Source organism: Thioclava electrotropha, from assembly GCF_002085925.2.
Lineage (GTDB): Bacteria > Pseudomonadota > Alphaproteobacteria > Rhodobacterales > Rhodobacteraceae > Thioclava > Thioclava electrotropha.
In genome coordinates this window covers 2266360-2323294 of sequence record NZ_CP053562.1, presented here as the reverse complement: position 1 = coordinate 2323294, position 56935 = coordinate 2266360, and the positions used below count along the sequence as shown (strand labels likewise).

At 64.5% G+C, this 56935-nt stretch carries 52 protein-coding genes and 2 pseudogenes (1 of these 54 cut by a window edge); 32 read left to right on the top strand and 22 right to left on the bottom strand.

Features of this window, described 5'->3' with window-relative positions:
* Positions 1-308, bottom strand: partial view of a hypoxanthine phosphoribosyltransferase gene (hpt, locus tag AKL02_RS11010; RefSeq protein WP_078520791.1) — the 5' portion only. 241 nt of this gene lie to the left of the window's left edge; the window shows 308 of its 549 coding nt (coding positions 1-308); the start codon lies at positions 306-308; the stop codon falls past the left edge of the window.
* Positions 309-392: 84 nt separating this feature from the next.
* On the opposite strand from hpt, the gene AKL02_RS11005 reads away from it, so the two are divergent.
* A complete protein-coding gene (locus AKL02_RS11005) occupies positions 393-851 on the top strand; it encodes a type II toxin-antitoxin system RatA family toxin (RefSeq protein WP_078520790.1) in 459 nt (152 codons plus the stop codon).
* A 77-nt stretch (positions 852-928) separates the two neighbouring features.
* Here the strand turns inward: AKL02_RS11005 and AKL02_RS11000 are convergent, their stop codons facing one another.
* The 4 genes from AKL02_RS11000 to AKL02_RS10985 all read right to left on the bottom strand — a co-directional run bounded on the left by AKL02_RS11000 (position 929) and on the right by AKL02_RS10985 (position 4398).
* Complete coding sequence (locus tag AKL02_RS11000; protein ID WP_083077551.1) at positions 929-2107, bottom strand: ammonium transporter; 1179 nt, start codon at positions 2105-2107, stop codon at positions 929-931.
* 179 nt (positions 2108-2286) lie between these two features.
* On the bottom strand, positions 2287-2760 hold the full coding sequence (locus AKL02_RS10995) for a CinA family protein (protein ID WP_083077065.1): 474 nt from the start codon (positions 2758-2760) through the stop codon (positions 2287-2289).
* Positions 2757-3266 (bottom strand): phosphatidylglycerophosphatase A family protein, encoded by a 510-nt coding sequence (locus AKL02_RS10990; RefSeq protein WP_083077062.1) that lies wholly within the window; start codon positions 3264-3266, stop codon positions 2757-2759. Before AKL02_RS10990 ends, AKL02_RS10995 begins: the two co-directional genes overlap by 4 nt.
* Before the next feature lie 4 nt (positions 3267-3270).
* The gene (locus AKL02_RS10985) at positions 3271-4398 is read right to left on the bottom strand and encodes a bifunctional 2-C-methyl-D-erythritol 4-phosphate cytidylyltransferase/2-C-methyl-D-erythritol 2,4-cyclodiphosphate synthase (RefSeq protein WP_083077058.1); all 1128 of its coding nucleotides are present in this window, start codon (positions 4396-4398) and stop codon (positions 3271-3273) included.
* Between the two features lie 276 nt (positions 4399-4674).
* On the opposite strand from AKL02_RS10985, the gene dusB reads away from it, so the two are divergent.
* The 5 genes from dusB to ntrX all read left to right on the top strand — a co-directional run bounded on the left by dusB (position 4675) and on the right by ntrX (position 11786).
* Entirely contained in the window at positions 4675-5595 is a 921-nt protein-coding gene (gene dusB / locus AKL02_RS10980) for a tRNA dihydrouridine synthase DusB (protein WP_198453300.1), read from the top strand.
* Positions 5592-6659 carry a two-component system sensor histidine kinase NtrB gene (locus AKL02_RS10975; RefSeq protein ID WP_078540791.1) on the top strand — a complete coding sequence of 356 codons (1068 nt, stop codon included), beginning with the start codon at positions 5592-5594 and terminating at the stop codon, positions 6657-6659. Before dusB ends, AKL02_RS10975 begins: the two co-directional genes overlap by 4 nt.
* Before the next feature lie 3 nt (positions 6660-6662).
* Positions 6663-8033, top strand: a complete 1371-nt coding sequence (locus AKL02_RS10970) for a response regulator (protein ID WP_078520785.1) — start codon at positions 6663-6665, stop codon at positions 8031-8033.
* Between the two features lie 112 nt (positions 8034-8145).
* Positions 8146-10389 (top strand): sensor histidine kinase NtrY-like, encoded by a 2244-nt coding sequence (locus AKL02_RS10965; protein ID WP_078521037.1) that lies wholly within the window; start codon positions 8146-8148, stop codon positions 10387-10389.
* Complete coding sequence (gene ntrX / locus AKL02_RS10960; RefSeq protein WP_078520784.1) at positions 10386-11786, top strand: nitrogen assimilation response regulator NtrX; 1401 nt, start codon at positions 10386-10388, stop codon at positions 11784-11786. The genes AKL02_RS10965 and ntrX overlap by 4 nt, the downstream gene beginning before the upstream one ends.
* 102 nt (positions 11787-11888) lie before the next feature.
* On the opposite strand, the gene AKL02_RS10955 is transcribed toward ntrX, so the two are convergent.
* From AKL02_RS10955 to AKL02_RS10930, 6 genes are all read right to left on the bottom strand, one after another.
* A complete protein-coding gene (locus AKL02_RS10955) occupies positions 11889-13217 on the bottom strand; it encodes a branched-chain amino acid ABC transporter permease (protein WP_083077051.1) in 1329 nt (442 codons plus the stop codon).
* The gene (locus AKL02_RS10950) at positions 13214-14221 is read right to left on the bottom strand and encodes a branched-chain amino acid ABC transporter permease (protein WP_083077048.1); all 1008 of its coding nucleotides are present in this window, start codon (positions 14219-14221) and stop codon (positions 13214-13216) included. Before AKL02_RS10950 ends, AKL02_RS10955 begins: the two co-directional genes overlap by 4 nt.
* A gap of 3 nt (positions 14222-14224) precedes the next feature.
* Positions 14225-14929 carry an ABC transporter ATP-binding protein gene (locus AKL02_RS10945; protein WP_078540796.1) on the bottom strand — a complete coding sequence of 235 codons (705 nt, stop codon included), beginning with the start codon at positions 14927-14929 and terminating at the stop codon, positions 14225-14227.
* The gene (locus tag AKL02_RS10940) at positions 14926-15786 is read right to left on the bottom strand and encodes an ABC transporter ATP-binding protein (protein WP_083077030.1); all 861 of its coding nucleotides are present in this window, start codon (positions 15784-15786) and stop codon (positions 14926-14928) included. The genes AKL02_RS10945 and AKL02_RS10940 overlap by 4 nt, the downstream gene beginning before the upstream one ends.
* Positions 15787-15890: 104 nt before the next feature.
* Entirely contained in the window at positions 15891-17075 is a 1185-nt protein-coding gene (locus tag AKL02_RS10935; RefSeq protein WP_083077028.1) for an ABC transporter substrate-binding protein, read from the bottom strand.
* A gap of 191 nt (positions 17076-17266) precedes the next feature.
* Positions 17267-18295: a GlxA family transcriptional regulator gene (locus tag AKL02_RS10930; RefSeq protein WP_108722344.1), complete on the bottom strand. Its 1029-nt coding sequence runs from the start codon at positions 18293-18295 to the stop codon at positions 17267-17269.
* Positions 18296-18517: 222 nt separating this feature from the next.
* Between AKL02_RS10930 and AKL02_RS10925 the strand changes: the two are divergent.
* Positions 18518-19887: pseudogene (locus AKL02_RS10925) on the top strand (class II 3-deoxy-7-phosphoheptulonate synthase).
* 98 nt (positions 19888-19985) lie between these two features.
* On the opposite strand, the gene AKL02_RS10920 reads toward AKL02_RS10925, so the two are convergent.
* A complete protein-coding gene (locus tag AKL02_RS10920) occupies positions 19986-20756 on the bottom strand; it encodes a PAS domain-containing protein (RefSeq protein ID WP_083077026.1) in 771 nt (256 codons plus the stop codon).
* Between the two features lie 174 nt (positions 20757-20930).
* Between AKL02_RS10920 and AKL02_RS10915 the strand changes: the two genes are divergently transcribed.
* Genes AKL02_RS10915 through AKL02_RS10905 form a run of 3 tightly spaced genes read left to right on the top strand, consistent with a single transcriptional unit; the run spans position 20931 to position 23034 of the window.
* Positions 20931-21866: a YicC/YloC family endoribonuclease gene (locus tag AKL02_RS10915; RefSeq protein ID WP_232621599.1), complete on the top strand. Its 936-nt coding sequence runs from the start codon at positions 20931-20933 to the stop codon at positions 21864-21866.
* A 5-nt stretch (positions 21867-21871) separates the two neighbouring features.
* Positions 21872-22516 (top strand): guanylate kinase, encoded by a 645-nt coding sequence (gene gmk, locus AKL02_RS10910; RefSeq protein WP_083077022.1) that lies wholly within the window; start codon positions 21872-21874, stop codon positions 22514-22516.
* On the top strand, positions 22513-23034 hold the full coding sequence (locus AKL02_RS10905; protein WP_083077020.1) for a gamma carbonic anhydrase family protein: 522 nt from the start codon (positions 22513-22515) through the stop codon (positions 23032-23034). Before gmk ends, AKL02_RS10905 begins: the two co-directional genes overlap by 4 nt.
* Here AKL02_RS10905 and AKL02_RS10900 read toward each other — a convergent pair.
* On the bottom strand, positions 23031-23291 hold the full coding sequence (locus tag AKL02_RS10900; protein WP_133051937.1) for a hypothetical protein: 261 nt from the start codon (positions 23289-23291) through the stop codon (positions 23031-23033). The genes AKL02_RS10905 and AKL02_RS10900 overlap by 4 nt on opposite strands.
* 390 nt (positions 23292-23681) lie before the next feature.
* Here AKL02_RS10900 and AKL02_RS10895 point away from each other — a divergent pair, with 390 nt between their 5' ends.
* The 4 genes from AKL02_RS10895 (at position 23682) to AKL02_RS10880 (ending at position 27848) form a co-directional block, all read left to right on the top strand.
* A complete protein-coding gene (locus AKL02_RS10895; RefSeq protein ID WP_083077015.1) occupies positions 23682-24740 on the top strand; it encodes a sensor histidine kinase in 1059 nt (352 codons plus the stop codon).
* A 131-nt stretch (positions 24741-24871) separates the two neighbouring features.
* Positions 24872-26017 (top strand): Ppx/GppA phosphatase family protein, encoded by a 1146-nt coding sequence (locus tag AKL02_RS10890; RefSeq protein WP_078520771.1) that lies wholly within the window; start codon positions 24872-24874, stop codon positions 26015-26017.
* On the top strand, positions 26017-26751 hold the full coding sequence (locus AKL02_RS10885; protein WP_083077547.1) for an RlmE family RNA methyltransferase: 735 nt from the start codon (positions 26017-26019) through the stop codon (positions 26749-26751). Before AKL02_RS10890 ends, AKL02_RS10885 begins: the two co-directional genes overlap by 1 nt.
* Before the next feature lie 125 nt (positions 26752-26876).
* On the top strand, positions 26877-27848 hold the full coding sequence (locus tag AKL02_RS10880) for a GAF domain-containing protein (RefSeq protein WP_078520769.1): 972 nt from the start codon (positions 26877-26879) through the stop codon (positions 27846-27848).
* Positions 27849-27897: 49 nt separating this feature from the next.
* On the opposite strand, the gene AKL02_RS10875 is transcribed toward AKL02_RS10880, so the two are convergent.
* The 5 genes from AKL02_RS10875 to AKL02_RS10855 all read right to left on the bottom strand — a co-directional run bounded on the left by AKL02_RS10875 (position 27898) and on the right by AKL02_RS10855 (position 32596).
* Entirely contained in the window at positions 27898-28548 is a 651-nt protein-coding gene (locus tag AKL02_RS10875; RefSeq protein ID WP_083077013.1) for an aspartate/glutamate racemase family protein, read from the bottom strand.
* 6 nt (positions 28549-28554) lie between these two features.
* Positions 28555-29391 carry an ABC transporter permease gene (locus tag AKL02_RS10870; protein WP_083077011.1) on the bottom strand — a complete coding sequence of 279 codons (837 nt, stop codon included), beginning with the start codon at positions 29389-29391 and terminating at the stop codon, positions 28555-28557.
* A gap of 3 nt (positions 29392-29394) precedes the next feature.
* Positions 29395-30252: an ABC transporter permease gene (locus AKL02_RS10865; protein ID WP_078601352.1), complete on the bottom strand. Its 858-nt coding sequence runs from the start codon at positions 30250-30252 to the stop codon at positions 29395-29397.
* 72 nt (positions 30253-30324) lie between these two features.
* Positions 30325-31590 carry an ABC transporter substrate-binding protein gene (locus AKL02_RS10860; protein ID WP_078520765.1) on the bottom strand — a complete coding sequence of 422 codons (1266 nt, stop codon included), beginning with the start codon at positions 31588-31590 and terminating at the stop codon, positions 30325-30327.
* Between the two features lie 31 nt (positions 31591-31621).
* Positions 31622-32596 (bottom strand): ABC transporter ATP-binding protein, encoded by a 975-nt coding sequence (locus tag AKL02_RS10855; RefSeq protein ID WP_083077009.1) that lies wholly within the window; start codon positions 32594-32596, stop codon positions 31622-31624.
* Between the two features lie 228 nt (positions 32597-32824).
* Here AKL02_RS10855 and AKL02_RS10850 point away from each other — a divergent pair, with 228 nt between their 5' ends.
* The 4 genes and pseudogenes from AKL02_RS10850 (at position 32825) to adh (ending at position 38975) form a co-directional block, all read left to right on the top strand.
* A complete protein-coding gene (locus tag AKL02_RS10850) occupies positions 32825-33511 on the top strand; it encodes a GntR family transcriptional regulator (RefSeq protein ID WP_078550232.1) in 687 nt (228 codons plus the stop codon).
* Positions 33508-34326 carry a GNAT family N-acetyltransferase gene (locus AKL02_RS10845; RefSeq protein ID WP_083077007.1) on the top strand — a complete coding sequence of 273 codons (819 nt, stop codon included), beginning with the start codon at positions 33508-33510 and terminating at the stop codon, positions 34324-34326. Before AKL02_RS10850 ends, AKL02_RS10845 begins: the two co-directional genes overlap by 4 nt.
* A 476-nt stretch (positions 34327-34802) precedes the next feature.
* Positions 34803-37183, top strand: a pseudogene (locus AKL02_RS10835) (S8 family peptidase).
* 265 nt (positions 37184-37448) lie between these two features.
* The gene (gene adh, locus AKL02_RS10830) at positions 37449-38975 is read left to right on the top strand and encodes an aldehyde dehydrogenase (protein ID WP_078540815.1); all 1527 of its coding nucleotides are present in this window, start codon (positions 37449-37451) and stop codon (positions 38973-38975) included.
* Between the two features lie 104 nt (positions 38976-39079).
* Here adh and AKL02_RS10825 read toward each other — a convergent pair whose 3' ends face one another.
* The gene (locus tag AKL02_RS10825; protein WP_083077003.1) at positions 39080-39973 is read right to left on the bottom strand and encodes an AraC family transcriptional regulator; all 894 of its coding nucleotides are present in this window, start codon (positions 39971-39973) and stop codon (positions 39080-39082) included.
* A 108-nt stretch (positions 39974-40081) separates the two neighbouring features.
* Positions 40082-40966 (bottom strand): tRNA (adenosine(37)-N6)-dimethylallyltransferase MiaA, encoded by an 885-nt coding sequence (gene miaA / locus AKL02_RS10820; protein ID WP_083077001.1) that lies wholly within the window; start codon positions 40964-40966, stop codon positions 40082-40084.
* A gap of 118 nt (positions 40967-41084) precedes the next feature.
* Between miaA and pyrH the strand changes: the two genes are divergently transcribed.
* From pyrH to AKL02_RS10750, 14 genes are all read left to right on the top strand, one after another.
* Complete coding sequence (gene pyrH / locus AKL02_RS10815) at positions 41085-41816, top strand: UMP kinase (protein WP_078550242.1); 732 nt, start codon at positions 41085-41087, stop codon at positions 41814-41816.
* Between the two features lie 89 nt (positions 41817-41905).
* Positions 41906-42469: a ribosome recycling factor gene (gene frr / locus AKL02_RS10810; RefSeq protein WP_078550245.1), complete on the top strand. Its 564-nt coding sequence runs from the start codon at positions 41906-41908 to the stop codon at positions 42467-42469.
* 51 nt (positions 42470-42520) lie between these two features.
* Entirely contained in the window at positions 42521-43279 is a 759-nt protein-coding gene (uppS, locus tag AKL02_RS10805) for a polyprenyl diphosphate synthase (RefSeq protein ID WP_093477136.1), read from the top strand.
* Positions 43276-44073, top strand: coding sequence for a phosphatidate cytidylyltransferase (locus AKL02_RS10800; RefSeq protein WP_281480950.1), 798 nt, complete (start codon positions 43276-43278; stop codon positions 44071-44073). The genes uppS and AKL02_RS10800 overlap by 4 nt, the downstream gene beginning before the upstream one ends.
* A 3-nt stretch (positions 44074-44076) precedes the next feature.
* Complete coding sequence (dxr, locus tag AKL02_RS10795; protein WP_232621598.1) at positions 44077-45255, top strand: 1-deoxy-D-xylulose-5-phosphate reductoisomerase; 1179 nt, start codon at positions 44077-44079, stop codon at positions 45253-45255.
* A gap of 3 nt (positions 45256-45258) precedes the next feature.
* Positions 45259-46599, top strand: a complete 1341-nt coding sequence (rseP, locus tag AKL02_RS10790) for an RIP metalloprotease RseP (protein ID WP_232621597.1) — start codon at positions 45259-45261, stop codon at positions 46597-46599.
* A gap of 111 nt (positions 46600-46710) precedes the next feature.
* The gene (locus AKL02_RS10785; RefSeq protein WP_165756949.1) at positions 46711-46884 is read left to right on the top strand and encodes a hypothetical protein; all 174 of its coding nucleotides are present in this window, start codon (positions 46711-46713) and stop codon (positions 46882-46884) included.
* A gap of 289 nt (positions 46885-47173) precedes the next feature.
* Entirely contained in the window at positions 47174-49426 is a 2253-nt protein-coding gene (gene bamA / locus AKL02_RS10780; RefSeq protein ID WP_108722342.1) for an outer membrane protein assembly factor BamA, read from the top strand.
* Between the two features lie 9 nt (positions 49427-49435).
* Complete coding sequence (locus tag AKL02_RS10775; RefSeq protein WP_083076997.1) at positions 49436-50323, top strand: OmpH/Skp family outer membrane protein; 888 nt, start codon at positions 49436-49438, stop codon at positions 50321-50323.
* A 122-nt stretch (positions 50324-50445) separates the two neighbouring features.
* Positions 50446-50907, top strand: coding sequence for a 3-hydroxyacyl-ACP dehydratase FabZ (gene fabZ / locus AKL02_RS10770; protein ID WP_078520753.1), 462 nt, complete (start codon positions 50446-50448; stop codon positions 50905-50907).
* A 4-nt stretch (positions 50908-50911) separates the two neighbouring features.
* Positions 50912-51709 carry an acyl-ACP--UDP-N-acetylglucosamine O-acyltransferase gene (lpxA, locus tag AKL02_RS10765; RefSeq protein WP_083076995.1) on the top strand — a complete coding sequence of 266 codons (798 nt, stop codon included), beginning with the start codon at positions 50912-50914 and terminating at the stop codon, positions 51707-51709.
* The gene (locus AKL02_RS10760; RefSeq protein WP_083076992.1) at positions 51706-52521 is read left to right on the top strand and encodes an LpxI family protein; all 816 of its coding nucleotides are present in this window, start codon (positions 51706-51708) and stop codon (positions 52519-52521) included. The genes lpxA and AKL02_RS10760 overlap by 4 nt, the downstream gene beginning before the upstream one ends.
* Entirely contained in the window at positions 52518-53669 is a 1152-nt protein-coding gene (gene lpxB / locus AKL02_RS10755) for a lipid-A-disaccharide synthase (protein WP_083076989.1), read from the top strand. Before AKL02_RS10760 ends, lpxB begins: the two co-directional genes overlap by 4 nt.
* Positions 53669-53932, top strand: coding sequence for a hypothetical protein (locus AKL02_RS10750; protein ID WP_083076985.1), 264 nt, complete (start codon positions 53669-53671; stop codon positions 53930-53932). The genes lpxB and AKL02_RS10750 overlap by 1 nt, the downstream gene beginning before the upstream one ends.
* 21 nt (positions 53933-53953) lie before the next feature.
* Here AKL02_RS10750 and AKL02_RS10745 read toward each other — a convergent pair whose 3' ends face one another.
* Positions 53954-55324, bottom strand: a complete 1371-nt coding sequence (locus tag AKL02_RS10745) for an aspartate aminotransferase family protein (RefSeq protein ID WP_083076982.1) — start codon at positions 55322-55324, stop codon at positions 53954-53956.
* Positions 55325-55368: 44 nt separating this feature from the next.
* Positions 55369-56844 (bottom strand): NAD-dependent succinate-semialdehyde dehydrogenase, encoded by a 1476-nt coding sequence (locus tag AKL02_RS10740; protein WP_083076979.1) that lies wholly within the window; start codon positions 56842-56844, stop codon positions 55369-55371.
* Positions 56845-56935: the final 91 nt, after the last annotated feature.

Here is a 56935-nt window from a genome sequence, read left to right as displayed (position 1 = left end):
ATATCCTCGACCACCAGTACGTCGCGGCCCTCGATGCCTGCGCGCAGGTCCTTGAGGATGCGCACCTCGCGCGAGCTGGTCATCGCGTCGCCGTAGCTGGAGGCTTCGAGAAAATCGACCTCAACCGGCAGGTCGATCTCGCGCACCAGATCGGCGATGAACACGAAGGAGCCGCGCAAGAGGCCCACGACCACCAGCTTGTCGGTGCCCTTGAATGTCCGGGTGATCTCGGCGGCCAATTCCTCGACCCGGGCCGCGATCTGCTTGGCCGAAATCATCTGGTCGATCACATAGGGGCGCTGCGTCATGATGTCGGGCCTCGAAACGGGTTGTAGGGCTTGAACTCGGGCTTAGCTTTAGCGCATCAAGAGGCGCAAGAAAACGGGAGAGACATGCCTAAGCATCACGAGAACCGGGTCATGCCCTATAGCGCGCAACAGATTTACGATCTGGTGGCCGATGTGGGGAGCTATCCGAAATTCCTGCCGTGGAATTCGGCAGCCCGCGTGCGCTCGCGCGAGGAGCGCCCGGACGGCTCGATCCTGATGCTGGCCGATCTGGTGATCTCGTTCAAAGTGTTCCGCGAAAAGTTCGGCTCACGCGTGGTGCTGCATCCCGACGAACATCACATCGAGACCGAATATCTCGACGGGCCGTTCAAATACATGCACAGCCACTGGCGGATGAGCGATCGCGATGACGGCTCCTGCGAGGTCGATTTCCATGTCGATTTCGAGTTCAAGAACGCGATCCTGCAGGGCGTGATCGGCGTCGTCTTCAACGAGGCGATGCAGCGGATCGTGCGGGCCTTCGAGAAACGCGCCGAGGAATTGTATGGGCCGAAGGGCTGAGGGAAACTCGCCTCAGGTGCCACGAAAAAGGCCGCCCGTTGGGGCGGCCTTTTCCATTCCGGGTCAAACCCTTGTGATCAGGAGTTCATGTCATAGGCGCGCTCGCCATGGGTGGACAGATCCAGCCCGTTGGTCTCGTGCTCGTCGCTCACCCGCAGCGGGAAGACCAGCCGCACCAGCATCGCCAGAACCCAGCTGCCCGCGACGGTGAACACACCGACGACGGCCAGCGCGCCGAGTTGGGCGACAAAGCTGCCATGGCCGAAGACCGCGATCATGATCGTGCCGAAGATGCCGCCCACGCCATGGACCGCGAAGACGTCGAGGCTGTCGTCGACATGCAGCCTTTCGCGGATCAGTACGACGAATTCCTGACAGATGATCCCGGCGGCGAAGCCGATTACCAGCGCTTCGATCGGACCGACGAAACCCGAGGCCGGGGTGATCGAGGCGAGGCCTGCGATCGTGCCGGTCACGAGGCCCACCATCGAGGCGCGGCCGAACTTGATACGCTCCCACAGCGCCCAGCTGAGCGAGGCGGCGGCGGCGGAGATATGGGTGACGGTGATCGCCATGCCGGCCACGCCATCGGCTGCCAGCTCCGATCCGCCGTTGAAGCCGAACCAGCCGACCCACAGCAAGCCTGCGCCCATCGCGACCATGCCGGGGTTATGCGGCGGCGTGGTGCGCTTCACCCGCGGGCCGATCATCAGCGCCAGCACGAGGGCCGCAAGACCTGCGGTTTCGTGCACCACGATGCCGCCCGCGAAATCCTTGGTGCCGACCGCACCCCAGATACCGCCATCGGACATGATGCCACCGCCCCAGATCCAATGCGCGACGGGGGCGTAGATCAGCAGCATCCAGAGACCGGTAAAGACCATCACGAAGCCGTAGTTGATGCGCTCCACGAAGGCGCCGACGATCAGCGCGGGCGTGATGATCGCGAAGGTCATCTGGAAGGAGAAGAAGACGATCTCGGGGATCGAGCCCGACAGCGTGTCCGGCGTGATGCCCAGCAGCGCGAATTTACCCAAGCCGCCCCAATAGCCATTGGCGTCCCCGAAGGCGATCGAATAGCCGAATAGCAGCCACAGCACGCTCATCAGCGCCGCGATCGAGAAACATTGCATGAAAATCGACAGCACGTTGCGCGCCCGCACGAGCCCGCCGTAAAACAGCGCCAGCCCCGGCAGCGTCATCAGCAAAACCAGCGCCGTCGCCACCATGATCCACGCGGTATCGGCCGCGTTCATCCCCGCTTCCATCTCGACAAATCCTCCTCGAAATTCCCTCTGGAGGGCAGGGGCCATAAGCGCCGCGCGCAATAAAGAGACATTTTGCGCAAAACCCGCCTATTCGCGCGTCACTTTTGTAACTGCGCTAAAAATGGGCGGTACGGGGTACATATGCTTATGACGTGGGCGGTTTGGAGTCAGGCTTGCGCCGCCGAAAGCAGCAGGGCGAGCGCGTGATCGCGGGCCGCTTCGCGCACCTTGTCGCGGCCGAGTGCGCCGAATTCGACCGTCTCGACTTGGGTTTCGGCGCCCTCGCGCGCGAGGCCGAAACAGACGCGGCCCTCGGGTTTGAATTCCGAGCCGCCCGGTCCTGCGATGCCGGTGATCGCGACCGCGATCTGAGCGTGGGAGTGGCTCAGCGCGCCCTCGGCCATCTCACGCGCGACCTCCTCGGAGACCGCGCCATGGGCGTCGAGGCTTTCCGCGCTGACGCCCAGCATCTCGCGTTTGGCGTCATTGGTGTAGGTGACGAAACCGCGCTCCACGACCGCCGACGAGCCCGGAATATCGGTGAGGGCTGCGGCGACCATGCCGCCGGTGCAGCTCTCGGCGGTCGCGACCATCAGGCCGCGCGCCTTGCAGGCGTCGAGAACGTCCGACGCGGGGCTCATCCCATCATGCCCAGAAAGACGATGTGGTAGAGGCCTGCGAGGATTATCGACACGATCCCGGCGAAGACCCCGGCCCAGATATCGTCGAGCATCACGCCCGTCGCATCATGGCGGCGATCGGCGCGGCCCACGAGCCACGGCTTCCAGATGTCGAACAGCCTAAACAGCAGGAACGCCGCGACCGGGCCGGGCCAGACCATGTGCAGATCGACGCCCGTGGAGAGGCCGCGCTGCCAGAAGCCGAAGGCGGGGAACAGGAGCGCGACCCATTGGCCCGCCACCTCGTCGATGACGATCTCGGAAGGGTCGTCTTCGCTGTCGCCCAGCTGCGCGCGCACCGACCAGAAGCCGAGCGCGGTGACCGCGATGGTGGCGATCACCAGCGGGAAGAAGCCCAGCCAATGCTCGATCGCCCAGCCGACCAGTACCGCGACCAGCGAGCCCCAGGTGCCCGGCGCGGGTTTCAGCAAGCCGACAAATCCGACCGTGTTGAGGACGCGCAGCATGGGGTTACTCCTTGATCAATGTAGCGGTGGCGATGGCGGCGATGCCTTCCTCGCGCCCGGTGAAGCCCAGACGTTCCGAGGTGGTGGCCTTGACCGAGATCCGGCCCGGCTCGATCCCGATGATGCGCGCCAGAGCCTGCGCCATTTCAATGGCATGCGGACCAATTTTGGGTTGCTCGCAGATCAGCGTGACATCGGCATTGCCCAGACGAAAGCCCCGCGCTTCGGCCAGTTTCACGGCGTGGTCGAGGAAAATCTCCGACGCGGCGCCTTTCCATTGCGGGTCCGACGGCGGGAAATGCCGCCCGATATCGCCCTCGGCCAGCGCGCCATAGATCGCATCGGTCAGCGCATGCATGCCCACATCGGCATCGGAATGACCCTTGAGCTTCTTGTCATGCGCCACCGTGACCCCGCAGAGCGTCACATGATCGCCCGGCTCGAAAGCGTGCACGTCGTAGCCATGGCCCAAACGGATATCCATCTTGTCTCCCAACAGTCTCTCGGCCCGGGCGAAATCCTCCGGGTAGGTGATCTTCAGATTGTCTTCCGAGCCGCGCGTGATCGCAACCGAAAGACCGGCCGCGCGGGCCACTTCCACGTCATCGGCAGACCCGCCCGGATGGGCGCGGTGGGCGTTGAGGATCGCGTTGAAATCGAAGCCCTGCGGGGTCTGCGCGCGGTAGAGCCCGTTGCGATCCTGTGTGCCTGTGACCTGACCGTTCTCGCCGGTCCAGAGCGCGTCCGACACGGGCAGGGCGGGCGCTGCCGTCTGCGCGCTGTCGAGCGCGTCGAGCACGCCGTCGATCACCGCGCGGCTGACCAGCGGGCGCGCGCCGTCATGGATCAGCACCTTCTCGACGCCCGAGCCCTCGAGCATCTCCAGCGCATTGCGCACCGAGGCATCGCGGCTCGCACCGCCCGCACAAAGCGCGACCTCGCCCTGAAACTGCGCGATGCCGCGCGTCATGTCCTCGGGATGCAGAACGACCACGATCCGCCCGATGCCTTTGAAAGCGGCAACGGTATGGGCCAGCACCGGCTGCCCCGCGAGGCTCTGCCATTGCTTCGGGGTTTCTCCGCCGGCGCGGGTGCCACGCCCGGCGGCGACGATGATGATGGCGTTGCTCATGGCGGCTCCCTGATCGCCCAAGGGCTTAGGCGAAGACGCGGCTTTGCGCAATCGGTGCCGCTGGACGCGATACGTCGCGCGATGTGACAACTGGCCACAGTTAGGTGATTAAAAAATAGGCGGATGCTGATTTTCCCACCTAAAAAGGGGTGGACGCAATTGTGATTCTTTGGTCAAACGCCTAATTCGAAGGAAGACGAGTGACAGGACACCTCCGTGCCGCAGATTTTAGTTCTCGACGACATCACACTGACCCCACCGGTCTTTCTCGCGCCCATGGCCGGGATCACCGACCTTCCGTTCCGGCGGATGGTGGCGCGTTTCGGCGCGGGTCTTGTCGTGTCCGAGATGGTGGCCTCGGGAGAGATGCTGACCGCGAAACCCTCGGTGCGCGCGAAAGCACGGGTCGAGATGGGGCTGGAGCTGCCGACCTCGGTGCAGCTTGCCGGGCGCGAGCCCGAACCGATGGCTGAGGCCGCGAAGATGGTCGCCGACATGGGCGCGCGGATCATCGACATCAATATGGGCTGCCCGGCCAAGAAGGTGACGGGCGGGGCGTCGGGTTCGGCGCTGATGCGCGATCCCGATCATGCACTGCGGCTGATCGAGGCGACGGTGGGCGCGGTCGACCTGCCGGTGACGCTGAAGATGCGGCTGGGTTGGTGTGACGATACGCATAACGCGGCCGAGATCGCGCGCCGGGCCGAGGCTGCGGGCGTGAAGATGATCGTCGTGCATGGGCGCACGCGGATGCAGTTCTACAAGGGCAACGCCGATTGGGCCGCGATTGCCGAGACCGTCGACGCGGTCTCGATCCCGGTGATCGCCAATGGCGACGTGGTCGATGCGAGCTCCGCGCGCGCAGCGCTTGCGCAATCGGGCGCGGCGGGTGTGATGGTCGGTCGCGGGGCGCAGGGCGCGCCGTGGCGGCTGGCTGAAATCGGGCACGAAATCTTCGGATCGCCGAAGCCGCAGGTTCCCTATGGGAATGCGCTTTGCGATTATATTTCAGAGCATTACGAGGCGATCTTGAGTTTCTACGGACGTGATCTCGGGCTGCGTCTCGCGCGCAAGCATCTGGGCTGGTATTGCGAGGCGGCGAATGCGCCGCTGCGCGCCGAGATGATGGTCAGCCAGACGCCGGAGGCGACCTTGTCGCTGATCGAGCGTGCTTTCGGGGAAAGGTGCGCCGCATGAACCTTCCGGCCCCCGGCATTATCTGGACCTCGCTGCCGACCCCGGCTTTGCTGATCGACGGCGATGATCTCGTCGACGAGGTGAACCCGGCCGCCGAGCTGTTTCTTAACCTCTCCGCCAAGGCGCTGAGAGGTAAGGCGATCGGCGAAAGGCTCGCGATTTCCGCGCCTTTGGAAGAAATCTTCTATCGGGTTCGGAAGAACCGTGCCTCGCTCTTCGTTAACGATGTCGAGTTGACGACGGGCGAGAAAGCCCCGGTGCAATGCAATCTGCAAGCCGCGCCTGTGGGCGAAGACCCCGACAGGGTGCTGCTGCTGATCGAGCCGCGCGAGCTGGCTGACCGGTTGGGCCGCGCGAGCCTCGTGAAATCGGCGGCGCGCTCGGCCATCGGCATGGCGGAGATGCTGGCCCATGAGATCAAGAACCCGCTCGCCGGGATCGCCGGGGCGGCCCAGCTTCTAAGCATGAACTTGTCCGGCGAAGACCTTGAATTGACGGACCTAATCGTCGACGAGACGCGCCGGATCGTGAAGCTGCTCGAACAGGTCGAACAGTTCGGAAACGTCCGCGCACCGGAGAAGAAGCCGGTCAATATCCATGACGTGCTCGACCGCGCGCGCAAATCCGCAGGCGTCGGCTTCGGCGCACATATGACGATCAAGGAGGATTACGATCCCTCGCTACCGCCGACGCTGGGCGATGCGGATCAGTTGACTCAAGTCTTCCTGAACCTGTTGAAGAACGCCGCAGAAGCTTCGGAAGGGAATGGAGAAATCAAGATCCGTACCTTCTACGAACACAGCCTGCGTCTGCGTCGCGCCGATGGATCGGGGCAGCCGCTGCCGCTGCAGATCGAAATCATCGACGACGGCCCCGGCATCCCGCCGGAAATCTCCAACGAGATCTTCGAGCCCTTCGTTTCGGGGCGTGAGAACGGCACGGGGCTTGGTCTCGCGCTTGTCTCGAAGATCATCAACGATCACGACGGCTGGGTCACGCTCGACTCGGTCCCGGGCAAGACCCGGTTTCGCATTTCACTTCCCGTTGCGCCAAAGGAGGCCTGATCCATGGACGGCACCGTACTTGTCGCGGATGACGATCGCACAATCCGCACCGTTCTGACCCAGGCCCTGACCCGGGCGGGCTGTAAGGTTCATGCCACTGCTTCGCTGGTAACGCTGATGCGTTGGGTCGAAGAGGGCAAAGGCGACTTGGTGATCTCGGACGTGATCATGCCTGACGGTAACGGGCTGGAGGCGCTGCCGAAAATCTCCGAGGAGCGCCCGGGTCTGCCGGTCATCGTGATCTCTGCGCAGAACACGATCATGACCGCGATCCAGGCAGCCGAGGCCGAGGCTTACGACTATCTGCCCAAACCGTTCGATCTGCCGGACCTGATGAAGCGCGCGCAAAAGGCGCTGGAGCAGAAGCGCCGTAGCCCGATCGCCCCGCGCGAGATCGAAGGCGGCGGCGATGCGGGCGATTTGCCTCTGGTCGGGCGGACGCCGGCGATGCAGGAGCTTTATCGGCTTGTCGCACGGGTGATGAATGCCGATCTCGCGGTGCTGATCGCGGGTGAAAGCGGCACCGGCAAGTCCTTGATCGCGAAGGCTATTCACGACTTTTCGGATCGCCGTACGCTGCCCTTCGTGGTGGCGCAGGCGGGCGATCTGCAGGGCGCGGACGGCCCGGCGGCGCTGGTGGCGAAGGCCAAGGGCGGATCGCTCGTCTTCGACGAGGTTGGCGATTACGACGACGACACGCAGGCGCGTATCGTGCGGATGCTCGACGCGCTGCCCGATCCCGCGCCGCGGATCATGGCGACGACACAGATCGACCTCGCGGGGCTGATGGAGGCCGGCAAGTTCCGTCAGGACCTGTTCTACCGGCTGGGCGGCGTGACGCTGAACGTGCCGAGCCTGCGCGAGCGGGTCGAGGATATCCCGCTTCTGGCCGAGCATTTCCTTGCCCGCGCCGAGCGCGACGGGCTGGGCCTGCGCCGCTTCACGCCCGAGGCTCTGCAACTCGTGCGCGCCTATTCCTGGCCCGGCAACGTGCGCCAGCTGGAGAACACGATCCGCCGTCTTGCGGTGACCTCGCCCGAGGAAGAAATCACCCGCGCGGAGGCGGAATTCGTGCTGGGCAACCAGCCTGCGATCGAGCCGCTGCGCCAAGGCGGCGAGGGCGAGAAGCTCTCCGCCTCCATCGCGCGCCACCTGCGGCGCTATTTCGACCTTCACGGCGGCACGCTGCCGCCTCCGGGCCTTTACGACCGGATTTTGAAGGAAATGGAGGCGCCGCTGATCGAAATCGCGCTCGATGCGACCGGTGGCAACCAGGCCAGATGTGCCGATCTGCTTGGCATCAACCGCAATACGTTGCGTAAAAAGATCACCGATCTGGATATTCAGGTGACACGCCGCCGCAAACTGATGTAAACCCGCAACAGGGGCCTGTGGCTTTTCCGTTCACACGGATTCGCGAGCCACGGTCTGGAATGAGGGGGCATTAGTGCAGGGCAGCACGGCATATCGCTCAGGCTGGGACCGTTTGGCGCGCTTTCGCCGCCAGAAGCGGGTGCGCAACCTGTTTACCTTCGGTCTGGTCGTTCTGGGCCCGGCGCTCGCGATTGCGACCTTTATAGTCCTCGGGCCCTTGGGACAGGGGGCGGACAGCACCGCGCTGCGCCTGATCCTGCTCGCCGATTTCGTCTATTTCCTGCTACTCGCCGGTCTGATCCTGATGCGGCTGGTGCAGATCATTGCGGCACGGCGCGCGCATTCCGCCGGATCGCGGCTGACCCTGCGCCTGACGGGCGTTTTCGCGGGCATCGCGCTGGTGCCGACGATCCTCGTCGCGGTCTTCGCGTTCCTCACGGTGAATATCGGTCTCGAGGGCTGGTTCTCGGATCGCGTGCGCTCGGTCGTGGGCACGTCGCTTCAGGCCGCCGAGGCGTATCAGTCCGAGCATAAGCGCGATCTTGTGCAGGATAGCCGGGCGCTCGCGAATTTCCTCAATCTGCGGCGGCAGGCCTCGACCTTCATGTCGGATGGCGAACTGCGCGAATTGCTGATCACCGGGCAGGCGGGCATCCAGCGCGGCGTGAAAGAGGCCTATGTGATCGACGGCACGGGCCGGATCGTAGCCCGCGGCGATCGCTCCTATCTCTTTGATTACGAAGAACCTTCCCCGCGCGACATCGTCGAGGCGCAGAAGGGTGAGACGGTGCTGATCGAGGATTGGCCGAACTCGGAACTGCGCGCGCTGATCCGGCTCGATGCATTTGTAGACCGCTATCTCTATATCTCGCGCAAGGTGGACGGGCAGATCCTCGCGCTGCTCGATAAAACGCGCGAGACGGTGACGCTCTATCAGCAATTGGAAAGCGCGCGCGGCCGGGTGATTTTCGAATTCGGGCTGCTTTACTTCGGCTTCGCGCTGATCCTGATCCTCGCCGCGCTCTGGATGGGCCTGTGGTTCGCAGAGCGCCTGTCGCGCCCCATCGGACGGCTTGCCGCCGCGGCAGAGCGCGTCGGGTCGGGCGATCTGGATGCGCGGGTCATCGAGGCCGAGGGCGACGACGAGATCGCGACCCTCGGCGAGGCGTTCAACCGGATGACCGGGCAGTTGAAGGGCCAGCGCATGGCCCTGATCGAGAACCACCGCGAGACCGAGGAACGTCGGCGGATGTTCGATTCCGTGCTGTCTTCGGTGACTTCGGGGGTGATCGGGCTGGACGCCGATGGGCGGATAGACTTCGTGAACCGGGCGGCGATGACCTTGCTGGCGCTCGATAGTGCGCGTGACAATGCCCGCGAGCTCTCGACCGCCGTTCCGGAATTCGTCGGGCTTTACAATCGCTTGCAGGACGGACTTAACGAGGTCGCGCAAGAGGAAATCCGGGTCTCGCGCGGTGGGCGGCTGGAAAGCCTGCTGGTGCGCATGGCGGTGCGGCGCAACGATCTGGGCACGCCCGAGGGCTATGTGGTGGCCTTCGAGGATGTGACCGATCTGGTCTCGGCCCAGCGGATGGCGGCATGGGGCGACGTTGCGCGGCGCATCGCTCATGAGATCAAGAACCCGCTGACGCCGATCCAGCTCTCGGCCGAGCGGATCAAGCGCAAATTCGGCAAGATGACCGAGGGTGAAGATCTCGAAACGCTCAATCAGCTCACCGGCGTGATTGTGCGGCAAACCAATGACTTGCGGCGCATTGTTGATGAATTCTCGCGCTTCGCGCGGATGCCGGAACCCGACCGCGCCGATCACGATCTGGCGCAGCTCGTGCGCGACGCCGCGACCTTGCAGCAAGACAGCCTGCATGGCGCGAAGCTGGTGACGGATGTCCCGACAGAGCCGGTGATTGTCGAACTGGACGCGACGATGATTTCGCAAGCGGTGACGAACCTTGTGAAGAATGCTGGCGAAGCGATTGAATCCTATACGGAAAAAGGCAACGTGGAAGAAGGCTTCGCGCCCGAGGTTCGCCTCGATATGCAGGTCGCGCCCGAGCATGTGACGATCCATATCGCGGATAACGGGATCGGCCTGCCGCCCGACCGCTCGCGGCTGTTCGAGCCTTACGTGACGACGCGCGAGAAAGGCACCGGGCTGGGCCTTCCCATCGTCAAGAAGATCATTGAGGAACATGGTGGAACGCTGACGCTGAGCGACGCGCCCGCCTTCGCAGAGGGTGCTCATCGCGGGGCGCTCGCCGAAATCAGGCTCCCACGCGCGCGAGCAGCGCTCAGAGCCATCAAGGAGAGGGGCGAAGCCCCCGGGGAAGTGACATGAGCGACATTCTGATCGTCGACGACGAGAAAGACATCCGCGAGCTGATCGCCGACATCCTGCGCGACGAAGGCTTCAAGACACGCCTCGCGGCGAATTCCAACGAGTGCATGGACGAGATCAACGCGCAGGAACCGGCGCTGATGATCCTCGATATCTGGCTGAAGGACAGCAAGATGGACGGGATCGACATCCTCAAGACGGTCAAGCGCGACAACCCGGACGTGCCGGTGATCATCATCTCGGGCCACGGCAATATCGAGATCGCGGTGGCGGCGATCAAGCAGGGCGCCTACGACTTCATCGAGAAGCCCTTCAACATCGACCAGCTGATGGTGGTGATCTCGCGCGCGATGGAGACGGCGCGGCTGCGGCGCGAGAACTCGACGCTCAAGCGCCGCGACATGTCCTCGGGCGAGATGATCGGCGACTCGGCCGCGTTCCGGCGGCTGAAGGATCAGCTCGACAAGGTGACCAAGTCCAACGGCCGGGTGATGCTGACGGGCGAGCCGGGCTCGGGCAAGGAGATGGCCGCGCGCTATATCCACCAGTTCTCGACCCGTGCGGCGGGGCCGTTCATCACGGTCAATTCCGCTTCGATCGAACCCGACCGGATGGAAGAGGTGCTCTTCGGGCGCGAAACACCCGAGCGCGGCGTCGAGAAGGGGCTCTTGGAACAGGCCCATGGCGGCGTGATCTATTTCGACGAGGTGGCCGAGATGCCGCTCGGCACGCAGTCGAAAATCCTGCGCGTGCTGACCGAGCAGCAATTCCTGCGCGTGGGCGGGGCCGACAAGGTCCGCGTCGATCTGCGGGTGATCTCGTCGACGACTCGCGATCTGATGACGCAGATTCGCGAGGGGCTTTTCCGGCAGGAGCTCTACGACCGGCTGAACGTGGTGCCGATCGAGGTGCCGCCGCTCTCGGAGCGGCGCGAGGACGTGCCGCTTCTGGCCGATCATTTCCTGCGCGGCTTCAACGAGACCCAGGGCCTGCCGCTGCGTGAAATCTCGGAAGAGGCCGCGGCGCTGATGCAGACGATGGACTGGCCGGGCAATGTCCGCCAGCTGCGCAACGTGATCGAGCGGGTGCTGATCCTCGGCGAAGGCACGGGCGCGATCGAGGCGCGCGAGCTGCCCGGTCAGGAAGGCCCGGCGGATGAGGGCCGCATCGTTTTGGGCGGCGCGCTCGCAACGCTGCCTTTGCGCGAGGCGCGCGAGCTGTTCGAGCGCGAATACCTGCTCACCCAGATCAACCGTTTCGGGGGCAACATCTCGCGGACTGCGAATTTCGTCGGCATGGAACGCTCGGCGCTGCACCGCAAACTCAAATCGCTCGGCGTCGTCACCACGAACAAGGCGGGCGCCCGCGTCGCCCAATTCGACGGCGGCGAGGAGTAACGGAAAACGCGCGCCTCCTTTCGGGGCGCGCGCCTTGTCTTCGTTTTGGAAGAAATATCCCGGGGTGAGCCCGGAACGGGCGAGGGGCAGAGCCCCTCGTTTTTATTTCTCCGGCAGCAGGCCGCGCGGGCTGAAGCGCAGCACCATCAGCAGGATGATCCCCATCACGAGCATCCGCATATGCGGGGCCGACTGGATCAGGTGATCCTTGAGCCCGCCATCGGGGAAGGGTGCGGCCAGCGCGCCCATGATATCCGGGCCCCAGTCGCCCGCCTTGACCCAGACATACCAGATCAGCACACCGCCGAGGATCGACCCCCAGTTGTTGCCCGAGCCGCCCACGATCACCATCACGAGGATCAGGAAGGTGTAGCGCAGCGGGTTGTAGGAGGTCGGCGTCATCTGCCCGTCGAGCGAGATCATCATCGCGCCCGCAAGCCCGATCACCGCCGAGCCCAGCACGAAGATCTGCAGGTGGCGGCGGGTGACGTTCTTGCCCATTGCCGCCGCCGAGATCTCGTTGTCGCGGATCGCGCGCATCATCCGGCCCCAGGGCGCTTTCAGCGACATCTCGGTCAGCCAGATCAGCGCGAGGATGACGATCACGAACAGAACGAGGAAGGCCAGCTTCACCGCGATGGTGGAGCCCAGCTGCGGATCGAGACCCCAGCTCTGCATCTGTGCGACGAAATCGGGCGAGTTCTGCAGGTCGATCTCGTAGGGCACCGGCCAGGGGCGCGGGATGCCGTTGACGTTCAGCACGCCCCGGTCGAGCCATTGCTCGTTCTTCAGGATCGCGACGATGATCTCTGCGATGCCGAGCGTGGCGATCGCGAGGTAATCCGAGCGCAGGCCGAGAGCGGTCTTGCCGACCAGCCAGGCCGCGCCTGCGGCGAGAACCGCGCCCACGGGCCAGGAGATCAGCGTCGGCAGGCCCAGCCCGCCGAGGTTGCCCTGCGCCGAGGGGTTGATCGCCTCGATCACCTCGACCGCCGGATCGAACAGCCAGCGATAGGTGAAGAAGCCGACGACCAGCACCGCGGTCACGGCGAGGCCGCGCGTCTTGCCGCGCAGGTTGCGCCAGATCCAGACCGCCGCCAGCACCGCGACGATGGCCACGAAGAAGGCCGCCATGATGCCCGGACCGCCGCCCGAGAAGGCGCCGGGGGTGGGCGGCATGGAGATCAGCACCGGGGCGAGGCCGCCAAGCGCGAGGAAGCCCATTGCGCCCGCGTTGAACAGGCCCGCATAGCCCCACTGCATGTTCACGCCGAGCGCCATGATCGCCGACAGAAGCCCCATGTTGAGAATGCCGAGCGCCGAGTTCCAGCCCGAGGTGAAGCCCTCGAGCAGGATGAGCGCGGCCATGATGGCGAAGAAGAGGGGGGCGCGGAGACGGCTGGTCTCGCCAGCCTGACGATTGCTGCTCATACGATTTTCCCCTTGAAGAGGCCGGTCGGCTTGAAGATCAGGACGAGGATCAGGATCGTGAAGCTGACTGCGTATTTGTAATCGGTGGAGAGAAGCTGGACGAGGCCGTCCGGCTCCCAGTTCGGGACCAGATAGGTCGCGACCTTCTTCCACGCGTAGGTGAGGCCCACCTCCGAGAAGGAGATCACGAAGCCGCCCGCGATCGCGCCCACCGGGTTGCCGATGCCGCCGACGATGGCCGAGGCGAAGATTGGTAGCAGAAGCTGGAAATAGGTGAAGGCTTTGAACGACTTGTCGAGCCCGTAAAGCGTGCCTGCGATGGTCGCGAGCGCGCCGGTGATGATCCAGGTGACGGCCACGACCTTGTTCGGGTCGATGCCCGACAGCAGCGCCAGATCCTCGTTATCGGAAAACGCGCGCATGGATTTGCCGGTGCGCGTCTTGCCGAGGAACCAGAACAGGGCGGCCACGGTGATGATCGCGGTGACGACGGTGATGACTTGGGTCGAACGCAGCGTCAGCGGCTCGTGCAGACCCGTCATCTCGCGCCATTGCCGCGCGTTGATCACGAAACGCGTGCCGTCGTCGAAATTGATCTGGTCGACGCCGATCAGGAAGCGGGTGAGCGCGTTCATCACGAACATCACGCCGACCGAGACCATGACCATGACCACGGGCGCAGCCCTGACTTTTCGGTAATATTGGTAAACGACCTTGTCGGTCCCGAGCATCAGCGCCGCGGTGACCGCGATGCCGAAGGGCAGGGCGAGAAGGGCGGTCGGCAGCGGGCCGAAGCTGATCCCCATCGCCTGGAAACCCCAGGTGATCAGGATCACGACCCCGGTGCCGAAGGCCATCGTGTCGCCATGGGCGAAGTTGGAGAACCGCAGGATCGAGTAGATCAGCGTGACCCCGAGCGCCCCGAGCGCGAGCTGCGCGCCATAGGCGGTGGCGGGGATGATGACGTAATTGGTGACCGCGACAAGCGCGTTGATGAGTTCCATTGCTCAGCCCCCCAGGAAGGTGCGGCGGACTTCCGGGTCGGCCAGAAGGGCCTCGCCAGTGTCGGTGTATTTGTTCGCGCCTTGCACGAGGACATAACCTTTATCCGCGATCTCAAGGGCTTGGCGGGCGTTCTGTTCGACCATCAGGATCGAGATGCCGCTGCGGGCGACCTCGATGATGCGGTCGAACAGCTCGTCCATCACGATGGGCGAGACGCCCGCGGTCGGCTCGTCGAGCATCAGCAGTTTCGGCTGGGTCATCAGCGCGCGGCCCACGGCCACCTGCTGACGCTGGCCGCCGGACAGCTCGCCCGCGTTCTGGCGACGTTTTTCCTTCAGGATCGGGAACAGATCGAAGACCTGATCCATCGTGCCCCGGAAATCGTCGTCGCGGATGAAGGCGCCCATCTCGAGGTTTTCCTCGACCGTCATGGTCGGGAAGACGTTGTTCACCTGCGGGACGAAGCCCATACCTTTCTTAACGCGGTCCTGCGGCGAGAGGCCGGTGATGTCCTGCCCGTCGAGCGTGACCTTGCCTTCGCGCAGGCCGAGCATGCCGAAGACCGCCTTCATCGCGGTGGATTTGCCCGCGCCGTTGGGGCCGACGATTACGGCGATCTCACCCTTTTCGACGGTCAGCGTGCAATCGTGCAGGATATCGGCCTTGCCGTAGCCGCCGGTCATGTTGGAAGCGTTGAGATAGCTCATTGGTCGCCTCCATGGCCGGCTTCATCGCCCAGACCGGGCTGCGCGCCGTGATCTTCGTGGGCGGCGGTCTCGGCGGTTTCCTCGGCCTTGACCTTGTTCTTCAACCCGGTGCCCAGATAGGCTTCGATGACGGCCTCGTTTTCCATGATGTGATCGGCAGACCCTTGGGCCAGCACCTTGCCCTCGGCCATCACGATGACCGGGTCGCAGAGGCGGCCGATGAAATCCATGTCGTGTTCGATCACGCAGAAGGTGTAGCCGCGTTCCTTGTTGAGGCGCACGATGGCATCGCCGATCGTGTTGAGAAGCGTCCGGTTCACGCCCGCGCCGACCTCGTCGAGGAAGACGATCTTGGCTTCGACCATCATCGTGCGGCCCAGCTCCAGAAGCTTCTTCTGACCGCCCGAGAGGTTGCCCGCCTTCTCATCCTTGAGATGCGAAATCGTCAAGAAATCGAGAACTTCATCGGCCTTCTTCAGAAGCGCCGCTTCCTCGTCGCGGATGTGCTTTCGCCCGAACCATGTGTTCCAGAGCGTCTCGCCCGCCTGTCCGGTGGGCACCATCATCAGGTTCTCGCGCACGGTGAGCGAAGGAAACTCGTGCGCGATCTGGAAGGTGCGCAGCAGCCCCTTGTGGAACAGCTCGTGCGGGGCAAGCCCGGTGATGTCCTCGCCATCCATCGTGACACGGCCCGCGGTGGGTTCGTGCACGCCTGCGATGACGTTGAAGAGCGTGGATTTGCCGGCGCCGTTCGGGCCGATCAGCCCGGTGATCGAGCCGGTCGCGATTTCGAGGCTCGCGCCATCGACCGCGCGGAATCCGCCGAAGGATTTGACTAGGTTTTCAACCCGGATCATAGGGTCCCCTGAGTTGTAGGCGTGTTAGCTTCACGCCGCATCTTGTTGTTTTATAATTGAAAACAGCCCGGATCGCTCCGGGCTGCTTCAGCTCTGATGATCGCTTAGCGGTATTTCACCGTCTCGATCTTGTCGTCCTTGATCGTGATTTCGCGGAAGGTGCCCGCGGCTTCGCCATTGCCGATCAGGTTGACGGCGGTCGCGCCTTCATAGTCGACCGGCTTGCCTTCCTTGATCAGGTCGAGCGCCTTGCCCAGCTCGCCGGGATAGATCTTCTCGCCGGGGCCGTTCGCGACTTCCATGACCTTGTCTTTGTAGACTTTCGGGTCGGTGGAATCCGCCGCCTGCATTGCGAGCAGCATCAGAGCCGCCGCGTCATAGGCGCCGCCCGAATAGGCCGACGAGCCGTCGAAGCCGGCTTTCTCTGCCATGCCGAGATAGGTCTTCATGCCGTCGCCTGCCGAGTCGGGAAGCTGGCCGAAGGAGCCGTTGATTTCCGAGCCGAAATTGTCCTCAAGCGTCTGGCTGACCATGCCGTCGGGGAAGACGAACTTCTCGAAGGCGCCGGTGTCGAGTGCGCCGCGCAGGATGCCCGAGCCGCCCTGGTCGATATAGCCGACGATGACGAGCGCGTCGCCACCTGCGGAAGCGAGCGATGCGACTTCAGCGGAGTAGTCGCCTTTGCCGTCTTCGTGCGCGGCCGAGATCGTGACGCTGCCGCCCTTGGCCTTGTAGGCTTTCTCGAAGCTGTCCGCGAGACCCTTGCCGTAGTCGTTGTTGGTGTAGGTCACAGCGACGTTCTTGATGCCCTTCTCGAGGATCTCGTCGGCCATGACTTCGCCCTGACGCGCATCCGACGGCGCGGTGCGGAAGAACAGGCCATCATCCTCGAGCGTCGAGAGTGCCGGCGAGGTCGCCGAGGGCGAGATCATCACGACGCCGTTCGGCATTGCGACGTTCTGCAGGACAGCGGTGGTCGCGCCCGAGCACATTGCGCCCATGATGCCAGCGACCTTGTCGGTAGTGACCAGCGTTTCGCCTGCCGCGGTGGCGGCGGCTGCGTCGACGCAGGTCGAGTCGCCGCGGACTGCGGTCACGGTGTCGCCACCCAGCAGCTTGCCGGAATCGGAGACTTCCTTGATCGCCATCTCGGCACCCTGCGCCATCGGCGGGGCGAGCGATTCAAGCGGGCCGGTAAAGCCCAGCAGGACGCCCATCTTCACGTCATCGGCATATGCGCCAGTCGCGCCAAGCGCGATCGCAGCCGAAGCCAGAAGCAGTTTTTTCATGTGTTCACTCCCGTGTTGGAACTCGCGTTCTTGCGCGAGGTTAGTGCGCGGTTTGTCAAATGTGAAGAACCGCGAGTGGCGCGATGACGCGAAAAACGGACCCGAAGGTCAAGGTGCGCGCAATGCGACGTAACGGCAATTTGGGGTTATGTGCAAATTCGTGAAAGGCGCAGGGGGTGATTGCGCAATTTTCAGTCGAGCGAGTCTTCCGGTCCTAAATCCACGGTGGAGTCCAGGCTTTCCTTTTCGCCCGCAGCGCTCGCGCCGCGTTCACGGTAGGGTGTGGTCTGGTAATGCGCGCGGTAGCATTTCGAGAAATGCGACGGGCTCGCAAAGCCGCAGGCCATGGCCACGTTGATCACGCTCATTTCCGTTTGCATCAACAGGTTACGCGCTTTTTGCAGCCGCAATTCCATGTAGTAGCGCTTCGGCGAGCGGTTGAGATAGCGACGGAACAGCCGCTCCAGCTGGCGCGCGGACATGCCCACTTCGGTCGCGAGCGTCGCGGGGCTGATGGGGTCTTCGATATTGCGTTCCATCCGCCCGATCACCTGCGCGAGCTTGGGGTGACGCACGCCGATCCGGGTGGGAATCGACAGGCGCTGCGTGTCGCGATCCGAGCGGATCGAGGAATGGATGAGCTGATCGGCGACGGTATTGGCCAGTTCCTCGCCGTGATCGCGGGCGATCAGCCGCAGCATCAGGTCGATCGAGGCGGTGCCGCCCGCCGTCGTCACCCGGTTGCCGTCGATCACGAAGACGCCCTTGGTCAGCTCGATATCGGGGAAATCCTCGGCGAAAGCGTCGACATTCTCCCAATGGATCGTCGCGCGCTTGCCATCGAGTAGCCCCGCGCGGGCCAGCGCATAAGAGCCGGTGCACAGGCCCCCGATCGTAGCACCGCGTCGTGCCTCGCGCCGCAACCAGTTCAGAAGCGGCTTGGTGACCGCCTCGGCCACGTCGATGCCGCCGCAGACCAGCACCATCGTATCGCGGCCCAATTCTTCGAGCCCGATATCGGTGCGGAAGGTCGTGCCGTTCGAACAGGTGACATCCTCGCCGGTTTCCGAGGCCAGTTTCCACGTATAAAGCGTGCGGCCCGAGACCTGATTGGCGAGGCGCAGCGGCTCGATCGCGCTGGCGAAGGCCATCATCGTGAACCGGTCGAGAAGCATGAAGACGACCGAGCGCTGGCGCGCGTCCGGCGCGATCCGGATCATCCCCTGCGAAGGGGCTGGGCGACGGGTGGGGCGGGGATCAGGCATGTCGTCAATCCGTCATCTGTGGTGAATCACCGAAACAGGAAATTGGTGCCCGCCGCAAGAGGGGGAACTTACGGAGGGGCCCGCAGGCGTGCGGAAATGCAATTTCGGGTTTGTTTCCCTGACCCGCGCCGTCTATAAGCGGCGCCGAATGAAACGACCACGCTTTTGGAGGATCAGATGGGCAAGGGTTGGAGCAAATCGGACTGGCGCGCGAAACCGCGGGTTCAGATGCCCGACTATCCCGATCAGGGGCGCTGAACGCTGTCGAGGCACAGCTGTCGCGGATGCCGCCGCTGGTCTTCGCGGGCGAGGCACGCACGCTGAAGTCGGAGCTGGCGAAAGCCGCGCGCGGCGAAGCATTCCTGCTGCAGGGTGGCGATTGCGCCGAGTCCTTCGGGGAATTCTCGGCCGATAACATTCGCGACACTTTCAAAGTGATGCTGCAGATGGCTGTCGTGCTGACCTGGGGCGCGAAGGTTCCGGTCATCAAGGTCGGTCGCATGGCGGGTCAGTTCGCCAAGCCGCGTTCGGCACCGACCGAGACCATCGACGGCACCGAGCTGCCGAGCTACCGCGGCGACATCATCAACGGCTTCGAATTCACCTCGGAGGCGCGTCTGCCCGATCCGAACCGGATGCTGCAGGCCTACACGCAGGCGGCGGCCTCGCTGAACCTGCTGCGCGCCTTCTCGACCGGTGGTTTCGCCGACATCCACCGCGTCCAAAGCTGGATCGCGGGCTTCACCGATGCCGACGATGCCGAGAAATACCGTCAGGTCGCCGATCAGATCTCGGAGGCGATGGACTTCATGCGGGCTGCGGGCGTGACCTCGGAAACCGCGCATGAGCTGGCTTCGGTCGATTTCTACACCTCGCACGAGGCGCTGCTGCTGGAATATGAAGAGGCGCTCTGCCGCATCGATTCCACCTCCGGCCTGCCGATCGCGGGCACCGGCCACATGCTCTGGATCGGCGACCGCACCCGTCAGCCCGACGGCGCGCATGTCGAATTCGCACGCGGCGTGCAGAACCCGATCGGCCTGAAATGCGGCCCCACCACCACCGAGGACGACCTCAAGGTGCTGATGGAGAAGCTGAACCCGGAAAACGAGGCGGGCCGTCTGACCCTGATCGCGCGTTTCGGCGCGGGCAATGTCGGCGATCACCTGCCGCGCCTGATCCGCACGGTCGAGGCCGAGGGCGCGAATGTCGTCTGGTCCTGCGATCCGATGCACGGCAACACGATCAAATCGGCGAGCGGGTTCAAGACCCGGCCCTTCGAGTCCGTGCTGCGCGAGGTGAAGGAGTTCTTCGCGATCCACAAAGCCGAGGGCACGATCCCCGGCGGCGTGCATTTCGAGATGACCGGCAAGGACGTGACCGAATGCACCGGCGGCGTGCGCGCCGTGACCGATGGCGATCTGTCCTCGCGCTACCACACCGCCTGCGACCCGCGTCTGAATGCGAGCCAGTCGCTGGAACTGGCCTTCCTCGTCGCCGAGGAACTTCAGGACCGTCGCAAGTTCGCGAAAGCGGCGTCGCAATAAGCGCGCGCCGCGACGCGGCAGGTTTCAACGAATTGATTGGCCCGGACCTTGGTGTCCGGGCTTTTTTCAAGCGTGGCAGGGTTCATGCATTAAGGGTCTTAGCCCTCCTGACGCACCACTCGGAACATCGCGCGGCGCTCGTCCGGCGTCATCTCCGCCAGATGCTCGGCGCGGGACTTCGGGCGTGGCGTGTAGGGCGTCTGACCCTCCGCAAAGCCCGAGCTGGCGGGCATCGGTGCGGGCTGCTCGAACGACTGTGACGCGCGGGGGCTGCGCCCGGCGGGTTGGGGCTCGCGCAGCGGCGGCATCTCCAGCGGCTTGATCCGGGCGCCCGTGACGGTGAAACGGCGCGGAGCGCGGCCTGCATCGTGAATGTCTTCCGCCTCGCCCGTATTGCGCAGGGGCTCTGCCACGAAACATCCCAGCACCCGCGTCACCGCCCCGAAATCATCCGTCAGCGGCAGCATCACCAGATGGCCCGCCAGCCCCGGCTTGCCGATCCCGGCCTCCGAGACCAGTTGCGCCTCGGCGATGGCGGGGCGCGCGAAGACGGCCTCGGTCAGATCGGCGATCTGCTTGCGGCCCTCGGGCGCGAAAAGCGAGGTCAGGGGCATCCCGCGCACCTCCATGCCCATCAGGTCGCAGATATGCTGCCCTGCGAGACGAAACCGCCCCATGCCCGGCGCAACCCGTTCGAGGATGAAGGCGAATTCCAGCGCGCGGTCGATGCCGCGCGGATCGATATCGGCGCGTGCGGGCATCGGGCGGCCTGCCAGCAGCGCTTCCCAATAGGCGCGCAGCTCGTTGCCAATCCGGCGACCTTTGGCCGAGGCGGGGGATGCGGCGTTGCTGTCGGTCTCGCGATCCATTTCAATCACCCTTACTTCGTCCCGCGCGGCACGGGCGCGGGGTGGCTGTCTCGCGCCCGACGATCGGGCGGCACATGCCGCCTTGCGGTTGACCGTCAGGGCGAAATCGTTACTGAACTCTTACCAAGGCCAAGTTAGGCCATTTTTTCGTCACATGGGGAAAGAAACTCTTAAATGGTTAAACCCGCTCCAGAGCCGCGCCCGGAGGGGGCGCCCGCCGCCGCTACTGTCTCGATGACTGGATTTGCCGCCGGACAGGGGAGCGGCGCGGGGCATGACTGGAGCTGGGATTTGCGCTCGGTCAATGGCAAAGGGTTCGACCTGCGGCTGCGGCTGCCCGATATCGAGGGGCTGGAGCCGGCTCTGCGCAAGGCGGTCGGCGACCGGGTCGCGCGGGGGAATGTCACGCTGAACCTCAAACTCGCGCAGGCCGCAGGCAGCGCCGCGATGCGGATCGAGCCCGACGTGCTCAATGCCGCCCTTGCCGCCGTCGACAAAGTCGAGCGCGCCGCCGAGCGCAAGGGCGTGGCGCTGGCGCCGCTCAAGCCGAGCGATCTGATGGCGATGCGCGGAGTGGTCGATCACTCGGGCGGCACGATCGAGGATTCCGCGGCACTGCTGGCAGCGCTGCTGGAGAGTTTCGAGCCCGTTCTGGAGAGTTTCGTCGCGATGCGCCGCGAGGAAGGCGCCCGAACCGGCGCTTTGCTGGCCGCGCGCATCGACGAGATCGCCGCGCTGACCGACGAGGCCGCAGAGGCTGCCGCCGCGCGTGCCCCGAAGGCTGCAGAGACGCTGAAGGCCGCGCTTGCGCGGGTGATGGAGGCGACCGATGTCGATCCGGATCGCGTCGCGCAGGAACTGGCCTTGCTCGCGATCAAGTCCGACGTGACTGAGGAAATTGAACGCCTCCGCGTCCATGTCGAGGCCGCCCGTGCGCTTCTGGCCGAGATCGGACCCGTGGGCCGCAAGTTCGAATTTCTCGCGCAGGAATTCGTCCGCGAGGCCAATACGCTGTGCTCGAAATCGGGCGATGCGGAGTTGACGCGGATCGGTCTGGCGTTGAAATACGCGATCGACCAGCTGCGCGAGCAGATTCAGAACGTAGAGTAATTCCGATGCCCGATACCAGCCGCCGCGGCCTTCTCATTATCCTTTCTTCGCCCTCGGGCGCAGGCAAATCCACGCTGGCCAAGCGGCTGATGAACTGGGACTCGACGCTGCGCTTCTCGGTCTCGGCCACGACGCGCGATCCGCGCCCGGGCGAGAGCGACGGGGTGGAGTATTTCTTCAAGTCCCGCGCCGAGTTCGAGAAGATGGTCGATCAGGGCGACATGCTGGAGCATGCCGAGGTGTTCGGCAATTTCTACGGCACGCCGAAAGGGCCGGTGGAGGCCGCGATGGGCGAGGGGCGCGATACGCTGTTCGACGTCGACTGGCAGGGCGGGCAGCAGATCCGCAACTCCTCGCTGGGCAAGGACGTGGTCTCGATCTTCATCCTGCCGCCCTCGATTGCGGCGCTGGAAGAGCGGCTGCGCAGCCGCGCGCAGGACAGCGATGCCGTGATCAATGGCCGGATGGAAAAATCGCTCGCCGAAATCAGCCATTGGTCGGAATATGACTATGTTCTGGTCAATGATGATCTCGACCGCGCCGAAGAGCAGTTGCGCACGATCCTGACCGCCGAGCGCAGCCGTCGCGACCGTCAGACCGGGTTGAGTGAGTTCGTGCGAAAGTTGAACAGGGAGTTCGAGGCAAGATGATTTACGAACTGGACGGGATTGCGCCCGAAATCGCCGAAGACGCATGGGTCGCGCCGGACGCCAATCTGATCGGAAAGGTGGTGCTGGAAACTGAGGCCTCGGTCTGGTTCGGCGGCACTCTGCGCGGTGATAACGAGGAAATCCGCGTGGGCGCGGGCTCGAACCTGCAGGAGAACGTCGTCTGCCATACCGATATGGGCTTTCCGCTGACCATCGGCGCGAATTGCACGGTCGGGCACAAGGCGATGCTGCATGGCTGCACGATCGGGGATGGCTCGCTGATCGGCATGGGCGCGACGGTGCTCAACGGCGCGAAGATCGGCAAAGGCTGCCTGATCGGCGCGGGCGCGCTGATCACCGAAGGCAAGGAAATCCCCGATGGCAGCCTCGTGATGGGCGCGCCGGGCAAGGTGGTCCGCCAGCTTGACGAGAAGGCGCTGCAGGCGCTGCTGGGCTCGGCCGCGCATTACCGCGAAAACGCTGCGCGCTTCTCCAAGGGGCTGAAAGCGATCGGCTAATTGTCGCGAAACTCATCGATCGGCAGGGTGAATATGTCGAAATCGAGCTGGGGATGCGCGGCGCGCACCTCCTGCCGGATCGCGGCGATATTCGGCAGCGGGCGGGAATAGGCCCGCAGCTTGCCGGTGAACCCGAATTCCTCGAGCCGCTTCGCGAGATCGAGAATGTCGAACCTCTCCGACAGAAGCGGAGCCAGCACCAGTTCGGGGCGCAGCTTCACCATCTTTTGCGCGGTGATCTGGTCGTATTGAAGCACCTGAATCGCCTGGCCGGAGATCTCTTTGAGCGAAGACGGCAGCTCACGCGCGGGGTCGACCAACAGCAGGTTGCTGGTCTCAGACGCCTTCACACATTGAAAGAGAACGGCTTGTAAGGCGAGACGGGAACGGGGGGTTCTTGACATAGTAATAGTGCAAACCTCATCGCCCCCGCGGTGTAAGTGACGGGATCCGGAAAGATCCCATGAAATACACGCCTAGGTTTAGCGTTTTTTTACTTATTTCACAAGGCACTGATTGTTGACTGCGAAGCGTGAGTTGCAAAACCGAAGCAGGGGTCGGTTTTTCGGGCATGGCAAGGCTTTACAGCTCGCGCCGCATCGCTCAAACCTTGCCGCGACAGCGATGGCAGGCGGGGAGGCATGGCAATGAGCCAAGGGGCGATCGGACAGGTTCTCGACGCGCTGCCGAGCGCGGTTTTGCTGATCGGGCGCGACGAGCGGATCGCGCAGGGAAATGTGGCGGCCAACCGTCTGTTCGGTACGCAGTTTCTCGGGCGTCCCTATGTGACGGTGCTGCGCCAGCCCGGTTTCGGCGCGGCAGTCAGCGCGGCACTGCGCGGCGCGCGGCCCGACCCGGTTCGCCTGCGGCTGCATCCCACCGGTCAGGCCGAGACGATCACGCTGGTGCATTTCTCTCCGCTGCCGCCCGCGCCCGAAGGCCCGCTTTCCACGAATTCGGTTTTGGCGAGCTTCGAGGACATCACCGCGCTGGAGACCGCCGAAGCCATGCGGCGCGATTTCGTGGCCAATGTCAGCCATGAGTTGCGCACGCCGCTGACCGCGTTGATGGGCTTCATCGAGACTCTGCGTTCGAGCGCGCGCGACGATGCGGCGGCGCGCGATCGGTTCCTGTCGATCATGGAGCGCGAGGCGGCGCGGATGAACCGTCTGGTGGGCGATCTTCTGTCGCTGAGCCGCGTCGAGGGCGAGGAACGGATGCGCCCGACAACCAAGGTCGATCTGGCGCTGGTGCTCAAGGGTGTCACGCAGACGCTCGAACCCGTCGCCGAGGCGGCCAAGGTGAAGCTGATCTCCGAGGGCGAGACCGGGGCTTTGCCGGTGCAGGGCGACCCCGATCAGCTGACGCAGGTCTTTTCCAACCTCGTGGAGAACGCGATCAAATATGGCGGGCAGGGCGGCGAGGTGCGGCTGCGCGTCTCGGCGATCGCGCATGAGCCTGTGCTTCGCGGCAAAGCCTATCGCGTCGATGTGATCGACCGGGGCGAGGGGATCGACGAACAGCATCTGCCGCGCATCACCGAGCGCTTCTACCGCGTCGACACCCACCGCTCGCGCGAGAAGGGCGGCACCGGGCTGGGGCTCGCCATCGTCAAGCATATCGTGGCGCGCCACCGTGGGCGCTTCCGCGTCGACAGCAAGAAGGGCGAGGGCAGCTGCTTCACGGTGATCCTGCCCGCGGTCTGAGGGCGCGCCGGGGCGACCCGGTTGCGGCCCGCGAAAAGCGCCGGCCTTCTATCACTTCCGCGTCGCGCTCCCTTGAACCGGGAGGCGCAAACCGATAGCTTTAGAGCAACTTCAAATCGGAGGGCGTAATCATGGCGCCCAAGCGTCCCCGGTCGGCGGGCGCGCTCCCGACAGCTGCATCGCCCGCGCGGGCGGTGAAACCGGCTCAGGTCGAGTCCCCCGCGACCAAATCCGCCAAGTCCGGCGAGGGGCTATATGCCGCTCTCGACCTTGGCACCAACAGTTGCCGGATGCTGATTGCCCGTCCAAGGGGTTCTCAGTTTCAGGTCGTGGATAGCTTCTCAAAAGCCGTCCAGCTGGGCCAAGGTCTTGAAACCTATGGCCGTTTGTCGCGCAGCTCGATGTCGCGCACCGTTCAGGCTTTGCAGATTTGCCGCCGCAAGATCGAAACGCATGGGGTCACCCGGATGCGGCTGGTGGCGACCGAGGCCTGTCGCCGCGCCAAGAACGCGCGCGATTTCATCCGCTATGTGCGCCGCGAGACCGGCCTGCCGCTGGAGATCATTCCGCCCGAGGAGGAGGCGCGGCTGGCCGTGATTTCCTGCGCCTCGCTGGTGTCGCCCAATTCCGAGCAGGTGCTGGTGGTCGATATCGGCGGCGGCTCGACCGAGCTTGTCTGGATCGACCTCGAAGACGTGCCGCCTGGCGACCGCGCCCGCGCGATCATGCGGCTCTCGCAAGGGTTCAACCAGCCCGACGGGCCGGACCCGGCAGCGCGGGTGGTGGACTGGATTTCGGTGCCGCTCGGGGTCGCGACGCTCAAGGATCAATTTGCCGATGTCGAGGACGATGCCGCGCGGTTTGCGCTGATGAGCTGGTTCTTCGAGGAAAAGCTCGCGGACTTCACGCCCTATGCGGCTGGCAGCCCGCAGGACGGGTTCCAGATCATCGGGACTTCCGGCACGGTGACGACTGTCGCGGCCTGCCACCTCAACCTGAAGCGTTACGATCGCAACCGGGTCGACGGGTTGACCATGACCTCGGGAGAGATCGACGCGGTGATCCGCTCCTTCCTGCAGCTCGGGCCTGCCGGGCGGCGCTCGGATCCTCGGATCGGGCGCGACCGGCACACTTTGATTATGTCGGGGGCTGCAATCCTGCAGGCCCTGATGCGGGTTTGGCCCACCGACCAGATGTCCATTGCCGACCGTGGCCTGCGCGAGGGGCTCCTCTATGCGCAAATGGCCGGAGACGGCGTGTTAGAAGAGATGAAATGATGGCGAAGACACCCAGCGGCAAGAACACTTCCGGGCGCGGCCAGCGCGACCTGCGCGTGCGCGTGAAGACGGCGAGGGGGCGCAAGCTCTCCTCGACCCTCTGGCTGGAGCGGCAGCTCAACGACCCTTACGTGCAGCGCGCGAAGAAAGAGGGCTATCGTGGCCGTGCGGCCTACAAAATCCTCGAGCTGGACGACAAGTATCGCTTCCTCGTACCCGGCGCGCGGGTGGTCGATCTGGGCTGCGCGCCCGGCGGCTGGTGTCAGGTGGCCGTCAAGCGCGTGAACGCCTTGGGCGAGAAATCGGGCAAGAAGGTCGGCACCGTTCTGGGCGTCGATCTGCAGGAGGTCGATCCGATCCCGGGGGCCGAGATCCATGTGCTCGATTTCCTCGAGGAAGGCGCCGACGACAAGGTCAAGGAATGGCTCGGCGGGTCTGCGGATGTGGTGATGTCGGATATGGCGGCCTCGTCCTCGGGGCACCAGAACACCGATCACCTGCGCATCATCACGCTGTGCGAAGCGGCGGCGGAGTTCGCCTTCGACGTGCTCGAAGAGGGCGGCACTTTCGTCGCCAAGGTCCTCGCAGGCGGTGCGGAGCAGGGGCTGATGACGATCCTGAAGAAAAACTTCACCAAGGTCGCGAATGTGAAACCACCGGCCTCGCGCTCGGACAGCTCGGAGAAATTCGTGGTCGCCCAAGGATTTCGCGGGCGGCGGCACGAGGAGGACTGAGCCGCGACTGTCTCACCCCCGAGACAGGTGCCGGGCCGCTCAGCGGGAATTTACGTTGTGTAAGGTCCGAATCGGCCTAACCTGCTTGGGCTTTCATAGGCTGCGCAAGAGAGGGAGGCTTTCGCATGCCGTCACTGCATACGGGCGTTCCGCGCCAACATGCCGATATCGTGCGAGAGGTCGTCTCTTCGCCGAAATCCGCCACGCGGGCGGGGTTCGCGGCCAGCTGGCGCCGCTCGATGATCCATCACCGTATCGACCCGGAAACCGGCGGGCGCAACGAGCGTCTGACCCAGGCCGAGATGCGCGAGCGGCGCGAGCGGGCGGGTCTGATGATGCGGATCGCCTCGCCGGTGCTCGACCGACTGTCGCGCGCGGCAGGCGATGCGGGCTGCACGGTGCTTCTGTCCGATGCGGGCGGGCTGGTGCTCGATGAGCGCCTGCGCGACGCGGATGTCGATGACTTCCATTCCTCGAACCTCGCGCCCGGTTCGGACTGGTCCGAAGGGGTCGAGGGCACCAACGGCATCGGCACCTGCGTGGCCGAGGCGCGCCCCGTCACCGTCTGGCGCGATCAGCATTTCCGCACCCGCAACACCGTGCTGACCTGCATGGGCTCGCCCATCTTCGGCGCGCAGGGCGATCTGGCGGGGGTGATCGATGTCAGCTCCGCGCGCTCGGACATGACCGAGGGCTATGCCCGGCTCGTGGCGCTGACCGTTCAGGACGCGGCGCATCGGATCGAGGCGGACCTGTTCCGCGCCTCCTATGACGGCGCGCGCATCCTCTCGACTGGCTCGGGCGAGACCGGGGCGCAGGGCGTGATGCTGCTGGCGCTCGATCGCGACGATCTGGTCGTCGGAGCCACCCGCGCCGCGCGGCGACACCTTGGGATCGAGGCCGGGCAGATCGGCCAGCTTCCGGCGTCGGACCTGCTGGAGCACGGCATCCGCAACGGGCTGGAAGAGGCGCAACGCTCCGAAATGGCCCGCGCGCTGGCCCGCAACGGCGGCAATGTCTCGGCGGCGGCGCGCGATCTCGGCATCGGGCGGGCGACGTTCTACCGCAAGGCCAAGGCGCTCAATCTCGGCGTCTGAGCGGCAGGGGAACGGGCAGGGTGCTTCGCCCTCAGGGACGCTTCTGATCTCAATTCAGGGTCGCCCGGATCGCCCGCGCCAGATGCGCCGAGGCGATGACCCCGTCGATCAGCGGAACGCGGGTTCTCTCGAAGAGATCGGCGCGCAAATGCGACATGCCTGCGCATCCCATCGCAACAGCCCGTGCGCCTTCCTTCCCGGCTTCGGCGATCTCCTCGGAGAGGCGCGCGCGGACCGGCTCTGATCCCTCTTCGACGGCCAGCACCGGCACGCCACTCGCGCGCACCGCGATGCACGCGCCCGCAAGCCCGTACTGCGCGATATTCTCCTCGAGGACCGGCACGGATACCGGCAACGTGGTCACCACCGAGAACGCCCCGAAGGCGAGCGCGCCGATCACATAGGCGGCCTGACCGATCCCGATCACCGGGCAATGCGCGGCGGCGCGCAGCTCCTCGAGCCCAGTATCGTCGAAACAGGCGATCACGATCAGATCGGCGCCAATCCCCTTCGCCTCCGGCAACAGTTTCTTCAGCCCGATCACGGCATGCGCACCATCCTCGGGCCCCTCAATGGCGGGCGGCCCTTCCGCATTCGTCCAGCCGACGATCTCGGCGTCAGGTAGTGCTGCCCGCGCGATGCCCACGATCTGATCGGTCATCGACGCCGTCGAATTCGGGTTGATGTAGAGAATGCGCATCTGGGATCAAACGCCTTTCCCGGCATCCGAGCCGAGCCGTGCGCGCCGCCGTGCCATGATCCAGGCGGCGACCAAGAACGCCCCGATGATCAGAAGCGAAAACATCGTGGTCAGCGTGCCCAGGGCATAGACCACGGGCGTCGTCACATTCGTCGTCATCCCGAAGATCTCGAGCGGAAGCGTGTTGTAGCTGCCCGCCGTCAACAGCGTGCGCGCGAATTCATCATAGCTCAGCGTGAAGCCGAACAGAGCCACCCCGATCAGCGACGGCGCGATGATCGGCAGCACGACGAAACGGATCGTCTGCCATGCGCTCGCACCCTGATCGCGCGCGGCCTCCTCGAAGCTTTTGTCGAAACGGTTGAAGACGGCGAACATGATCAGAAGACCGAAGGGCAGCGTCCATGTCAGCTGTGAGCCGAAGCCCGAGGTCGCCCAATGCACCTTTAGCCCGAGCTGGTTGAAGATCAGCCCCACGCCCAGCGAGATCAGGATCGAGGGGATCACCAGCGAGGCGATCGTCAGGTAGAACAGAATGCCGGAGCCCGGGAATTTCTTGCGGAATGCGAGGCCCGCCATGACCGAGACGACGACCGTCGTCACCATGACCAGCAGGCCGAGCATGAAGGACCGCCGGAACGCGCCCCAGATATCGCCCACGGCCTGCTGCTGGAACAGCTCGTGGAACCAGTTGAGCGACACGCCCCGCATCGGGAAGGTCAGCCCGCCCTCGGGGCCCTGAAAGCTCAGGATGCCGATGGTGATCGTCGGCCCGTAAAGGAACAGCACGAAAAGCGCGAAGATGACGGTCAGGACGTAGAAGCTGCGCGGGCGTTTCTCCATGGATCAGAGCTCCTTGCGGATGTTGACGAAGCGCAGCAGGATCCCGATCACGATCAGCACGGTACACAGCAGCACCACCGCCGTGGCGGCCGCGGAGGGGTATTGCAGCAGCGCGATATCGTTGGAAATCAGCCGCCCCACATTGGCCCGCTGCGACCCGGACATGAACCGCACGGTAATGAAATCGCCCATCACCAGCGTCAGCACGAAGATCGTGCCGATCATGATGCCGGGTTTGGTCAGCGGGATGATCACATGGACCAGCGTCTGGAACCCGCTCGCACCGTTGTCGCGCGCCGCCTCGATCAGGTTGCGGTCGATCCGCATCATCGTGTTGAAGATCGGCACCACCATGAACAGCGTGTAGAGATGCACGAAGGCGAGGATCACCGAGAAATCGGAATAGAGCAGCCACTCCAGCGGCTGGTCGATCACGCCCCATGAAATCAGCGTCTGGTTCGCAATCCCGTTGCGCCCGAGGAACGGGATCCACGAGATCATGCGAATGATGTTCGAGGTCCAGAACGGGATCGTGCACAGCAAAAACAGCGCGATCTGCATCGTCTGGCTGCGGATGTGAAAGGCGAGGTAATAGGCGACGGTGAAACCGATCGCGAGCGTCATCGCCCAGGTCAGGAAGGCGTATTTGAAGGTCGCGGCGAAGACCTTGTAGGTCACCGGCGAGCCGAACAGGAACTCGTAATTCTCAAGACTGAAGGCGGGGATGATCGAAAACTCGGTCGCCTGCCAGAAGCTGACGATCACGATGGTAATGATCGGCGCGACCAGAAAGCCCAGCAACACCACCGTCAGGGGCGCCGCCTGCAACCATCCCGTCACCGTCTCGCGGGTCACTTTCATCGCGATCCTGCCCTTCGACTTGGCTCAAATATCCTCGGGGGGTGTGGGGGGCGGATAGCCCCACCACGGTCATCACGAGGCGATGAACTCGTTCCACTTGCGAACCATGTACTGGTTCTCGTCCATCACTGCGTTCCAGCACGCGACATGGCCCATGCGGTCGTAGAAAGAGCCGCCGTCGCGGGTCTCGCCGGCTTCGGCCAGCTTGTCGCCGGTCGGGCTGGTGATCACATCCGTCGCGGGCTTGCCTTCGAACCAGTAGCCCCACTCGTTGTCGGACATGAAGTCCTTCGAGGTTTCCGGCACGGCCGAGTAATAGCCCTGACGCATCAGGTAGCCGCCGACCCAGCCCGAGAGATACCAGTTGATGTATTCATAGGCCGCATCGAGCTCCATGCCCGAGAGCGACTTCGACAGGCCGAGACCGCCGCCCCAGCTGCGATAGCCCTCTTTCAGAGGCTGGTAGACGCAATCGATGCCGCGCGATTTCACCGCGGTGATCGCGGGCGACCACATCGACTGGATCACGACCTCGCCCGAGGCCATCAGGTTCACGCTCTCGTCGAAGGTCTTCCAGAAGGCACGGAACTGGCCGTTCTTCTTCGCCTCGGTGAAGATCGCCATGGTCTTGTCGATCTCTTCGCGGGTCATGTTGCCCTTGTCGCCATACTGGATCTCACCCATCGCCTCGCAGACCATGGCCATGTCCATGATGCCGATCGAGGAGATGTCGAGGATCGAAGCCTTGCCCTTGAACTCGGGGTTCAGCAGTTCCGTCCAACTCTCGATCGGGCGCCCGATCAGGTCGGGGCGGATGCCCAGCGTGTCGGCGTTGTAGATGGTCGGGATCAGCGTCATCCAGCCGGTTTCCTGATCGGCGAAGGTGGTGCCGCCGGGGCCCTCGACGAAGCCCACGGTCGACGGCGCGGTGCCTTGGGCGATCTCGCTCTCGGGCGTCAGCTTGCCGGATTTGAAGATGCCGACGATCTTGTCGTAATTCTTGATCTTCGAGGTATCCATCGCCTGCAGGTTGCCGGTCGGCCAGACCTTCTTGCAGATCCAGTATTCGATATCGGCGATGTCGAAGCTGTCGGGCTGGGTTGCCGCGCGCTGGGTCACCGCGTCGGAATCGAGCGCGGTCATCTCGAGCGTGAAGCCAAGGTCTTCCTTCACCTTGTTGGCCACGTCATTGAGGTTCGACACGCCCGTGCCGAACTGGCGCAGCGTGATGTTCTTGATTTCCTGCGCCCAGATCATCGGCGCCGGGAAGGCGGAGGCGCCAAGCGCGGCCGCCCCGGTCTTGAGAATCGAGCGGCGGGTATAACCGGTTTTCGACATTGTCACTTATCCCTCTGTTGGAGTGTCGATTTCAGGCACGGAGGCGGTGCAGCCGCCCCTCATCCCAAGCAAGACGCACTTGCTCGCCCGGGTTTATGTCGTTGGAATAGAAGGCCTCGTCGCTCATCAGCGCGATGATCGGTTCCTGGCCCTCGGCCTGGGCGGTTACCGCGACGCGGTCGCCCTGATATTCGATCGCACTGACCGTCGCGGGCATCCCCTCGGGGCCAAGGCGCACTGCATCCGAGCGGATCGCATGGAGCTGCCCGTCGAGCGTGACCACGTTGTGGCCGCCCATGAAGCGCGCCACGAATTCGGTCCGGGGCGTGTTGAACACCTCGCGTGCGGGTCCGGCCTGTTCGATGACGGCATTGTTCATGACCACGACCTCGTCGGCGAGCGCGAGCGCCTCGTCCTGCCCGTGGGTGACATGAAGGAAGGTGATGCCGAGCTCGCGCTGCAGCCGCTTGAGCTCGGCACGCATCCGCACCCGCAGGAAGGGGTCGAGCGCGGAAAGCGGTTCGTCGAGAAGCAGTACTTCCGGTTCGGTGACCAGCGCGCGCGCCAGCGCGACGCGTTGCTGCTGCCCACCGGAGAGCTGCGTGGGAAGACGCTCGGAGAGATGCGCCATATCGACGAGTTCGAGAAGCTCCATCGCCTTGGCATGGCGCGCGGTCTTGTCGACGCCCTTCATCCGCAGCGAGAACGCGACATTGTCCTTGACCGAGAGATGCGGAAAGAGCGCGTAGTTCTGAAACATCATCGCCGTGCCGCGCTTGGCCGGGGGCAGGGCGGAGATATCAACGCCGTTCAGGCGGATCGCGCCTTCGCTCACGCTTTCATGGCCCGCGATCATCCGCAGGGTCGAGCTCTTGCCGCAGCCCGAGGGACCGAGCAGGCAGACATAGCTGCCCGGCGCGAAGACATGATTGATCGCGTCCACCGCGACCGTGTCGCCGTAGCGCTTCGTCAGGTTCACCAGCTCGAGATCATGTGCCGTTCGCATCGCATCGCTTCCCTTTGATCTGGGTTCAGCCTTCGGTGCGAACCGGACAGCTCGCCATCATTTTCCGAACTCACGGTGCCGTGAATCCGACCTTGCCTCGAATTTGAGCAGAAAAATTTTCTGCATGCGCAAAATTACGACACAACATTGTATACAATCCGAATCGAAGCGATCCAGCTTGTCCTCCGCGGATCGCCCGGGGCATCGTGTGAACGAAAGGAACTCAAGATGAACGACCCGCTCCCCGCCGCCCCGATGCCCGATACGATCGCCAATGATCTGGCGCTCGCGATTCACGAGCATCGGCTGATGCCGGGCACAAAGCTGTCGGAAGAGGAGCTGGGGGAGATATACGGTGTCTCGCGGACCATCATCCGCGCCGCGCTGCAGCGGCTGGCCCATGACCGGCTGGTGGAACTCAAGCGCAACCGCGGGGCCTATGTCGCGCAGCCCACGGTGCGCGAGGCGCGCGAGGTGTTCGAGGCGCGCGCCCTGCTCGAGCCGCGCACCGCGCGCTCGGCCGCCGAGCGGATCACCGAGGACGACCTCGCGGCGCTTCAACGTCACATCGATGAAGAGCACGCGGCGATCGACGATGGCGAGGCGGGCCGGGCGCTCTTTCTCTCGGGGCAGTTCCATCTCGAGATCGCACGGATTGCCGATCAGGCCACGATCACCGAATTCATCACCCAGCTGGTCGCGCGGTCTTCGTTGATCATCGCGCTCTATTGGCACCGGCGCGGGGCGCTTTGCGAAAGCCACGCCCACCATGCCTTGATGCGCGCCTTCGCGGAACGCGATGCCGATTTGGCGGAGGAGCTGATGAAAAACCACCTTCTCGACCTCCTCAGCTCGCTCGACTTGCGAAACCGCACCTCCGCCCCTGCGAGCTTGAGGGAGGCGTTGGGGGCATGATCCTGCGCAATGCCGATCTGTCAGAGCTGGAGACGGTTCTCGACTGGGCCGCCGCCGAGGGCTGGAATCCCGGCCTCGCGGATGCCGAGGCGTTCTACGCAGCCGATCCCCAAGGCTTCTTTGTCGCAGATGTGGATGGCGCGCCTGTTGCCGCGATTTCTGTGGTCAATCACGATGCGAAAAACGCGTTCCTGGGTCTCTATATCTGCAAACCCGAAGTCCGGGGGCAGGGCATCGGGTTCGCCCTGTGGCAACATGCGCTGCGCCATTCAGGAGAGCGCAGCGTCGGGCTCGATGGCGTGGCCGCGCAGCAGGACAATTACGCGCGCTCCGGGTTTCGACGTCAGGGCGCGAGTTTGCGGCTGACGGGGGTGCTGTCACCCGAAGACGACACGGGCATCGTGCTGGCCGAGCATGCTGACCTGAAGCACCTCATTGCGCTCGATGCGCAGGCATCTGGCGTGCGGCGGGACGCTTTCCTGAGCCGCTGGCTCGCGCCCGGCCCATCCCGTCAGACCGTCCGGCTCAGCGATGGCACAGGCTTCGCGACCGTGCGGCAATGTCGCGAGGGGCTCAAGATCGGGCCGATCATTGCCGAGCGGAGTGACGATGCGATGCGGCTGGCACGTGCCGCGGCGAACCGCTTTCCGACTGCGCCCGTCTCGATCGACCTGCCCGAGAGCAACGCGCCACTCAGGGCCCGTCTGTCGGAGTGCGGCTTCACCCCGGCTTTCGAGACGGCGCGCATGTATCGCGGCACCGCTCCGAAGACGACGGCATCCTTGCAGGCCATCGCAACGATGGAGCTTGGTTGAGCGCAGATCAAAGCGGTTCAGTCGCGGGTCATTTGGCCGCCTCGTCTCGCATAGATGCGCGCGGTTCGCTCAACGTCGCGCGCCGCGGTACGCGACCCGCTACGCTGCAGATTGTGCCGAAAGGGGCCGATGCAACCCGACCGAGCGCCGCGATAACGTTTCAATTGTTCGTGTATCCGAAGCGACCGGCATGCTTGCGAGGCGCAGCGCATCCGACGTCCCGCCATCTGCGACTTCGCTAAGGCGGGCCAAGAAACATTGAGATTTCGCACCGTGTCCACTGCGTTTCCAAGCGCGCCCTGATGAATTTTCCGAGGGCTCCCTGCGTCGCTATCGACACATGCCAGCGCGTTTAACCGATGCTTAACTCAAGTGTCGTTGAAGCAAGGGGAGAAGCACAGTATCGCTGAGGCTATCCAGACAAAAAGAAGACCGGACCTCCGCGACGCAGGCATTTTTCCGCGAAAGGGATCTTGATGACGATGGGACGTATTCTGGCGGCGACGGCTTTGACCTCGCTTGCCGTCACACAGGTGCATGCACAGGATCTCACTCAACGGATCGCGCTCGCGGGTCGCACGACGGTCTCGTACGGACTCGCGCAGGCTCCCGCCGCCGCGCCCGGTTCGGCTGACACCGCTTCGGGAAATACTGCGGATACTGCCGCGGCCAGCACGACATCCGTGACCGGCTCCAACAGCATGCTCTTGCTCCTTGGCCTTGGCGTGGTGGGGCTGGCCGCCGCTGCGGGGGGAGGAGGAGGCGGGTCCTCGAGCTCATCCGGCTCCTCGAGCAACACCCAGCCGCCGCCCTCGGGCAACGCGCCGTATACCGGCACTGGCGGCAGCGTCAGCAGTTTCGAGACCGACGAGTATTATGCAAGCGGCGGTCTTGCGCAGACCGAGGCGGCCTATCGCTACGCCGAGGGGGCCTATGGGTTGGGAACGCTCGTGTCGATCTACGATTCCGGCGCGGATGTGACCCATCCCGATCTCGCTGACAACATCGATGGCGCGCTCTCCTACAGCTATTTCGACAACACCTCTGACGTCACCGACACCGACGGGCACGGCACGCATGTGGCCGGGATCGTTGCCGGTGTGCAGAACGGGCAGGGGATCGAGGGGATTGCCTGGGGTCCAAGCTGATGATCCTGCAAGGCGTCGGAGGTTCGGTGCCTGCGGGCAGCTACGCCGATGCGGTCACGCGCTCGGTCAATGCCGGCGCGGTATCGATGAACAACAGCTGGGCCTATGTGGACAGCAATAACAAGACGCTCACGATCGACCAGTTTTCGAGCGCCGACCAGATCCGCCAACAGCTTGGATCGGCCACCATCGACTCGCTCGACGCGGCGGCAAAGGCGGGAATGGTCAGCGTGTTCGCCGCGGGCAATGACGGCGGCGCCAATCCCAGTTTGATGGCGGGCCTGCCGGAGTATTTCCCGGAAATGGAAGGCTCGATCCTTGGTGTCGTGGCTGTTGACAGCAACCACCAGATCGCCAGTTTTTCCAACCGCTGTGGCGAGGCGATGAATTATTGCCTCGCGGCACCGGGCGTGGATATCCTCTCGACCTACCCGAGCGATCTTGGAAGCGATTACGCCTATATGAGCGGGACCTCGATGGCGACGCCCTATGTCACCGGCGCGGTTGCGGTGCTCAAGAGCGAGTTCCCCGAGCTCACCGGTCAGCAGATCGTGCAGATCCTCGAAAACAGCGCAACCGATCTCGGTGCGGTGGGGATCGACCCGATCTATGGCTGGGGCGAGCTCAATCTCCGGCAGGCTCAGGCACCGGCCGGAACGCTGAAAGTCGAGACGACCAGCTCGCTCGACGGTCCTTCCGTGCCCGCCACCCAGAGCACGATCAGCGCAACCCGCGGTGTCGCAGGCGCCCTGCGCGCGACACTCTCCAATCAGCGGATGATCGTCACGGATGCCTATGATCGCGGCTATCACGTGGCGGCGAGCAGCTTCGTGGCCGACTATGCCGATGCCCGCGCCGCGCAGGCCTCCACCGAGACTTTCGCGATGGGGGCGACCGCTCCGGTCAATTTCAGCGCGGGCACCGGCACCCTGTCGCTGTCACATGGCGACAGCTCCGCGATTGCCGGAACGAAATGGGTCGACAGTGCCGCGATGGCCGCGCCTTATTTGAAGTCTTTCGACACCGACTCCGCGCTTCACTACGAAGTCGGTCTCGGCGATGGCGTATCGGCCTCGATTTCGCAGGCAGGCGGCGGCGCGGGCGATGTTAGCTCGCAATATATCGCCGGTTCGCTCAATGCCCGGTTCGGCGCCAGCACGCTTTCGATGACCGTCGGCAATCTGCACGAAGACGGCGGTTTCCTGGGCACCTCGGTGGGGGGCGCGTTTGGCGGCGGGCTTTCGAGCAATACCCATTTCGTACAGCTCGGGATGAATGTCGCTCTCGGCGACGGGACGACTCTCGAGCTTACCGCAGCGAATGGCAACTCCAGCTTCTCCGGGAACGGTTTGCTCCAATCCGGGAGCGGGCTGAGGTCGAACGCCTATGCCATTGGCCTGAGCAAGACCGGTTTTCTGACCGGGGACGACCGCCTCTCTGTCGGGGTTTCTACGCCGATCGCGCTGGCCTCGGGGAAATTGACGATGAGCGTTCCGACCGCTGTCGGCGCAGCCGTCGGAAATACGCGCTCCGAAAAGGTCGTGATGACGACAGCCTCGGTGAATATCGAAAGTGCGGCCCCTCAGCCCGACCTGCAGATCGGCTATTCGCGCAAGGCCGGGATCGGGCGACTCGGTGCGGGGCTCGTCTACGAGCCGGGGCAGAGTTCGGCGATGGGGGTTTCGCTGGGATGGACGGCGCGTTTCTGATCCGGCTCGGGCCGTCCCCGAACGACTTGCCGTCGCGATCTCGACTCGTCTCAGGACTTCGCTTCCTGACGCGCGCGACACACGCCGTCTTCGATAGTCTCAGCGCCCCGGCAAAATCTCAATGCTGCGGCTGCACCTGTCTCAGGCGCGAGACAGATGATGCATTCCACCAGCGCAGAGCGGCTATGCGCAGGGCGCGCGGTTCGGCAGGCTTATCCCATGGCGCGCAGCCCTGTCGGTTGCGTTCAATCTGGGAGGAAGACCAATGGCCAACGATATGGCACCTGAATTCAAGGGCGTTTCGGTTTCGCCGTTCCGCGACCGTTATGACAACTTCATCGGCGGCAAATTCGTGCCCCCGAAAAACGGCAAGTATTTCGACAACATCACGCCGATCACCGGCGGCAAGGTCTGTGAAGTCGCGCATTCCTCCGCAGAGGATATCGAAGCCGCGCTCGATGCCGCCCATGCCGCGAAAGACGCGTGGGGCAAGACTTCCGCCGCCGAGCGCTCGAATGTCCTTCTCAAGATCGCCGACCGGATCGAGGAAAATCTCGACCTGATCGCCGCCGCCGAGACCTGGGACAACGGCAAGCCGATCCGCGAGACCACGGCTGCCGACATTCCGCTCGCCGTCGACCATTTCCGCTATTTCGCGGGCGTTCTGCGCAGCCAGGAAGGCACGATGTCGGAGATCGACAACGACACCGTCGCCTATCACTTCCACGAGCCGCTGGGCGTCGTGGGTCAGATCATCCCGTGGAACTTCTCGGTGCTGATGGCGGCATGGAAACTGGCGCCGGCTCTGGCGGCGGGCAACTGCATCGTGCTGAAACCGGCGGAGCAGACCCCGGCGGCGATCCTCGTGGTGATGGAAGTCATTGCCGACCTGCTGCCCGATGGCGTGCTGAATATCGTCAACGGCTACGGCGCGGAAGTCGGCGCGGCGCTCGCGAGCTCCTCGCGCATCGCTAAGATCGCGTTTACCGGCTCCACCGCAACCGGTCGCAAGATCATGCAGGCCGCGACCGAGAACCTGATCCCGGTCACCTTGGAACTGGGTGGCAAATCGCCCAACATCTTCTTCTCGGACGTGATGGCCGAGGATGACGCCTTCCTCGACAAGGCGGTCGAGGGCTTCGTGCTGTTTGCCTTCAATCAGGGCGAGGTCTGCACCTGCCCGAGCCGTGCGCTCATTCAGGAAGACATCTACGAGAAGTTCATGGAGCGCTGCATCGCCCGCGTCGAAGCCATCAAGCAGGGCGATCCCCGCGCGATGGAGACGATGGTCGGTGCGCAGGCCAGCCAGGAGCAGCATGACAAGATCATGTCCTATCTGAGCATCGGTCGCGAAGAAGGGGCCGAGGTGCTGACCGGCGGTGACGCCGCACGCTTCAACGGCGATCTGGCGAACGGCTTCTACATCCAGCCGACGATCCTGAAGGGCCACAACAAGATGCGGGTCTTCCAAGAGGAAATCTTCGGCCCGGTGGTGTCGGTCACGACCTTCAAGGACGAGGCCGAGGCGCTCGAGATCGCGAATGACACGATGTACGGCCTTGGCGCCGGTGTCTGGACCCGTGACGGCTCGCGTGCCTATCGCTTCGGGCGCGGCATCGAGGCCGGGCGCGTCTGGGTCAACAACTACCACGCCTATCCGGCCCATGCGGCCTTTGGCGGGTACAAGCAATCGGGCATCGGTCGCGAGACCCACAAGATGATGCTTGATCACTACCAGCAAACCAAGAACATGCTGGTCAGCTACAATCCGAACAAGCTCGGGTTCTTCTGATAGGGTTTACCTCCCCAAACCCCGGGCCGCGTCTGCAAAGGCGCGGCCCTTTTTCGTGTCGCTGGGTCGGGGAAGATCGGGCAGGCGGCCTGTCCCGGCGCGGGTCAGCTCGCGCGGCGGAAGGCGTTCGGAGTGCTGCCGGTTCCGGCCTGAAAGGCGCGGGAGAAATAGCCCGGGCTGCGATAGCCCAGAAGCTGCGCGATATCCTTGATCGGGACGGGCGTGTCGCGCAGCAGGCGGCGCGCTTCATACAGACGCCGTTCCTGCATCAGTTCCAGCGCCGATTTCCCGCAGGCATCGCGGCAGGCGCGCGACAGATGCGTGGGCGTGACGCCCAACTCGCGCGCGATATCCGCGACCGGCGTTCCCGCGCGATACTCGCGCTCGACCAGAACGGCGTAGCGCGTGACGAGACGGCGCGCAGCGCTCGGGCGGATCGCCTCGTTCGCATTGCTCGCGATCTGCCGCTCGAGCCAGACACTCAGCAGGCCCAGATGGCTGCGCAGCGCACGGTCTGCGGCGGGGCGCGTGCTCTCGCTCTCGCGCTGGATTGCCTCCAAGATCGAGCCGATCTCGCCCTGCGCGATCGCTTCGCGGATGCGCAGGTGATGGGCGGCGGGCGGCAGGGCGATGTCGCTGTCGCGGCCGAAGAACAGGGCCTGACCGTGGGTCTGGTTGGAAATCTCGAAGCCGTGCATCACGCCCGGCGGGATGAAGATCGCGTTATTGGGGCCGTAGCCGCGGGTCACGCCGCCCAGCGTGATCCGGCCTTGCCCGCGCGAGAACCACAGCAGGCAGGGCTCGGAATGGGCGCGCATCGCCTCGACCCGCCAGCGCCCGCCCTTGGCGAGATGGGCGATCTGCACCAGCCGCGGCTCACTCGGGGGGCTCGGCAGGTCGGTCGCGGTCTGCGCCGGGCCGGGCGAGCCGCTTGCGCCGGGCTTCACGGTTTTGGCCTGCGAGAGCTGCGAAAGGGGCGGTGTCGAGAAGAGCTTCACGATGCTTTGATCCTAGGCGATGTCGGCGGGAGGATAGACCGCAACACTCTCGTGGACCAAGGAATTTTCCACAGAAGCCCGGGCGCCCAGTTGCCGCAGGGTCACAGTCTACGCGATCTTGTGCCACGCCTTCATGCGGCCACGAAACCAAGTGCGCTGCCGCTTGGCATATTGGCGACTTGCCGCTTGTGCGCGCTCTCGCGCCTCGTTCAGATCGAGCTCGCCATGCAGATGCGCGATCAGTTCCGGCGCCCCGATCGCCTTCGCCCAGAGCGCGTTCGGATCCCAGATCGGCTCCACCGCGCGGACCTCGTCGAGCGCGCCCTGTTCGAGCATCAGATCGAAGCGGCGGTCGATGCGGTCTGCCAGCCAGTCGCGATCCGGATCGAGGTGAAGTGGCGCCACGGTGTCGAGCGGCAGGAGCGGCGGCGGGGTGCGGGCCTGCCACGCAGAAAGTCCCTCACCGGTAGCGCGCAGCACCTCCCACGCGCGCTGCACCCGCATCGGGTTCTGCGCGTCGATCTTCGCGCGGGTCGCATCGTCGAGCTCGTCCAGCATCCCGGCATGGCCTTCCGAGAGCCGCCGCCCGTCGGCCTCGGCGCGGATTTCCGGTGGCGTTTCAGGGATTTCCGCCAAGCCTTGCGTCAGCGCGGTGAAATAGAGCCCGGTGCCACCCACGATGATCGGGCGCGGTCCGCCTGCGTGAAAGGCCTCCAGATACGGGGTGACGTCGCGCAGCCAATGGCCGACGGAATAGTCGGCACCGGGATCGAGATGACCGTAGAGCGCATGCGGCGCGCGGGCTTCTTCCCCGGGCGAGGGGCGCGCGCTCAGCACCCGCCAGCACGACCAGACCTGCAGCGCGTCGGCATTGATCACCACGCCGCCCTCGGCTTCGGCAATCGAGAGCGCCAGCGCCGATTTTCCGCTCGCCGTCGCTCCCGCGATCAGCACGGGCGTTCGCGGCGATATTTCGGGCAGGGCAGTCGGCATCGGCGGCTCTTGCAGGCTTTCTGGCGGGCTCGGGGCTCTACGCTTTCGCAAGAGGTTGAACCCCGGCTCTATTTGGATCATTTTGCGCGCCAATGACAACAGCCCATCGGAGGATCAGATGAGCACCGAGACGCATCCCGCGGCCAAATACAATCGCGTGCTACTGAAGATCTCGGGTGAGGCGCTGATGGGCGATCAGGGCTACGGCCTGCATCCGCCGACCGTCTCGCGTATAGCGCATGAAGTGAAATCGGTGCGCGATCTGGGCGTCGAGATCTGCATGGTGATCGGCGGCGGCAACATCTTCCGCGGGCTTGCGGGCTCGGCTCAGGGGATGGAGCGCACGACGGCCGATTACATGGGGATGCTCGCGACGGTGATGAACGCGCTGGCGATGCAATCCGCGCTGGAAGGCCTTGGCGTCTTCACCCGCGTGATCTCGGCGATCCCGATGGATCAGGTCTGCGAGCCCTATATCCGCCGCCGCGCGGTGCGCCACCTCGAGAAGAAGCGGGTCTGCATTTTCGCTGCCGGCACCGGCAATCCCTATTTCACGACCGACACCGCCGCCACGCTGCGCGCCAACGAAATGTCCTGCGAGGCGATCTTCAAGGGCACCAAGGTCGATGGGGTCTATGACAAGGACCCGGTGAAATTCGACGACGCCAAGCGCTATGACACCGTCAGCTACGATGAAGTTCTGCAGAAGAACCTCGGCGTGATGGATGCCTCGGCGATCGCGCTCGCACGCGATAACAACAAGCCGATCATTGTGTTCTCGCTTGACGAGCCGGGTGGCTTCCGCGGCATTCTGGCGGGCGAAGGCACCTACACCAAAGTGCAGGGCTGAGCGCCGCGCGACGGTCACAAATGCTAGTTTTCGCCTGCGAGCTGCGCTAAAGCTCGGCCCGAGGCTCAACAAGAACGGGGAAATACCCAATGTCCGACGATATCGAGATCGACACCGATGACCTTGCCCGCCGCATGGATGGCGCAATGAGCTCGCTCAAGCATGAATTCGCGTCGCTGCGCACGGGCCGCGCCTCGGCCTCGATGGTAGAGCCGGTTCAGGTCGAAGCCTATGGCCAGATGACCCCGATCAATCAGGTCGGTACCGTGAACGTGCCCGAGCCGCGGATGGTCACGATCAACGTCTGGGACAAGTCGATGGTCGGCAAGGTCGAGAAAGCGATCCGCGAATCCGGTCTGGGCATCAACCCGCAGACCAACGGCACGATCATCATGCTGCCGATCCCGGAGCTGAACGAGGAACGCCGCCGCGAGCTGACCAAGGTCGCCGCTCAATATGCCGAGCACGCCCGCGTCGCGATCCGCAACGTGCGCCGCGACGGCATGGACCAGATCAAGAAGGCCAAGGCCGACGGCATGTCCGAAGACGACGTGAAGATCTGGGAGAGCGAGGTTCAGGACATGACCGACGCGCATATCGCCAAGGTCGACAAGGCGCTCGAAGACAAGCAAGCCGAGATCATGCAGGTCTGAGGCTTTTGCCTCAGTCCCCCTGCGTCTTGAGCGAAAAGGATCACATCGCCGATGGCCCCTAGCATTCCCGACATCGCCCAGACCCCGCAGGGGCATGAGGGGGGCGCCCCGGCGCCGCTGCATGTCGCGATCATCATGGATGGCAACGGCCGGTGGGCCACCCAGCGGGGCTGGCCGCGTCTGGCCGGTCACCGCAAGGGGGCCGAGCAGATCAAGAAGGTCGTGCAGGCCGCGCCCGATCTCGGCATCCGCTACATGACGATCTACGCCTTCTCGACGGAGAACTGGAAGCGCTCGACGCAGGAAGTTCTCGGGTTGATGAAGATGTTCCGGCTGATGATCAAACGCGAGGCGGCGGAGCTGTCGCGTCAGGGCGTCGAGCTGCGCTTTATCGGCGACCGCACGCCGCTCGACCCGCTGCTGCGCGAGACGATGGACGCGATCGAGACCCGCACCAAGGGCAATTCCAAGCTGACGCTGGCGGTTGCGATCAATTACGGCGGGCGCGACGAGCTGAAACGCGCAGCGCAGTCGATTGCGCGCGACGTCGCCGAGGGCAAGATCACGGCCGACGAGGTGGACGAGGCGATGATCTCGTCGCGGCTCGACAGCGCCGGCATGCCCGACCCCGATCTGGTGATCCGCAGCTCCGGCGAGACGCGGACCTCGAACTTCCTGCCGTGGCAGGCGGCCTATTCGGAATATGAATTCACGCCGACGCTCTGGCCCGATTTCACGCCGGACGAGCTGTCCGATATTCTCGATCGGTTTGCCGGGCGCGAGCGGCGCTTCGGCGGGGTCGCCTCGTGACGGAGACGCCGCGGACCGGCAAATGGGGCGATCTCGTCCCGCGGCTTGCCTCCGGGCTTGCGATGGTCGCGATCGGGCTCGCCGCGATCTGGTGGGGCGGACCCGTCTTCGCGGCGCTCTCGGTGCTTGTGACGGGTCTGATGATCTGGGAGCTCACCGCGATGCTGCGCCCCGAACGCCCCGGCAAGGCGGTCGGTCTGGGGCTGGTGGCGGCGGCTGCACTGACGTTCGTCCTCGCCATCCATGAGCCTTATGGCCTGCTTTATCTGCTGATCGTTCCGATCATGGCGGCGGTGATCTGCACCGGGCGGCGCTGGCTTGGCGCGGGCTATGCGCTGGCGATCATGCTGACGGGCTATGGGCTCGTCGCACTGCGCGAAGGCGCGGGGCTTGGTGCGATCACCTGGATCGTCGCGGTGGTCGTTGTCTCTGATATCATGGGATATTTCGTGGGCCGCACGATGGGCGGGCCGAAATTCTGGCCCAAGGTCAGCCCGAAGAAGACATGGTCGGGCACGGTCGGCGGCTGGGTCGGTGCGGCGCTGGTGGGCTTTCTCTTCGCCCAGATGGGCGGCGGGCTCGCGATGATCTGGATCTCGCCGCTTCTGGCCTTCGCAGGCCAGCTGGGCGACATCGCCGAAAGCGCGATCAAGCGCGCGACCGGCGTGAAGGACAGCTCCTCGCTGATCCCGGGCCATGGCGGCGTGCTGGACCGTTTCGACGCGCTGACCGGCGCGGTCGTGTTCCTGATGCTGATTTCGCAGGTGATGACCCTGCCGCTGACGGAAGGCTGAACGATGCGGAAGGTTTCGGTCTTCGGGGCGACCGGCTCGATCGGCGAAAGCTGCTTTGATCTGCTGATGGCGCAGGGCGGGGCGGAGGCCTATGACGTGGTCGCGCTGAGCGCAGGCCGCAATGTCGCGCGACTGGCCGAGCAGGCCGTGGCGCTGAAGGCCGATCTGGCCGTGACGGCCTTCGACGAGTGTCTGCCCGCGCTACGCGATGCGCTGGCCGGGACCGGGATCGAGGTGGCCGCCGGGCCGCAGGCGCTGATCGAGGCGGCCTATCGTCCGGCCGATTGGGTCCTGTCGGGGATCGTCGGCGCGGCGGGGCTCGCGCCCGGCTTTGCGGCGCTCTCGCAAGGTGCGACGCTGGCGCTGGCCAACAAGGAATCGCTGGTGACCGCGGGGCCCTTGCTGATGGCCGAGGCGCGTGCGCATGGCGCGACGATCCTGCCAGTCGACAGCGAGCATTCGGCTATCTTCCAAGGGCTCGTCGGCGAGGATATCGCCGCGGTCGAGCGGGTGATCATCACCGCCTCTGGCGGCGCGTTTCGTGACTGGCCGATGGAAAAGCTCGCCCATGCCACGGTGGCCGAAGCCTCGGCACACCCGAACTGGGACATGGGCCAGCGGATCACGATCGACTCCGCTTCGATGTTTAACAAAGCTCTGGAAGTCATTGAGGCGAAAGAGTTCTTCGGTTTTGCGCCGGAGCAGATCGAAGTGCTCGTCCATCCCCAGAGCATCGTTCATTCGCTGGTCGGGTTCCACGATGGCGGGCTGATGGCGCATATGGGCGTGCCCGACATGCGCCACGCGATCGGCTATGCGCTCAACTGGCCCGCGCGCAAGCCGCTGCCGGTCGAGAAGCTCGATTTGGCGAAGATCGGACAGCTCGATTTCCGCACCCCGGATCTGGAGCGGTTCCCCGCCCTGCGGCTGGCGCGCGAGGTGATGGAAACCGGCGGTCTGGCGGGCACCGTCTTCAACGCCGCCAAGGAAGTCGCGCTCGATCTTTTCATCGCGGGCCGGATCGGATTTCTCGACATGGCCACGCTGGTCGAGAGGGTTCTGGGCGAGATGTCGCGGGACCAGGGTCTTGGAATCGCCGCAAAAGACCTCGATATGGTTCTGAGCTGCGACGCCGAAGCGCGGGCGCGCGCGATGGCGATTTGTGAACACGGAAGGATCTGAGTTTTGGACCTGCTGCCCCAATTCGGCAATCTGCTCTATACGGTTGTGGCCTTCGTCGTCGCGCTCTCGATCATCGTCGCGGTGCATGAATACGGCCATTACATCATCGGGCGGATTTCCGGGATCAAGGCGGAGGTCTTCTCGCTCGGCTTCGGGCCGAAGCTGATAAGCCGCGTCGACAAGCATGGCACGCGCTGGCAGATCGCCGCCGTGCCGCTTGGCGGCTACGTCAAGTTTCTGGGCGATGCGAATGCGGCCTCGGCCGGGGTCGACTCCGAGGAAATGGCCCATCTGAGCCCCGAGGAACGCCGCCACACGATGCATGGCGCGCCGCTTTGGGCGCGCGCGGCGACCGTGGCGGCCGGGCCGGTCTTCAACTTCATCCTGTCGATCTGCGTGATCGCGGGGCTGAGCCTCTGGACGGGGCAGGCCACCGAGACGCCCGCGATCCAGACCGTCGTCGCGCTGCCCGGCGGGTCGGGCGATCTGCAGCAGGGCGACGTGATCGACGCGGTGGCGGGCAAGCCTACGCCGGATTATCAGGCGCTCTCCGATGTGGTCGACCAGTTGCCCGCAGGGCCGACGCTCGATTACACCGTGACCCGCGACGGAAGCAAAACCGACGCGACGGGGCCGCAGCTCTTCCCGGCGCGGTTTGCGGGCGTTCAGCCGGGCTCTGCTGCGTATGATGCCGGTCTGCGCGCGGGCGATGTGATCACCGCGATTGATGGCAAACCGGTCTATCGCTTCGTCGATCTGCAGGACGCGGTGAAGGCAGGCGAGGGCAAGGCGGTCTCGCTCGATATCTGGCGGCCCGAGGGCGATGGCGGCGAGACGTTCTCCGTGACGCTGGCGCCGCGCCGCACCGATCTGCCGGTGGGTGACGGGCAGTTCGAGACGCGTTTCCTTATCGGGGCGACAGGCTCATTCATGTTCGAGCCGGTGACGCAATCGGTGGGCCCGGTCGATGCAATCGTCGGCGGCGCGCGGCAGACCTGGGGTATCATCACGCAATCGGTCTCGGGCATTCAGGCGATGATCGCGCAGCGGATCTCGAGCTGTAACCTGACCGGCGCGCTGCGCATTGCCGAGACCTCGGCGGCGGCGGCGAAATCGGGCGTGCTCGATTTCATCTGGTTTATCGCGGTTCTGTCGACGGCGGTGGGCTTCCTGAACCTCTTCCCGATCCCGGTGCTCGATGGCGGGCATCTGATGTTCCACCTTTACGAGGCGATCACGGGCAAGCCGCCCTCCGATCAGCTGATGAACGTCTTCATGTCGATCGGGCTGGCGCTGGTACTGACGCTGATGGTCTTCGGGCTCTGGAACGATCTGACCTGCTGAGCGGGCCCGTGACGGCGGTGACGGCCCAGATTTCGCCACAATTGCCTCGCAATGCGGTCATGAAGACAGGGTAGGGAACTCTTAGCGCAAATCGCGCGAAGGAGACCACTCATGTCCGAGATTATCGCGCATCACTATCGCGAACTTCGCCCGTTGGTGGAAATCGTCGGGGACCGGCTGCTGTTCATCGCAGCGGTTCTGGTCGCGCTGTTCGGCGCGGCGCTGATCGGTGTTCAATTGATCGACATTCTCGGCGGCGACGCGTCCAGCTTCCAGCGCATCTGAGCCGGTCCGAAAAGGGCACGAAACGCCCGCAAAACCCGTTCTTCGTCGATCCCGGGGCCGCCTTCGCGGCCCTTTCTTTCGTGGCAAGATGATCGCGCTCCACAAAATCTCGGGTCTGAGCCCCCATCCCAGCTTTGACATCGCTTACGCCCTTCGGTACGACCCTTATCAAAGGGAAAAAGTGAACTTCCGGCGGGAGAGGGCGATGTCTATGAGCGTGCAAACTATGCTGAGACTCTGTGCGACGCGAAAGGCACTGCGGGCCAGCGTAGTATTTCCAGCAGTTGCAATGAGTTGCCTTGCGGTTCCCGTGATCGCTCAGGCGCAGCAATATAGTTTTTCCCAGGTGGTGATCACCGGTAACGAGCGCGTCGACGCGGCGACGATTCTGTCCTTCGCCAGAATCGCCCGCAATCAGGCCGTCACCGCCGCCGATCTCAACGCCGCGTACCAGCGCCTGACGAATTCCGGCCTGTTCGAGAACGTTGCAATCACGCCGCAGGGCAACACGCTCAAGATCGCCGTGACTGAGTACCCGACGATCAGCGTGATCAATTTCGAAGGCAACAAGATCATCAAGGACGAGCAGCTCGCCACGATCATTCAGGCGAAGCCGAACCGCGTCTATAACCCGGCCCAGATCGAAGCCGACGCCCAGCGTCTGGCGCGCGCCTATTCCGAGGACGGCCGCATGGCCGCCCGTGTGGTGCCGAAGGTCATTCGCCGCGACAATAACCGCGTCGACGTCGCCTTCGAGATCAAGGAAGGCAAGGTCACCTCGATCGAGCGCGTGACCTTCACCGGCAACCGCTCCTATTCGGACCGTCGCCTGCGTCAGGTGCTCGAAACGAAGCAGGCGGGGATCTTCCGTACCTTCGTGAAGAACGACACGTTCAACGCCAACCGGATCCCGGTCGACCGTCAGAAGCTGATCGATTTCTACCAGGCGCGTGGCTACAAGAACGTGCAGGTCACCGGTGTGTCCTCGCAGATGTCGCGCCAGCGCGATGCGTTCTTCATGACCTTCAACATCATCGAAGGGCAGAAATACCATTTCAACTCGATCAACACGAGTTCCGAGATCGACGGCGTCGCGCCTGACGACTTCGCGCCGCTCACCAAGATCCGTCAGGGGCAGACCTTCTCGCCGAAAGCGATCGAGCTGGCCGTGACCCGGATGGAGCAGCTTGCGATCAAGAAGGGCATCCAATTCGCCCGCGTCGAGCCGCGCATCACCCAAGACCCGCGCACGCAGTCGGTCAATGTCGATTTCGTGCTGGTCCGTGGCCCGCGCGTCTTCGTTCAGCGCATCGACATCGAGGGCAACACCGCGACGCTCGACCGGGTGGTCCGGCGCGAGTTCCGGACGGTTGAAGGCGACCCCTACAACCCGCGCGAGATTTCGAACGCCGCCGACCGCATCCGCGGCACCGGCTACTTCAAATCGGTCGACGTGAACACGAAACCGGGCTCGAGCTCCGATCAGGTCGTCGTCGACGTGAACGTCGAAGAGCAGCCCACCGGGTCGCTCGGCTTCGGCGCCTCCTATTCGAATTCGGACGGGATCGGTTTCAACGCTTCGCTGGAAGAGAAAAACTTCCTCGGTCGCGGGCAGTATCTCGGTGTGTCGATCGGCACGACCAAGGACAATAACAGCTCCAGCTTCCGGTTTATCGAGCCGGCGTTCCTCGGACGTGACGTGGCGCTGAAGTTCTCGGCCGCCTATGCGACCTCGAGCTCGGCGTCGAACACCGCTTACGACACGCGCCGCATCAGCGTCGAGCCGGCACTGGAATTCCCGGTCTCCGAGCGCGGCCGTCTGCAGGTGAGCTACAAGATCGGCGAAGACACGCTGAACAACGTGCCGAGCGACTCCTCGGACATCCTGCTGAACGAAGAAGCCGACAAGGGCACGCAGCGTTACAGCGGCCCGGGTCTGCGCTACAGCTATGATACCGCGCGCGAACAGATCGACCCGCGCTTCACCTGGCGGTTCAACGTCGATCAGCAGTTCTGGGGCGTCGGCGGTGACGTGAAAGGCGGCCAGACCACTGCGAAGATCGTCGGCGAGCGCAAGATCTTCAACGAGGAAGCGACGTTGCGCGCCTCGCTCGAAGGGGGCGCGGTCGATGCCACGGATGGTTCGACGATCTTGCAACGCTTCTCGGGCAGCCAGATCCGCGGCTTCGAGAGCTACGGCATCGGTCCGCGTGACCTCAATGCGGGCAATACCGACGCGCTCGGCGGCAATTACTACTGGGTCGGCAAGGTCGAAGCGGAATTCCCGATCGGTCTGCCCGAGGAATACGGCATCACCGGCGGCGTGTTCTGGGACGTGGGCTCGGTCTGGGGTCTGGACGACACGACCGGGACCGGCGGCAACGAGGTCGACGACTCGATGCATGTCCGCTCTGCGGTCGGCGTCTCGATCTTCTGGAAATCCGCGATCGGTCCGCTGCGTCTGAACTTCTCGCGGGCGATCAAGAAAGAAAGCTACGACAAGACCCAGAACTTCGATCTGTCGCTTTCCACGCAGTTCTAAGGGCGCGCGATGCGTCTGAGCAGCGTCACCGTTTCCTTCATTGCAGCCGCGCTGGCCTTCGGGCCCGGCGCGGCTGTCGCGCAATCGGCGGTGGAGACACCCCACACGCAGGCGCCCGCAGCCGGGCCGCGCGTCCAGCAGAGCGCGGTCCTCACCCTCGATTGGGAGCGGCTTTACGACAACTCGCTGTGGGGCAAGCGGGTGCAATCCGAGATCGAGACCGCGTCGAGCGCGCTGCGCAAGGAAAACGACCGGATCGCCAGTCAACTCGAGGCGGAAGAGCGCAAGCTCACCGAAGAGCGGCTGACGATGCCCTCGGATCAGTTCCAGCAAGCCGCCGATGCCTTCGACACGCGGGCGACCGATATTCGCAAGGCCCAGAAGGCCAAGGCCGATGCGATCCAGCGCCAGTTGAATCAGGAACACCAGACCTTCGTGCAGACCGTGGTGCCGCTGCTCGACGAGGTGCTGAAGGCGCGTGGCGCAGTCGTCGTGCTCGATTCCCGCGCGATCATCCGCGGGCTCGCGCAGGCGGACGTGACAGCCGAACTGGGCGCGCGCGTCGACAAGGAGATCGGTGACGGGGCCGGGCGCGTGACGCCCTTGGTTCCGCCGACGTCGAACGGGGGCTCGGCGGATGCGGCTCAAGGTGCGCCCGCGACGCAGGACCAGCCTGGTTCGGACCAGCCCGCATCGGGCCAATCGTCAAGCGGCGCAGGCGCGGATCAAAGCGGCGAGGCGGGTGTATTTGTCGACAGCAGCCCCAACTCCGCAGGCAAATCGGGCGGCAATTCCACGCTCGACGGCGCGACCCGAGATGCGCCGGGGTTGCCGCTTGGTCTGCCGGTCGAAGATAACAATCAGGTTGCGCCGACCGACACCACGACGGCGCAATAGCAGGCGCGCGCTGCTTGCCAAGCGGGGCCGCGATTGCTAGCAACAATCCAAAAGCGACGATCGCGTGATGCGGCAAACTGATACCGCCGCAGGCGCATTGCGCCCAAGAACGAGGACAGCTCATGACCGAACCCGCCCCCTATACCGAAGCCGATCTGTCGCTCATCAAGCGCATCATTCCGCATCGTTATCCGTTCCTGCTGATCGACAAGGTGCGCGACATCGTCCCGAACAAGGGCGCGGTCGGCATCAAAAACGTCACCGCGAACGAGCCGCATTTCCAGGGCCACTTCCCGGAAGAGCCGATCATGCCCGGCGTCACCATCGTCGAGGCGATGGCGCAAACCTCTGCCGTGGTGGTGGGGATTTCGCTCGACGTGATCGACAAGCCGCTGCTGACCTATTTCATGGGCATCGACAAGTGCAAGTTCCGCCGCAAAGTGGTGCCGGGCGACGTGCTCGAACTGCATGTCACCGTGAAGCGCGGCGGCGGCAAGATCTGGAAATTCGAAGGCCGTGGCACGGTGAATGGTGAACTGGCCGCCGAAGCCGAGTTCACCGCGATGATGGACCTTCAGGGCTGAATGCATGAGCATTGACCCAAGTGCGCAGATTCACGCGTCCTCGGTGATCGAAGCCGGCGCGGTGATCGGTCCGGACTGCCGGATCGGCCCGTTCTGCGTGGTCGGCCCCGAGGTCGTGCTGGGCCGGGGCGTGTCGCTGCAAAGCCATGTCGTGCTGCAGGGCGTGACCGAGATCGGCGACGAGACGGAGGTCTATCCCTTCGCCTCGCTCGGCCAGATCCCGCAGGACCTGAAATTCAACGGCGAGAAGACGCGGCTGAAGATAGGCAAGCGCAACCGCATCCGTGAATATGTGACGATGAATACCGGCACCGAAGGTGGTGGCGGGCTGACCGAGATCGGCGATGACGGTCTGTTCATGTCGTCCTGCCACGTCGCGCATGACTGCAAGCTGGGCGACCGGGTCATTCTGGTGAATTCGGTCGCGGTCGCGGGGCATTGCGTGCTCGGCGATGATGTCATCGTCGGCGGCCTGTCGGGCGTGCACCAATTCGTCCGCATCGGGCGCGGCGCGATCATCGGCGCGCTGTCGATGGTGACGGCGGATGTGATCCCGCATGCACTGGTGGCAGGACCGCGCGCGGGGCTCGAGGGGCTCAACCTCGTGGGGCTGAAACGCCGTGGCACGCCGCGTGAGGAAATCTCGGCGCTGCGCAAGACCGTCGAGGCGCTCGGTCAGGGCAGCTTCCGCGAAAGCGCGCGAACCCTCTCGGAAGAGGGCGTCGAGGGCGAATTGGCGCGCGAAGTGCTCGACTTCATCCTCGGCCCGTCCGACCGCAGCTTCCTGACGCCCGGCAAATGAGCGGGGGCACGCATACCGCGCTGATCGCCGGGGCTGGCCGTCTGCCTGCGATCCTGACCGAGGCCGCGCCGGAGCTTCTCGTCTGCGAGATGATCGGCGCGCCTTGCGATCTGGACGGCGAGCATCTGCGCTTCCGGATCGAGCGTCTGGTGCCGTTTCTCGACGAACTGGCCGATCGCGGGATCGAGCGGGTGGTGTTCGCAGGCGCGATGCAGCGTCCGGCGATCGATCCCGAGCAGTTCGATCCCCGCTCGGCGCAGCTGGTGCCGCGGCTCGCGATGGCGATGCAGGCGGGCGACGATGCGACGCTGCGCGCGGTGATCGAGGTGTTCGAGGAATTCGATCTGCAGGTCGTCGGCGCGCACGAGATCGTGCCCACGCTGCTGCCCGAGGCGGGTGTGCTATGCGGCAAACCGTCCGCGGTGGACGAAGAAGACGCCGAACGCGGGGCCGAAATCGTGGCCGCGCTTGGGGCGTCGGATATCGGTCAGGGCGCAGTCGTCGGACGCGGGCTTTGCCTTGCGGTCGAGACCTTGCCGGGCACCGATGCGATGCTGGAATTCGTACAGCACCACAAAGGCTTGCGCGGCGATCTTAAAGCGGTGAAGGGCGTCTTCTACAAGGCGCCGAAACCCGATCAGGACCGTCGTGTCGATCTGCCCGCGATTGGTGTCGACACAGTCAAGAACGCCGCGGCCGCTGGCCTTTCGGGGATAGCCTTCGAGGCGGGCGGCGTGATGCTTCTCGATCGCGACGCGGTTATCGAGGCCGCCGAGGCCGCGGGCCTCTTTCTCTGGGCGCGAGCGTCATGAGGCTCTACGTCATCGCGGGCGAAGCATCGGGCGACAAGCTCGGCGGCGCCCTGATGGCGGGGATCAACGGGCTTGCGCCGGGCGTGGACTGGTCCGGCATCGGCGGCGAGGAGATGGGCGCGCAGGGCCTGACCAGCCTTTTCCCGATGGAAGAACTGTCGGTCATGGGGCTGATGGAGGTCCTGCCGAAATACCGCCATCTGAAGCGCCGCATTGCCGAGACGGCAGATCATGTGATCGAAAGCGGTGCCGAGGCGCTGGTCACCATAGACAGCCCCGATTTCTGCCTCCGCGTTGCGCGGCTGGTGAAGGAAAAGCGCCCTGATCTCAAGGTGATCCACTATGTGGCGCCCTCGGTCTGGGCGTGGCGTCCGGGGCGCGCGGCGAAGATGGGGCAGGTGGTCGATCATGTGCTGGCGCTGCTGCCGTTCGAGCCGCCTTACATGGAAGCCGCCGGGATGAGCTGCGATTTCGTGGGCCATCCCGTCGTGGCCGAACCGCGCGCGACCGGGGCAGATGCGGCGGCCTTCCGCGAGACTCATATGATCGGCGAGGAACAACCGCTCGCGCTGTGTCTGCCGGGCTCGCGGCGCGGCGAGGTCAAGCGGCTTGGGGCACGCTTCGACGAGGCGCTGATGCAGCTGCGCGACCGCGAGCCGGGGCTGCGCGTCGTGCTGCCCACCGTGCGGGGCGTCGCGCCGATGGTGCGCGAGATGACGGCGCGCTGGCCGGTCGCCCCGATCGTGGTCGAGAATGCCGATGACAAGCGCGCGGCCTTTGCCGCCGCCGATATCGCGCTGGCGGCCTCGGGCACCGTCAGTCTGGAACTGGCTGCGAACCGGGTGCCGATGGTGATCGCCTATGACGCGAATTTCCTGACCTGGCATGTGATCTCGCGGATGCTGAAGATCGACACGGTGACGGTGGTCAATCTGGTCTCCGAGACGCGGGTGATCCCGGAATTCCTCGGCCCCGACTGTAAGCCGCGTGACATTTCGGCGAAGATGCTGGAATTGCTGGAAGAAGACGCGGCCCGCGAGGAGCAGATGGCCGCGATGGAAGAGGTGATGCGCCGTTTGGGCGAGGGTGGCGAGCCGCCCGGTCTGCGCGCGGCGCGTTCGGTGCTGGAGTTTCTCGGGAGGGCGTGATGCGCGTCTTTTTGACTGTTTTTCTAACAATCTGGTCCGGGGCTGCCGTGGCCGAGACCGATCCGGCGCAGCTTTTCGCGCAGTCCTGCGGGCGTTGTCATCGCGATGCAGAGCGGATGGTCGCAAAGATCGACTGGACTGCGGATAATCAGACGCCCGAGGCGCGGCGCGACTGGTTCGACGGTTTCATGGTGCGTCACCATTCGCCCGATCCAGACAGCCGCGCAGCGATTGCCGAATGGCTGGCAGGGATCGCCTCGTAAGACGACCCCTGCCGAGGGGTCTTAGCCCAGAACCGATTTCACGGCGTCGGCGGTGACTTCGACGATCTTGTCGGCCTCCCCCTCGGTGAGGCACAGCGGCGGGGCAAGGCCGAGGATGTCGCCCTGCGGCATCGCGCGCCCGATCACGCCACGCTCGACCATCGCGCCCGCGATCTTCGCGCCGATCTTGTCGGAGGCGTCGAAGAAGCCGCGGTTGTCGCGATCGGCCATGAATTCCACTGCGCAGAGCATCCCTTCGCCGCGGATATCGCCGACATTCGCGTGCTCGCCGATGGCGGCGCGCATCTGGTCATTGAGGTATTTGCCGACCGAGCCCGCATTCTCGACGAGACCGAGCTTGTCGATCAGTTCGAGGTTCGCAACGCCGGCCGCCGCCCCGATCGGGTGCGCCGAATAGGTCCAGCCGTGGCCGATCGGGCCGTTCTCGTCGGTGCCTTGCTCCAGCACTTTCCACATCTTGTCGGAAACGATGGTGCCCGAGAGCGGCGCATAGGCCGAGGTCAGGCCCTTCGCGATGGTGATCAGGTCGGGCTTCATGCCGTAGTGATCCGAGCCGAACACCGAGCCCAGACGACCGAAGCCGGTCACGACCTCATCGGCGATCAGCAGGATGTCGTATTTGTTCAGAACCTTCTGGATCGCTTCCCAATAGCCCGCGGGCGGGGGCACGATGCCGCCCGTGCCCAGAACCGGCTCGCCGATGAAGGCGGCGATGGTGTCGGGGCCTTCGCGCTCGATCAGCTGCTCGAGCTCGGACGCGCAATAGGCGGTGAAGGCCTCTTCCGACATCGCCTCATCGGGGCGGCGGAAGTAATAGGGCGCCTCGGTGTGGATCACCTGGCTCAGCGGCAGGTCGAACTTCTTGTGGAACAGTTCCAGACCCGTCAGCGAGCCGGTCATCAGGCCCGAGCCGTGATAGCCGCGCCAGCGCGAGATGATCTTCTTCTTCTCGGGCCGGTTCAGGATGTTGTTGTAATACCAGACCAGCTTGATGTTGGTCTCATTCGCATCCGAGCCGGAGAGGCCGAAATAGACCTTCGACATGTGATCGGGCGCACGGTCGAGGACCATATGCGCCAGCGTGATCGAGGCCTCGGTGCCGTGGCCGACATAAGCGTGGTAATAGGCCAGCTCCTTCGCCTGCTCGGCGATGGCCTCGGAGATCTCGGTGCGCCCGTAGCCCACGTTCACGCAGTAGAGGCCTGCGAAGGCGTCGAGCAGCTTGTTGCCGTCGCGATCCTCGATGAACACGCCCTTGCCGCCGGTGACGATGCGATTGGGGGACTCGCCGCGCGCGTGCTGGGCGAGATGGGTCGAGGGGTGGAAGAAGCTTTCGCGATCCCACTTGTCGAGTTGGTCATTGGTCAGCAATTTTCTCCTTCTTCTTGTCTTGGGCGTCCGGGCGGGCGGGGCGATCAGCCCCAGTCGCGACAGACGTATTTGATTTCCATGAACTCTTCCATTCCGCGACGCGAGCCTTCGCGGCCGAGGCCGGATTGCTTCATGCCGCCGAACGGGATCGGCGCGCCGGTGACCTTGGTGCGGTTGACCGCGACCATGCCGAATTGCAGCGCGCGGGTGGCGCGGTAGATGCGTTTCGGGTTCTGGCTGTGGACGTAAGCCACCAGCCCGTATTCGGTCGCGTTGGCTTTGGCGAAGACCTCTTCTTCCGTGTCGAAGACGGTGATCGGAGCGACCGGGCCGAAGGTCTCCTCCTGCATGATCTTTGCGTTATCAGGCACATCGGTCAGCACGGTCGGCGCGAAGAACAGCGGGCCGCGATCGAGCCGCTTGCCGCCGCAGGCGAGTTTCGCGCCCTTGGCCAGTGCGTCGGCCACGTGCTCTTCCTGCTTGGCCACCGCCTTTTCGTTCATCAGCGGGCCGATATCGGGATCTTCCATGCCGATGCCCACGGTGAGTGCCTGCGTGGCCTCGGTGAAGCGGCGGCAGAACTCGTCATAGACGGGACGCTCGACGTAGATCCGGTTCGCGCCGAGGCAGTCCTGCCCGGAGGTTGCGAATTTCGCCTTGATGACTTCCTCGACGGCCTGATCCAGATCGGCGCCCTTGAAGACGATCACCGGGGCGTGGCCGCCCAGTTCGAGGACAAGCCGTTTCACGGTCTGAGCCGATTGGCGATAAAGCAGACGGCCCACCTCGGTGGAGCCGGTGAAGGAGAGCGCGCGCACGCGGGTGTCGTCGCACCACGGCTCGACGATTTCCGGGGCGTGGCCGGTCAACACGTTGAACACGCCTGCTGGAAGGCCCGCGCGTTCGGCCAGTTCCGCCAGCGCCAGCGCCGAATAGGGCGTCTCGTGCGAGGGGTGCGCGACCACGGTGCAGCCGGCCGCGATGGCGGCGGCGGCCTTGCGGGTGAGCATCGCGGCGGGGAAGTTCCATGGCGTGACGAGGCCCACGACGCCCACGGGTTCGAGCCACAATTCCACCTCGGCGTCATGCAGATGCGAGGTGACGCCCTCGATATTCGGGCGCTTGGCCTCTTCGGCGTAATATTCGATGAAGCTCGCCGCATAGTCGATTTCGCCCAGGGCTTCGCTGAGCGGTTTGCCCTGTTCGAGCACCATAATCCGCGCCAGATCGTCCTTCGCCTCGATGATCAGGTCGAACCAGCGGCGCAGGATGGCGGAGCGTTCCTGCGGCAGCGTCATCGACCAGTCGAGAAAGGCGGCTTGGGCGGCATCGACCGCCGCGCGCGACTGGCTGCGGTTGAGCGCGGTGATATCGCCCAGACGTTCGGCATTGGCGGGGTTGGTGACGGGGATGACCTCGCCCGTCTCGCCCGCGACCCAGCGGCCGTTCACATAGGCAAAGCTGCGCAGCAGGCGCTTGTCGGCAATATCGGGGCGGGCGGAAATGGCGGTATCGAGCATGAGAGACCTCCTTGGTTGAGATCACTCTGCGCCCGATTTCACAGGGTAATAGTCCGAATGGACTGCGCGGGCCCCGGATTTGGGCTGAAAT

Excerpts from the sequence above, each read along its gene's own strand:
- AKL02_RS10930 (WP_108722344.1), bottom strand. The coding sequence starts at position 18,295 with ATGATCCGGATCGCGCCGGACGCGCGCCAGCGCTCGGTCGTCTTCATG.
- AKL02_RS10855 (WP_083077009.1), bottom strand. The coding sequence starts at position 32,596 with ATGCGAACGGCACATGATCTCGAGCTGGTGAACCTGACGAAGCGCTAC.
- fabZ (WP_078520753.1), top strand. The coding sequence starts at position 50,446 with ATGACCGAACCCGCCCCCTATACCGAAGCCGATCTGTCGCTCATCAAG.
- uppS (WP_093477136.1), top strand. The coding sequence starts at position 42,521 with ATGGCCCCTAGCATTCCCGACATCGCCCAGACCCCGCAGGGGCATGAG.
- AKL02_RS10740 (WP_083076979.1), bottom strand. The coding sequence starts at position 56,844 with ATGCTCGATACCGCCATTTCCGCCCGCCCCGATATTGCCGACAAGCGC.
- AKL02_RS10875 (WP_083077013.1), bottom strand. The coding sequence starts at position 28,548 with ATGCGCATTCTCTACATCAACCCGAATTCGACGGCGTCGATGACCGAT.
- AKL02_RS10945 (WP_078540796.1), bottom strand. The coding sequence starts at position 14,929 with ATGAGCTATCTCAACGCTTCCAACATGACCGGCGGCTACGGCAAGGCC.
- AKL02_RS11000 (WP_083077551.1), bottom strand. The coding sequence starts at position 2,107 with ATGAACGCGGCCGATACCGCGTGGATCATGGTGGCGACGGCGCTGGTT.
- AKL02_RS10995 (WP_083077065.1), bottom strand. The coding sequence starts at position 2,760 with ATGAGCCCCGCGTCGGACGTTCTCGACGCCTGCAAGGCGCGCGGCCTG.
- AKL02_RS10885 (WP_083077547.1), top strand. The coding sequence starts at position 26,017 with ATGGCGAAGACACCCAGCGGCAAGAACACTTCCGGGCGCGGCCAGCGC.
- AKL02_RS10985 (WP_083077058.1), bottom strand. The coding sequence starts at position 4,398 with ATGAGCAACGCCATCATCATCGTCGCCGCCGGGCGTGGCACCCGCGCC.
- AKL02_RS10935 (WP_083077028.1), bottom strand. The coding sequence starts at position 17,075 with ATGAAAAAACTGCTTCTGGCTTCGGCTGCGATCGCGCTTGGCGCGACT.
- dusB (WP_198453300.1), top strand. The coding sequence starts at position 4,675 with ATGGCCGGGATCACCGACCTTCCGTTCCGGCGGATGGTGGCGCGTTTC.
- miaA (WP_083077001.1), bottom strand. The coding sequence starts at position 40,966 with ATGCCGACTGCCCTGCCCGAAATATCGCCGCGAACGCCCGTGCTGATC.
- AKL02_RS10950 (WP_083077048.1), bottom strand. The coding sequence starts at position 14,221 with ATGGAACTCATCAACGCGCTTGTCGCGGTCACCAATTACGTCATCATC.
- AKL02_RS10955 (WP_083077051.1), bottom strand. The coding sequence starts at position 13,217 with ATGAGCAGCAATCGTCAGGCTGGCGAGACCAGCCGTCTCCGCGCCCCC.
- AKL02_RS10940 (WP_083077030.1), bottom strand. The coding sequence starts at position 15,786 with ATGATCCGGGTTGAAAACCTAGTCAAATCCTTCGGCGGATTCCGCGCG.
- AKL02_RS10860 (WP_078520765.1), bottom strand. The coding sequence starts at position 31,590 with ATGTCGAAAACCGGTTATACCCGCCGCTCGATTCTCAAGACCGGGGCG.
- AKL02_RS11005 (WP_078520790.1), top strand. The coding sequence starts at position 393 with ATGCCTAAGCATCACGAGAACCGGGTCATGCCCTATAGCGCGCAACAG.
- pyrH (WP_078550242.1), top strand. The coding sequence starts at position 41,085 with ATGAGCACCGAGACGCATCCCGCGGCCAAATACAATCGCGTGCTACTG.
- AKL02_RS10915 (WP_232621599.1), top strand. The coding sequence starts at position 20,931 with ATGGTTAAACCCGCTCCAGAGCCGCGCCCGGAGGGGGCGCCCGCCGCC.
- AKL02_RS10775 (WP_083076997.1), top strand. The coding sequence starts at position 49,436 with ATGCGTCTGAGCAGCGTCACCGTTTCCTTCATTGCAGCCGCGCTGGCC.
- AKL02_RS10895 (WP_083077015.1), top strand. The coding sequence starts at position 23,682 with ATGAGCCAAGGGGCGATCGGACAGGTTCTCGACGCGCTGCCGAGCGCG.
- ntrX (WP_078520784.1), top strand. The coding sequence starts at position 10,386 with ATGAGCGACATTCTGATCGTCGACGACGAGAAAGACATCCGCGAGCTG.
- AKL02_RS10990 (WP_083077062.1), bottom strand. The coding sequence starts at position 3,266 with ATGCTGCGCGTCCTCAACACGGTCGGATTTGTCGGCTTGCTGAAACCC.
- AKL02_RS10845 (WP_083077007.1), top strand. The coding sequence starts at position 33,508 with ATGATCCTGCGCAATGCCGATCTGTCAGAGCTGGAGACGGTTCTCGAC.
- AKL02_RS10750 (WP_083076985.1), top strand. The coding sequence starts at position 53,669 with ATGCGCGTCTTTTTGACTGTTTTTCTAACAATCTGGTCCGGGGCTGCC.
- AKL02_RS10865 (WP_078601352.1), bottom strand. The coding sequence starts at position 30,252 with ATGAAAGTGACCCGCGAGACGGTGACGGGATGGTTGCAGGCGGCGCCC.
- gmk (WP_083077022.1), top strand. The coding sequence starts at position 21,872 with ATGCCCGATACCAGCCGCCGCGGCCTTCTCATTATCCTTTCTTCGCCC.
- bamA (WP_108722342.1), top strand. The coding sequence starts at position 47,174 with ATGAGTTGCCTTGCGGTTCCCGTGATCGCTCAGGCGCAGCAATATAGT.
- frr (WP_078550245.1), top strand. The coding sequence starts at position 41,906 with ATGTCCGACGATATCGAGATCGACACCGATGACCTTGCCCGCCGCATG.
- AKL02_RS10850 (WP_078550232.1), top strand. The coding sequence starts at position 32,825 with ATGAACGACCCGCTCCCCGCCGCCCCGATGCCCGATACGATCGCCAAT.
- AKL02_RS10970 (WP_078520785.1), top strand. The coding sequence starts at position 6,663 with ATGGACGGCACCGTACTTGTCGCGGATGACGATCGCACAATCCGCACC.
- AKL02_RS10760 (WP_083076992.1), top strand. The coding sequence starts at position 51,706 with ATGAGCGGGGGCACGCATACCGCGCTGATCGCCGGGGCTGGCCGTCTG.
- AKL02_RS10880 (WP_078520769.1), top strand. The coding sequence starts at position 26,877 with ATGCCGTCACTGCATACGGGCGTTCCGCGCCAACATGCCGATATCGTG.
- lpxB (WP_083076989.1), top strand. The coding sequence starts at position 52,518 with ATGAGGCTCTACGTCATCGCGGGCGAAGCATCGGGCGACAAGCTCGGC.
- lpxA (WP_083076995.1), top strand. The coding sequence starts at position 50,912 with ATGAGCATTGACCCAAGTGCGCAGATTCACGCGTCCTCGGTGATCGAA.
- adh (WP_078540815.1), top strand. The coding sequence starts at position 37,449 with ATGGCCAACGATATGGCACCTGAATTCAAGGGCGTTTCGGTTTCGCCG.
- dxr (WP_232621598.1), top strand. The coding sequence starts at position 44,077 with ATGCGGAAGGTTTCGGTCTTCGGGGCGACCGGCTCGATCGGCGAAAGC.
- AKL02_RS10785 (WP_165756949.1), top strand. The coding sequence starts at position 46,711 with ATGTCCGAGATTATCGCGCATCACTATCGCGAACTTCGCCCGTTGGTG.
- AKL02_RS10870 (WP_083077011.1), bottom strand. The coding sequence starts at position 29,391 with ATGGAGAAACGCCCGCGCAGCTTCTACGTCCTGACCGTCATCTTCGCG.
- AKL02_RS10920 (WP_083077026.1), bottom strand. The coding sequence starts at position 20,756 with ATGGATCGCGAGACCGACAGCAACGCCGCATCCCCCGCCTCGGCCAAA.
- AKL02_RS10890 (WP_078520771.1), top strand. The coding sequence starts at position 24,872 with ATGGCGCCCAAGCGTCCCCGGTCGGCGGGCGCGCTCCCGACAGCTGCA.
- AKL02_RS10975 (WP_078540791.1), top strand. The coding sequence starts at position 5,592 with ATGAACCTTCCGGCCCCCGGCATTATCTGGACCTCGCTGCCGACCCCG.
- AKL02_RS10905 (WP_083077020.1), top strand. The coding sequence starts at position 22,513 with ATGATTTACGAACTGGACGGGATTGCGCCCGAAATCGCCGAAGACGCA.